The sequence below is a fragment of the Arthrobacter sp. RAF14 genome (assembly GCF_052114185.1).
In the GTDB taxonomy this organism is placed as follows: domain Bacteria; phylum Actinomycetota; class Actinomycetes; order Actinomycetales; family Micrococcaceae; genus Arthrobacter_E.
This window is the reverse complement of the sequence record NZ_JBFREG010000007.1, coordinates 114,031-168,286: the sequence shown is the minus strand read 5'-3', so window position 1 is coordinate 168,286 and position 54,256 is coordinate 114,031. Positions and strand designations below refer to the sequence as shown.

At 64.4% G+C, this 54,256-nt stretch carries 43 protein-coding genes and 1 pseudogene (1 of these 44 cut by a window edge); 29 read left to right on the top strand and 15 right to left on the bottom strand.

Annotated elements, in window-relative coordinates:
* A pseudogene (locus tag AB4Y75_RS14860) lies at positions 1-149 on the bottom strand (lipoyl synthase); the annotation flags it as partial.
* Entirely contained in the window at positions 146-814 is a 669-nt protein-coding gene (gene lipB / locus AB4Y75_RS14855; protein ID WP_441436649.1) for a lipoyl(octanoyl) transferase LipB, read from the bottom strand. The pseudogene AB4Y75_RS14860 and the gene lipB, both read right to left, overlap by 4 nt.
* A 174-nt stretch (positions 815-988) precedes the next feature.
* On the opposite strand from lipB, the gene AB4Y75_RS14850 reads away from it, so the two are divergent.
* From AB4Y75_RS14850 to AB4Y75_RS14840, 3 genes are read left to right on the top strand one after another with little or no spacing between them, the layout of a single operon-like run.
* On the top strand, positions 989-2,569 hold the full coding sequence (locus AB4Y75_RS14850; protein ID WP_441436648.1) for a protein kinase domain-containing protein: 1,581 nt from the start codon (positions 989-991) through the stop codon (positions 2,567-2,569).
* Between the two features lie 46 nt (positions 2,570-2,615).
* On the top strand, positions 2,616-6,071 hold the full coding sequence (locus tag AB4Y75_RS14845) for a S41 family peptidase (RefSeq protein ID WP_441436647.1): 3,456 nt from the start codon (positions 2,616-2,618) through the stop codon (positions 6,069-6,071).
* 19 nt (positions 6,072-6,090) lie between these two features.
* The gene (locus AB4Y75_RS14840; protein ID WP_441436646.1) at positions 6,091-6,675 is read left to right on the top strand and encodes an HdeD family acid-resistance protein; all 585 of its coding nucleotides are present in this window, start codon (positions 6,091-6,093) and stop codon (positions 6,673-6,675) included.
* 98 nt (positions 6,676-6,773) lie between these two features.
* On the opposite strand, the gene AB4Y75_RS14835 is transcribed toward AB4Y75_RS14840, so the two are convergent.
* Complete coding sequence (locus tag AB4Y75_RS14835; RefSeq protein ID WP_441436645.1) at positions 6,774-7,202, bottom strand: OsmC family peroxiredoxin; 429 nt, start codon at positions 7,200-7,202, stop codon at positions 6,774-6,776.
* Between the two features lie 191 nt (positions 7,203-7,393).
* Here AB4Y75_RS14835 and AB4Y75_RS14830 point away from each other — a divergent pair, with 191 nt between their 5' ends.
* Positions 7,394-7,768 carry a VOC family protein gene (locus AB4Y75_RS14830; protein WP_441436644.1) on the top strand — a complete coding sequence of 125 codons (375 nt, stop codon included), beginning with the start codon at positions 7,394-7,396 and terminating at the stop codon, positions 7,766-7,768.
* A gap of 81 nt (positions 7,769-7,849) precedes the next feature.
* On the opposite strand, the gene AB4Y75_RS14825 is transcribed toward AB4Y75_RS14830, so the two are convergent.
* The 4 genes from AB4Y75_RS14825 to AB4Y75_RS14810 all read right to left on the bottom strand — a co-directional run bounded on the left by AB4Y75_RS14825 (position 7,850) and on the right by AB4Y75_RS14810 (position 13,329).
* Entirely contained in the window at positions 7,850-8,206 is a 357-nt protein-coding gene (locus tag AB4Y75_RS14825) for a hypothetical protein (RefSeq protein WP_441436643.1), read from the bottom strand.
* Positions 8,207-8,310: 104 nt separating this feature from the next.
* Entirely contained in the window at positions 8,311-10,047 is a 1,737-nt protein-coding gene (gene sucB, locus AB4Y75_RS14820) for a 2-oxoglutarate dehydrogenase, E2 component, dihydrolipoamide succinyltransferase (RefSeq protein WP_441436642.1), read from the bottom strand.
* Between the two features lie 123 nt (positions 10,048-10,170).
* Positions 10,171-11,550 (bottom strand): dihydrolipoyl dehydrogenase, encoded by a 1,380-nt coding sequence (gene lpdA / locus AB4Y75_RS14815; RefSeq protein WP_441436641.1) that lies wholly within the window; start codon positions 11,548-11,550, stop codon positions 10,171-10,173.
* A gap of 276 nt (positions 11,551-11,826) precedes the next feature.
* The gene (locus AB4Y75_RS14810) at positions 11,827-13,329 is read right to left on the bottom strand and encodes a leucyl aminopeptidase (protein ID WP_441436640.1); all 1,503 of its coding nucleotides are present in this window, start codon (positions 13,327-13,329) and stop codon (positions 11,827-11,829) included.
* Positions 13,330-13,499: 170 nt separating this feature from the next.
* Between AB4Y75_RS14810 and AB4Y75_RS14805 the strand changes: the two genes are divergently transcribed.
* From AB4Y75_RS14805 to metE, 9 genes are all read left to right on the top strand, one after another.
* The gene (locus tag AB4Y75_RS14805) at positions 13,500-14,576 is read left to right on the top strand and encodes a proteasome assembly chaperone family protein (protein ID WP_441436639.1); all 1,077 of its coding nucleotides are present in this window, start codon (positions 13,500-13,502) and stop codon (positions 14,574-14,576) included.
* A gap of 116 nt (positions 14,577-14,692) precedes the next feature.
* Positions 14,693-16,000 carry an MFS transporter gene (locus AB4Y75_RS14800; protein WP_441436638.1) on the top strand — a complete coding sequence of 436 codons (1,308 nt, stop codon included), beginning with the start codon at positions 14,693-14,695 and terminating at the stop codon, positions 15,998-16,000.
* A gap of 200 nt (positions 16,001-16,200) precedes the next feature.
* On the top strand, positions 16,201-17,523 hold the full coding sequence (locus tag AB4Y75_RS14795; protein ID WP_441436637.1) for a DUF4192 family protein: 1,323 nt from the start codon (positions 16,201-16,203) through the stop codon (positions 17,521-17,523).
* A 418-nt stretch (positions 17,524-17,941) separates the two neighbouring features.
* Positions 17,942-19,222: an RNA polymerase sigma factor gene (locus AB4Y75_RS14790; protein WP_441436636.1), complete on the top strand. Its 1,281-nt coding sequence runs from the start codon at positions 17,942-17,944 to the stop codon at positions 19,220-19,222.
* Positions 19,223-19,396: 174 nt separating this feature from the next.
* Positions 19,397-20,140, top strand: coding sequence for a tyrosine-protein phosphatase (locus AB4Y75_RS14785; RefSeq protein ID WP_441436635.1), 744 nt, complete (start codon positions 19,397-19,399; stop codon positions 20,138-20,140).
* 15 nt (positions 20,141-20,155) lie between these two features.
* Positions 20,156-21,424: a class I SAM-dependent methyltransferase gene (locus AB4Y75_RS14780; protein ID WP_441436634.1), complete on the top strand. Its 1,269-nt coding sequence runs from the start codon at positions 20,156-20,158 to the stop codon at positions 21,422-21,424.
* A gap of 97 nt (positions 21,425-21,521) precedes the next feature.
* Positions 21,522-22,775: an ROK family transcriptional regulator gene (locus tag AB4Y75_RS14775; protein WP_441436633.1), complete on the top strand. Its 1,254-nt coding sequence runs from the start codon at positions 21,522-21,524 to the stop codon at positions 22,773-22,775.
* Between the two features lie 284 nt (positions 22,776-23,059).
* Complete coding sequence (locus AB4Y75_RS14770) at positions 23,060-24,010, top strand: methylenetetrahydrofolate reductase (protein ID WP_441436632.1); 951 nt, start codon at positions 23,060-23,062, stop codon at positions 24,008-24,010.
* A gap of 85 nt (positions 24,011-24,095) precedes the next feature.
* Positions 24,096-26,420 (top strand): 5-methyltetrahydropteroyltriglutamate--homocysteine S-methyltransferase, encoded by a 2,325-nt coding sequence (gene metE, locus AB4Y75_RS14765; RefSeq protein WP_441436631.1) that lies wholly within the window; start codon positions 24,096-24,098, stop codon positions 26,418-26,420.
* A gap of 104 nt (positions 26,421-26,524) precedes the next feature.
* On the opposite strand, the gene AB4Y75_RS14760 is transcribed toward metE, so the two are convergent.
* Together AB4Y75_RS14760 and AB4Y75_RS14755 are read right to left on the bottom strand one after the other, a co-directional pair.
* Positions 26,525-27,022, bottom strand: a complete 498-nt coding sequence (locus AB4Y75_RS14760) for a DUF2004 domain-containing protein (RefSeq protein ID WP_441436630.1) — start codon at positions 27,020-27,022, stop codon at positions 26,525-26,527.
* 154 nt (positions 27,023-27,176) lie between these two features.
* Positions 27,177-28,088: a LysR family transcriptional regulator gene (locus AB4Y75_RS14755; RefSeq protein WP_441436629.1), complete on the bottom strand. Its 912-nt coding sequence runs from the start codon at positions 28,086-28,088 to the stop codon at positions 27,177-27,179.
* A gap of 414 nt (positions 28,089-28,502) precedes the next feature.
* On the opposite strand from AB4Y75_RS14755, the gene nrdH reads away from it, so the two are divergent.
* The 9 genes from nrdH to AB4Y75_RS14710 all read left to right on the top strand — a co-directional run bounded on the left by nrdH (position 28,503) and on the right by AB4Y75_RS14710 (position 39,848).
* Entirely contained in the window at positions 28,503-28,745 is a 243-nt protein-coding gene (gene nrdH, locus AB4Y75_RS14750) for a glutaredoxin-like protein NrdH (protein WP_441436628.1), read from the top strand.
* Between the two features lie 223 nt (positions 28,746-28,968).
* Complete coding sequence (gene nrdI, locus AB4Y75_RS14745; RefSeq protein WP_441436656.1) at positions 28,969-29,469, top strand: class Ib ribonucleoside-diphosphate reductase assembly flavoprotein NrdI; 501 nt, start codon at positions 28,969-28,971, stop codon at positions 29,467-29,469.
* A 32-nt stretch (positions 29,470-29,501) separates the two neighbouring features.
* Positions 29,502-31,622, top strand: a complete 2,121-nt coding sequence (gene nrdE / locus AB4Y75_RS14740) for a class 1b ribonucleoside-diphosphate reductase subunit alpha (RefSeq protein ID WP_441436655.1) — start codon at positions 29,502-29,504, stop codon at positions 31,620-31,622.
* 87 nt (positions 31,623-31,709) lie between these two features.
* Positions 31,710-32,687 carry a class 1b ribonucleoside-diphosphate reductase subunit beta gene (gene nrdF / locus AB4Y75_RS14735; protein ID WP_441436627.1) on the top strand — a complete coding sequence of 326 codons (978 nt, stop codon included), beginning with the start codon at positions 31,710-31,712 and terminating at the stop codon, positions 32,685-32,687.
* A 208-nt stretch (positions 32,688-32,895) separates the two neighbouring features.
* A complete protein-coding gene (locus AB4Y75_RS14730) occupies positions 32,896-33,747 on the top strand; it encodes a TnsA-like heteromeric transposase endonuclease subunit (protein WP_441436626.1) in 852 nt (283 codons plus the stop codon).
* Positions 33,740-35,776, top strand: coding sequence for a Mu transposase C-terminal domain-containing protein (locus AB4Y75_RS14725; RefSeq protein ID WP_441436625.1), 2,037 nt, complete (start codon positions 33,740-33,742; stop codon positions 35,774-35,776). Before AB4Y75_RS14730 ends, AB4Y75_RS14725 begins: the two co-directional genes overlap by 8 nt.
* Positions 35,773-36,831, top strand: coding sequence for a TniB family NTP-binding protein (locus AB4Y75_RS14720; RefSeq protein ID WP_441436624.1), 1,059 nt, complete (start codon positions 35,773-35,775; stop codon positions 36,829-36,831). Before AB4Y75_RS14725 ends, AB4Y75_RS14720 begins: the two co-directional genes overlap by 4 nt.
* Positions 36,831-39,062 (top strand): zinc-ribbon domain-containing protein, encoded by a 2,232-nt coding sequence (locus AB4Y75_RS14715; RefSeq protein ID WP_441436623.1) that lies wholly within the window; start codon positions 36,831-36,833, stop codon positions 39,060-39,062. The genes AB4Y75_RS14720 and AB4Y75_RS14715 overlap by 1 nt, the downstream gene beginning before the upstream one ends.
* 213 nt (positions 39,063-39,275) lie before the next feature.
* Positions 39,276-39,848, top strand: coding sequence for a hypothetical protein (locus tag AB4Y75_RS14710; protein ID WP_441436622.1), 573 nt, complete (start codon positions 39,276-39,278; stop codon positions 39,846-39,848).
* Between the two features lie 153 nt (positions 39,849-40,001).
* Here the strand turns inward: AB4Y75_RS14710 and AB4Y75_RS14705 are convergent, their stop codons facing one another.
* From AB4Y75_RS14705 to AB4Y75_RS14695, 3 genes are all read right to left on the bottom strand, one after another.
* Positions 40,002-40,952: a hypothetical protein gene (locus AB4Y75_RS14705; protein ID WP_441436621.1), complete on the bottom strand. Its 951-nt coding sequence runs from the start codon at positions 40,950-40,952 to the stop codon at positions 40,002-40,004.
* A 234-nt stretch (positions 40,953-41,186) separates the two neighbouring features.
* On the bottom strand, positions 41,187-43,217 hold the full coding sequence (locus AB4Y75_RS14700; RefSeq protein WP_441436620.1) for an ATP-binding protein: 2,031 nt from the start codon (positions 43,215-43,217) through the stop codon (positions 41,187-41,189).
* A complete protein-coding gene (locus AB4Y75_RS14695; RefSeq protein WP_441436619.1) occupies positions 43,207-44,514 on the bottom strand; it encodes an SIR2 family protein in 1,308 nt (435 codons plus the stop codon). The genes AB4Y75_RS14700 and AB4Y75_RS14695 overlap by 11 nt, the downstream gene beginning before the upstream one ends.
* Before the next feature lie 490 nt (positions 44,515-45,004).
* Here AB4Y75_RS14695 and AB4Y75_RS14690 point away from each other — a divergent pair, with 490 nt between their 5' ends.
* Positions 45,005-45,619: a hypothetical protein gene (locus tag AB4Y75_RS14690; RefSeq protein WP_441436618.1), complete on the top strand. Its 615-nt coding sequence runs from the start codon at positions 45,005-45,007 to the stop codon at positions 45,617-45,619.
* A gap of 112 nt (positions 45,620-45,731) precedes the next feature.
* Here AB4Y75_RS14690 and AB4Y75_RS14685 read toward each other — a convergent pair whose 3' ends face one another.
* Entirely contained in the window at positions 45,732-46,523 is a 792-nt protein-coding gene (locus AB4Y75_RS14685; RefSeq protein ID WP_441436617.1) for a hypothetical protein, read from the bottom strand.
* A 789-nt stretch (positions 46,524-47,312) separates the two neighbouring features.
* A complete protein-coding gene (locus AB4Y75_RS14680) occupies positions 47,313-48,083 on the bottom strand; it encodes a metallophosphoesterase family protein (protein ID WP_441436616.1) in 771 nt (256 codons plus the stop codon).
* A 453-nt stretch (positions 48,084-48,536) separates the two neighbouring features.
* Between AB4Y75_RS14680 and AB4Y75_RS14675 the strand changes: the two genes are divergently transcribed.
* Positions 48,537-48,908 carry a hypothetical protein gene (locus AB4Y75_RS14675; protein WP_441436615.1) on the top strand — a complete coding sequence of 124 codons (372 nt, stop codon included), beginning with the start codon at positions 48,537-48,539 and terminating at the stop codon, positions 48,906-48,908.
* Between the two features lie 491 nt (positions 48,909-49,399).
* Here AB4Y75_RS14675 and AB4Y75_RS14670 read toward each other — a convergent pair whose 3' ends face one another.
* Positions 49,400-50,017, bottom strand: coding sequence for a TetR family transcriptional regulator (locus tag AB4Y75_RS14670; protein WP_441436614.1), 618 nt, complete (start codon positions 50,015-50,017; stop codon positions 49,400-49,402).
* An 81-nt stretch (positions 50,018-50,098) separates the two neighbouring features.
* On the opposite strand from AB4Y75_RS14670, the gene AB4Y75_RS14665 reads away from it, so the two are divergent.
* The 5 genes from AB4Y75_RS14665 to AB4Y75_RS14645 form a co-directional block, all read left to right on the top strand.
* On the top strand, positions 50,099-51,067 hold the full coding sequence (locus AB4Y75_RS14665; RefSeq protein ID WP_441436613.1) for an aldo/keto reductase: 969 nt from the start codon (positions 50,099-50,101) through the stop codon (positions 51,065-51,067).
* A 21-nt stretch (positions 51,068-51,088) separates the two neighbouring features.
* Positions 51,089-52,126, top strand: a complete 1,038-nt coding sequence (locus AB4Y75_RS14660; protein ID WP_441436612.1) for an aldo/keto reductase — start codon at positions 51,089-51,091, stop codon at positions 52,124-52,126.
* 47 nt (positions 52,127-52,173) lie between these two features.
* Positions 52,174-52,560, top strand: a complete 387-nt coding sequence (locus AB4Y75_RS14655) for a nuclear transport factor 2 family protein (protein ID WP_441436611.1) — start codon at positions 52,174-52,176, stop codon at positions 52,558-52,560.
* 90 nt (positions 52,561-52,650) lie between these two features.
* Positions 52,651-53,673, top strand: a complete 1,023-nt coding sequence (locus tag AB4Y75_RS14650) for a zinc-dependent alcohol dehydrogenase family protein (RefSeq protein ID WP_441436610.1) — start codon at positions 52,651-52,653, stop codon at positions 53,671-53,673.
* A gap of 44 nt (positions 53,674-53,717) precedes the next feature.
* On the top strand, positions 53,718-54,256 hold the 5' portion of the coding sequence (locus tag AB4Y75_RS14645) for an SDR family NAD(P)-dependent oxidoreductase (RefSeq protein ID WP_441436609.1). The gene runs 196 nt beyond the window's last position; the window shows 539 of its 735 coding nt (coding positions 1-539); the start codon lies at positions 53,718-53,720; the stop codon falls past the right edge of the window.

Genomic DNA, 54,256 nt, shown 5'->3' with positions numbered 1-54,256 from the left:
CCTTCTTTTTTGACGAGGTTTTTCAGGCCGACGAATTCGGGTCCCATCTGGACTTTGGCTTTGATCCAGTCGGGTTTGCGTTCCACGGGGGTCGCGGCGTTGCGTTGTTCGATCCGCAGGAGTTTACGGCCTTCGGGGACAAGAGTCACTTGACTGCTCCTTCTTCCACGGCGACGAGTTCGCTCTCGTGCTTGCGGAACTCTTCCATCACTCGCTCAACAAGGTCAGCAGGCGAGATGTTCCGTCCGGTCTCCAGGGCGATCGTGGTCACCCCGGCATCCGAAATCCCGCACGCGACGATCTGCGCGTACGGGGCTAGGTCATTGTTGCAGTTGATGGCGATCCCGTGCATGGTGACGCCTTCATGGACGCGGATGCCGATGGCGGCGATCTTCCGGTCCGGGCCCTTGTCGTCGGCGGTGATCCAGACGCCTGCGCGGCCGTCCACCCGGGTGGATTCGATGCCGTAGTCGGCGAGCACGTCGATGATGACGTCCTCGAGCCGGTGGACGTAGTCGCGGATGCCGGCCGGGTTCTTGAGCTTGATGATGGGGTACGCCACCAGCTGGCCGGGGCCGTGCCATGTCAGCTTGCCACCACGGTCCACGGGCACCACGGGGGTGCCGTCGAACGGCCGTTCGTGATCTTCGGTGCGTTTGCCTGCGGTGTACACGGCGGCGTGTTCCAGCAGCAGCACGGTGCTCGGACGGGAACCTTCCAGGACCGCGGTGTGGAGCTCGCGCTGCACATCCCAGCCGTGAAGGTAGTCGACGTAGTCCGGGGCGAGGCCCAGAGTCGAGAACTCCAAAGTCATGCGTATCAGCTTAGACCTGTGGGGCCTGACGGCAGGCCGTTGTGGCGAAGGTCTCACTGCCCCGGGGATTGTTACCGCCGCCTCTACGGGTGCCTGTGGATAACTTCTGCGGGATGACCCCGTCCGGCGTCACAGTAGAAGAGGACGGTGTGAAGGGCTCATTCAGGAGGCGGCATGAGTGTGGAATGGAATGCGGACAGCGACGCACCGGGCGACCTGCCGGCCCCGCGGGTGCCGGGCCATCGCGTGGTGCGCAGGCTGGGTTCCGGCTCCGGCGGCGACGTCTGGCTCCTCGAGGACGACGACGGCGCGCGGCGAGCCGTGAAGGTGCCGCGCCGGGCCGCGTCCCGGCCTGGTCCGGACGGCCCCGACCTTCAGGGTGATCGGCTGCTGGGCGAACGGCTGCTAGGCGAACGATGGAGGGTTCAAGGGATCAGACACCCGCATCTGCTCCCTTTGCACGGGCTGGTGACCGCCGAACTGCAGGCGGAGGACGGTTCGATCATCCGGGTTCAGGGAGTGCTGATGGATTTCGCGCCCGGCGGATCGGTGGGCAGCCTGGTGGCGGCCCGTGGCACGCTCAGTGCCGCCGAGGTGGTCACGGTGACCGTTCCGGTGGCGCACGCTCTGGCCGCGCTCCATGCCCGGGGGATCGTTCATGGGGACGTCTCCGGCGGGAACATCCTCTTCTCAGCAGAGGGTGCTCCTCTGCTGGCGGATTTCGGGCAGGCGAGTCTGACGGGGGAGCGACGGGTGCGCCGCGCCACACGGGCCTTCGCCGAGCCGGGAGTGCGGCACGCCCAGGCCGCGGGAGACGTCTACGCCCTGGCCGCGGTCGCCTGGTGGTGCTTGACGGGTGAACCTCCGGGCGAGCCGGCACACCGGCCGCCCCTCCCGGTGCTGCGTCCCGAGGTGCCTGCGGGACTGGCTCTCGCGCTGGAGGGAGCGCTGGCCGAGTCCGCGTCTGAACGGCCGTCCGCCCAGGAGTTCGCCCGTGCCGTGCAGAGGGCGTGCCCGGCGTCGCCGGTGCAGATCACCGCCGGTGCCGCCCGCGAGGACCACCGCGAACTGGCGACGGCGCTGGTGCCGTCCCGGAACCCTCCGGTGAGCAGGCGGAGCCGTCGTTGGACTTCGGCCCGGCAGGGGGCAGGCGGCATGCACCCGCGAAAGCCGAGCCGGGTACGGGTCGCCGCGACGGCAGCCGTGGTGGTGGTACTGGGCGTCGCCTCGGTACTGGCAGGGACGCAGCTGGCCGGGACACAGCCGGGCAGGACGGCGCAGATCACGGCACCCGCCGAGAGCACATCGCCCGTTGAGGCCGTGAGGCCGTCCCTCCCCAGAGCCACCACGCCGGAGGAGCTCGTGGCCGCGGTGCGGCAGCTCGTGGGGGTCAGGAGTGCCGCCCTCGGCGACCGGGACGTCGGCCGCCTGAGCTCGGTCTACGACGACGAGGCACCCGATGGGAGCGCTGCCCGAGGCCGTGACAGCCGGTTGATCGCCCGGCTGCTGGCCGAACACCGGCACTACGCGGGCTACCGGCCCGTGGTCCGCAGCGTCCGGGTGGAGGACGCCCGCACACAGGATCGTGCGGTGCTCAGCGTGACCGTGGTGACGCCGTCGTTCCTGGTGTCCGGCGACGGCGGAGGCGCGGCGACGCCCACCGCCCGCAAACCGGCACGCACCGAAACGCTGAGTCTCACACTCGCCCGGCGGCACGGTGTCTGGCGGATCGAGGCCGTGGCCCCACGCGGGTGACCGTGGCATCCCCGGGGGTGCGGGACGGGCTGGTTAGGATCGAACCATGACACACCAAGGCTATTTGAGGTACCCCCACATCCATGGTGATCTGCTCACGTTCGTCGCCGAGGATGACGTCTGGCTGGCCCCGCTCACCGGCGGCAAGGCCTGGCGCGTCTCCGCGTTGAACCTGCCGGCCAGGAATCCCCGGTTCACCCCCGACGGGAAGCGTCTGGTCTGGACTGTCACCCGCGGATCCGCACCCGAGGTGGTGACCGCGCTCCTCGACGGCGGGGATTTCCGGCAGCTGACGCACTTCGGGCATGCCACCACCCGGAACAAGGGATTCCTGCCGGATGGGCGGGTGCTCGTCACCAGCGCCTTCCAGCAGGGTGATTCCCGCCTCGCCCACGGCTATGCGGTGCCGCTCGACGGTGGCGCTCCGGAGCCCCTGGGCTACGGCCCCTTGGAGAACGTGGCATTCGGACCGGCACTGGGCGACGAGAAGCCGGTGGTCCTGGCTTCGCTGCTCTCGCGGGAGCCCGCCTGGTGGAAGCGCTACCGTGGCGGCACGGCCGGAAAGCTCTGGATCGACGCTGACGGCAACGGGGAGTTCGAGCGCCTGGTGCCTGAACTCGACGGCAATCTCACCGACCCCGTCTGGAGCGGGGGCCGGATCCACTTCCTCTCCGATCACGAGGGCTACGGCAACCTCTACTCGGTGACTGCTGATGGGCAGGGGCTGCGGCGCCACACGGACCACGAGGACTTCTATGTCCGGCACGCCTCGGGGGACGGCACCCGCCTGGTGTTCGAGTCCGCCGGCCGGATCTTCCTGCTCGACGGCGACGGCACGGAAGCCCGGCCCGTCGACGTCGAGCTTGCCTCCGTTCGTCCGGCCTCCATTCCGCTGGACGTGTCCGCTCATCTGCGGGAAGCGCAACCTGACACCAGCGGCGACAGCAGCCTGGTGGTCAGCCATGGCGCACTCCACTGGCTCCGGCATCAGGAGGGCCCGGCGCGCGCCGTCGAATCCGACAGCTCCGTGCGCGCCCGGCTGCCGCGCTTCCTGGCCGATGGCCGGGTGGCGTACCTTCACGACCGCGGGGGAGAAGAGTCCCTCCTGGTGACGTCGCTGGTCCAGGATGCCTTCGGCGGACCGGCACCGGCCCCCGCACTCGCACCGGGTGAGCCCGCGGCCCCGGAAGAGGCCGATGACGACGGACTGCCCCGTCCCGTCTCGGCCCTCGGCGTGCTCGGTGACTCCGCACCGGTGGACGTCCGCGATCAGACCGACCCCGAGGACCACGCCGAAGAGGTCGCCGCCGGCGTGGCCCCTGAAACCGGAAGCCCGGCGCAGGAAGCCTCAGACGACGCGGACGGTCCCATCGAGTTCACCCCGCCCGCCAGGGTGGTCAGCCTGGAGCCGAGCCCCGATGGCGAGTGGCTCCTGATGGGCACCGTCTTCGGAGACGTCATCCTTCTGAACACCCGCACGGGCGAGCAGGAGAGCGTGGCCTCGCCCGGCGCCGGCACCGTGGACCACCTGGCCTGGTCCCCGGACGGCTCCTGGTTCGCCTGGTCCCAGGCGGTGGACGGGAACTCTGAACGCCGGTCGATCCGGCTGCGGTCGCGCGAGGCCGGCTCCTCGGTGCTGGAAGTCACGGACGGGCGATTCCTGGATTCGCACCCGGCGTTCACCACGGACGGCAAGTTCCTGGCGTTCCTCTCGAGCCGCAGCTTCGATCCCGTCTACGACGGCCAGAGCTTCGACCTCTCCTTCCCGCATCCCATCAGGCCCTACCTCGTGGCGCTGGATTCGAGCACGGCGGCGCCGTTCGGTCCGCGCGTCCCCGAGGCCCCTGCCGGTGCGGCGGCCACGAGTGACGCGGCGGAGAAGGACTCGGCCCCCGCGCAGACACTGGTGGAGCCTGTGGGCCTCGCCGAGCGGGTGATCTCCCTTCCCGTGGAGCAGGGCAACTACGAGCACCTCACGGCCGTTCCGGGTGCGCTGCTGTACCTCGACGTTCCGGTCAAGGGTGTGCTCGGCGATGGCCGGGCGAAGGTCACGGACAAAGCGCCGAAGGCGCCCCTGGTCCGGCTCGATCTCCAGAGCGGCAAGACCCGCATCGTGGCCGAGGACGTGGAGTCCTACAGGCTGTCGGGCGACGGCTCCACCGCGGTGGTCCAGGCCGACGGCAAACTGCGGACCGTGTCCACCGGCGAGACGGAACAGGATCCCGAAGATCTGGAATTGGACCGCATCAGGGTGTTCCTGGAACCGCGCAAGGTCTGGGCCCAGCAGTACCGCGAGGCCTGGCGCCTCCAGCGGGACTTCTTCTGGGACGAGGACATGGGCGGACTCGACTGGGAAGCCGTGTACGAGCGTTATCTGCCGGTGCTGGACCGGGTAGGCGGCTATGACGATCTGGTGGACCTGCTCTGGGAGCTGCATGGCGAGCTGGGCACCTCCCACGCCTACGTCCGTTCCGCCGAGCCGAGCGAGAAGGGCAGCGGGCGTCAGGGATTCCTCGGCGCCGATCTCAGCCTGAGCGACGCCGGCTGGACCGTGGACCGCGTGCTCGACGGCGACAGCTCCGATCCCCAGGCCATCTCACCGCTGCGCCGTCCGGGGGCGGACGTGCGCGCCGGGGACGTGCTGCTGGCGGTCGACGGCGTCGCCCTCGGAGGTCCGGAAGGCCGGACTCCGGGCGAGCTGCTCCGCGGCGCCGGCGGACGTCCTGTGGAGCTCACGGTCCGGACGGCCGGGCAGGCGGCCCGGCGGGTCGCCGTCGTGCCCCTGGCCACGGAGGAGCGACTGCGCTACCAGGACTGGGTCCAGTCCAAGCGGCGCATGGTCCGTGAGGCCTCCGGCGGCGGATTCGGTTACATCCACATCCCGGACATGCAGGCGCACGGCTGGGCTCAGCTGCACCGCGACCTGGAGACGGAGTCCCTGCGCGACGCCCTTGTGGTGGACGTCCGGCGGAACCGCGGCGGACACACCTCGCAGCTGGTCGCGGAGCTGATCGGCCGCACGGTCGACGCGTGGATGATGCCCCGTGGCGAATACCCGGTGGTGTACCCACGCCTGGCCTCTCGAGGCCCCGTGGTCGTCCTGACGGATGAGTTCGCCGGATCCGACGGGGACATCATCACGCAGATCGTCAAGATGCGCGGCATCGGGCCGGTCATCGGCACGCGGACCTGGGGCGGCGTGGTCGGTATCGACATGCGCTTCGACCTGGTGGACGGCACGCCCGTCTCGCAGCCGCGTTACTCGCACTTCTTCGGCCAGGGCATCGGCTGGGGGGTGGAGAACCGCGGCGTCGACCCCGACATCGAAGTCCTCTTCCCGCCCCATGCCCACAAGGCCGGCACGGACCCGCAGCTGGAACACGGCATCGGCGTCCTCAAGGAGATGCTCCGGGAGATTCCCACCAAGACACCACCGGGCAGGGACACGATCCCCGGCCTGGTGCCCCCGCCCCTGGCACCCCGCCCGGGCGGAACGTCCTGACAGCAGAAGGAGTCACACCATGAGTGAATTCGCAGGGGGCCGCACTGCGGCGGAAGGGTTCCGGGCCTTCTCCCGGGCGCTGATCGGGCTCGGGCTGCTCTCCATCGTCCTCGGCCTCATCATCTGGTTCTGGCCCGGGGCATCTCTCCTGGTCCTGGCCGTGTTCTTCGCCATCAACGTCTTCGCCACCGGCGTCGCACGGCTGATGACGCTCGGCAGGATCCCGTCCGAGCCGAAGTCCGGGAAGGTCCTCTACGGGATTCTGGGCGTGCTCACCGTCCTGGCAGGCGTGCTGCTGATCTTCCGCCCGGGGGAGTCCCTCGTGGTGGTGGCGGTGCTGCTGGCAGCCGGGTGGATCCTGGAGGGCGTCGCGCTCCTCTGGGCGGGAGTGGCGTCCGCTCCGGGCGCCAAAGCCCTGCCCATCACGATGGGCGTGCTCTTCATCCTCGCCGGGCTGGGTGTCGCTCTCTTCCCGCTCTCCTCACTGGTGTTCCTCGCGGTCTGGGCGGGCGTGAGCCTGGTCATCCTGGGCGTGGGCCAGCTGGTCTACGGCATCCGCTTGAACAAGGCGGCCCGGGAAGCGGTTTCGACGACGGGTCTCTGATGCTCAGGTGAGCGACGGCGGGGTACCGCCGGACCGCTGAGGAAACGGCGAAGGGCCGGGGAACGGATCATCCGTTCCCCGGCCCTTCGTTGGTGCGCTCAGGCGTTGAGCGTGGCGTCCAGGGTGATCTCGATGCTGGACAGCGCGGCGGAGACGGGGCAGCCGACCTTGGCGGCCTCGGCGATGCGCTGGAAGTCCTCCTCGGAGATGCCCGGGATGGTGGCGACCAGGGTGAGCTTGCTGCCGGTGATGCCGACACCCGGCTGGAAGCCGACCTCGGACTTGGTGCGGATCTCCGTGGCGGTGTAACCGGCCTCGGCCAGCTCGTTGCTGAAGGCCATGGAGAAGCAGGCGGAGTGGGCTGCGGCGATCAGTTCCTCGGGGCTGGTCTTGCCCTCGGCGGCCTCGGAGCGAGCCTTCCAGGTGACGGGGTGGGTGCCCAGGGAGGAGCTTTCGAAGGTGGTCTCGCCCTGGCCCTCGAAGAGGTTGCCGGTCCAGACGGTGGAGGCGCTGCGGGTCACTGCCATGAGTTGCTCCTTGGAGTGTGATGGGGTTCGGCCTGATCTCGCTCGGAGAGGCCCTTGAGCACCATCCTAGGGTGTTCCCGGGCCCAGTGACACCCGCCGTGGCGGCGTCCGGAATGTGACGGGAGGGCCGCGGGTTCGGGCGGGTTCCTGACGGCTCCCCATGGCCTCTGAGCTGGCTTTAGACTGCTGCCATGAGTGAAGAGAAGCGTCCAGTGGCGCGCGGAACCGTCGCGTCGATCGTCGTCAACACCACGGATCCTCAGAGCCTCTCGGGTTTCTGGGCCCAACTGCTCGAGCTGTCGGTCGAATCCTCCTACGAGGGGGAGTTCGTCTGGCTCAGCGCCGTCTCCCCGGGCGGCCCGAAGCTCGCCTTCCAGCGGGTGGATCACCCGAGTGACGGCCCCCGGCGTCTGCACCTCGACCTGCACGCAGAGGATCCGGATGCTCTGCTCTCCCGGGCGGTGGAGCTGGGCGCCTCCGAGTCCGCGCGGCACTCGATCGGTGACTTCGGCTGGGTGGTGCTGCAGGATCCCGACGGCAACGAGTTCTGCATCGCCCAGGGCTGAGATTCCCCGGAACAGCGAAGGGGCGGGAGAGCAAGTGCTCTCCCGCCCCTTTCCGTGGTTCCAGGCGATGCGCTCCGTGGATCAGTGCCAGAGGGCGGCGATGGCGATGTTGACCAGACCCAGGCCGCCGACGGCGTGAGCCAGACCCAGCGAGATCGGCTGGCCCTTCTTGCTCTTGATCTTGGCGATCGTGGCGGCCACGGCGATCACGATCGCGATCAGGAACTTGATGCCGAGCTTCATGTGGTTGGCGTCGTACGGCATCACATGCGCCATCAGCATGATGTACATGGCCAGGCCGGTGATGACCTGGAGCATGGCACCGTCGAACTGACGCGGGTGGACCGTGGGGGACTTCATGTTGGCGATCCAGGGGCCCACCACCATGGCGGCGCCGACCAGATGCAGGAACAGGACGATGTAGTAGACGACAGTCATGAATCCAGTTTAGCGACACTCTGTCAGAAAGTTCTACCGGGCGTAGAACGACGGCGGTCCGCACCCTTCCGGGTGCGGACCGCCGTCGTGTGCTGCGTGGAGACTTACAGTCCGAGATCGCCCTCGAACGCGCCGCCTTCCAGGCGGGCCTTGACCGTCTGGAGGAAGCGGCCGGCGTCGGCGCCGTCCACCAGGCGGTGATCGTACGTCAGGCACAGGTACATCATGTGGCGGATGGCGATCGAGTCGTTGCCATCGACATCGGTGACGACCATCGGACGCTTGACGATCGCACCGGTGCCGAGGATGGCGACCTGCGGCTGGTTGATGATCGGGGTGTCGAAGAGAGCCCCGACCGAACCGATGTTCGTGATGGAGAAGGTGCCGCCGGACAGCTCGTCCGGGCCGATCTTCCCATTGCGGGTGCGGTTGGCGACGTCGGCGATCTTGCCTGCCAGTCCGGCGAGGTTCAGGTCACCGGCGTTCGACACGACGGGGACCAGCAGGCCCTTGTCGGTGTCGACGGCGAAGGCCAGGTGCTCGGCGTTGTGGTAGGTGATCTGCTGAGTCTCTTCGTTGTACTCGGCGTTCAGCTTCGGGTGAGCCTTCAGAGCCTCGGCCACGGCCTTGGCGATGAACGGCAGGTAGGTGAGGTTGACACCGTTGACGGCCTTGAAGTTGTTCTTGGCCGAGGCCCGCAGCTTGACGATGCGGGTCATGTCGATCTCGTGGACCTGCGTCAGCTGAGTGGACACGTCCAGGGATTCGCGCATGCGGCGGGCGATGACCTGGCGGATGCGCGGGGCCTTCTCCGTGGTGCCGCGGAGCGAGGAGGCGGCGACGGCGGGAGCTGCGGCCGGCGCGGCAGCGGCAGGAGCCGCCGCCGGAGCGGGGGCCGCGGCCTTCTTGGCCTCGATGGCCGCCTGGACGTCCTGCTTGCGGATCCGGCCGCCGACGCCGGTGCCGGACACCGAGGCCAGATCTACGCCGTTGTCCTTGGCGAGCTTGCGCACCAGCGGGGTGACGTAGGACTCGGCGTCGGACGCGGACGTGGCCGGGGCTGCAACAGGCGCTGCAGCGGGTGCCGCGGGAGCAGCGGCGGCAGGGGCCGGAGCAGCAGCCGGTGCAGGCGCTGCGGCAGGAGCCGCAGGTGCCGGAGCAGCAGCCGGAGCCGGAGCGGCAGCAGGTGCGGCCGGCGCTGCGGGTGCTGCCGCCGGGGCAGCGGCGCCAGCGGCACCGATCACGGCGAGAACGGAACCGACCTCGGCGGTGTCGTCCTCGTTGACGCGGATCTCCAGCAGAGTACCCGCGACGGGGGAGGGGATCTCGGTGTCGACCTTGTCGGTGGAGACCTCCAGGAGGGGCTCGTCGACCTCGACCGAATCGCCCACGGCCTTGAGCCAGCGGGTGACGGTGCCTTCGGTCACGGACTCGCCCAGAGCGGGGAGCGTGACCTCGGTGCCTTCACCGCCGGATGCGGCGGGAGCCTCGGCGGCGGGCGCCGCCTCCTCAGCCGGGGCAGGCGCGGCGGGGGCCTCGGCCGCGGGGGCCGGGGCGGCTTCCTCGGCCGGAGCCGGTGCGGCAGGCGCCTCGCCGGAGCCCGAGCCGTCGCCGATGACGACCAGAGCTGCGCCGACCTCGGCGACCTCGTCCTCGGCGACCAGGATCTGCTCGATCACACCGGCGATCGGGGACGGGATCTCGGTGTCGACCTTGTCGGTGGAAACCTCCAGCAGCGGCTCGTCCACTTCGACGCGGTCGCCAACGGACTTCAGCCAGCGGGTGACGGTACCTTCCGTGACGCTCTCGCCGAGTGCGGGCAAGTTAACGGATTCAGACATGTCGTCCCCGTTCTCCTTAGTGATCTAAATGCGGTGAAAATCTGGTGCGGAAGACCGGTCGCGCTGAGGGGCCCTCCAGGGGTGGGCCGGGGCGCCTGTGACAGGCGCCCCGGCCCGGGGGTCTCAGCCGTGCAGCGGCTTTCCGGCCAGGGCCAGCGCGGCCTCGCCGAGGGACTCGTTCTGCGTCGGGTGGGCGTGGATGAGGGTGGCGACGTCCTCCGGGAAGGCCTCCCAGTTCACGATCAGCTGGGCTTCGCCGACCTGCTCGCCGAAGCGGCCGCCGATGCCGGTGACACCGACGATCGGGCCGTTCTTCACGCGGATCATCTTGACGATGCCGGAGGTGCCCAGGATCGAGGACTTGCCGTTGCCGGCCAGGTTGTACTCCTGGGTCTCGATGTTGTCCTTGCCGAACTTCTCCTCGGCCTTGGGCTGGGAGTAGCCCACGGACATGATCTCCGGCTCGCAGAAGGTGACCTTCGGGATGTTGACGTCCTCGACGACCACCGGGTTCAGGCCGGCGATCTCCTCGGCCACGAAGATGCCCTGCTGGTAGCCGCGGTGGGCGAGCTGCACGCCGGGGACGATGTCGCCGATCGCGTAGATGTTGCCGACGCCGGTGTGCAGGCGCTCGTTGGTGATGACGAAGCCGCGGTCCAGGGTGACGCCCTGCTCGGCGAAGCCGAAGCCTTCGGTGACGGGGCCACGGCCCACGGCGACGAGGACGATGTCAGCGGAGACGGACGTGCCGTCGGCCAGGGTCACGGTGGCCTGGTTCTCGTCCTGCTCGACCTTCTCGAAGAAGACACCGGTCTTGAACTTGATGCCCTTCTTCTTGAACTCGCGTTCCAGGACCTTGATGATGGCCGGATCCTCGTTGGGGACCAGGGAGGGCAGACCCTCCACGATGGTCACGTCCACGCCGAAGGAGTTCCACATGGAGGCGAACTCGACGCCGATCACGCCGCCGCCCAGCACGATGGCGGAGGAGGGCAGGTCGCCCATCTCAAGCGCCTCGGTGGAGGTGATGACCCGGCCGCCGATCTGCAGGCCCATGGTCTTGGAGGTGGAGCCGGTGGCGAGGATGATGTTCTTGCCCTTGTAGGCGACACCGTCGACGGTGATGGTGTCGGGGGCGGTGAGCTGGCCTTCACCCTCGATGACGTTGACCTTCTTCATCTTGAGAAGACCGGTCAGGCCCTTGTGCTTGCCGGCGACGATGCCGTTCTTGTGATCGCGGACCTTGCCCAGGTCGATCGAGTCGAGCGTGGTGTTCACGCCGTACTTGGCGCCTTCACGGGCGTTGTCGGCCAGTTCCGCGGAGTGCAGGTAGGCCTTCGTGGGGATACAGCCGGTGTGCAGGCAGGTGCCGCCCAGCTTGGCCCGCTCCACGAGGCCCACCGTCATGCCCAGCTCCGTCGCGCGGATGGCCGCGGAATAGCCCGCGCTGCCGCCGCCGAGGACGAGGATGTCGAATTCTTGCGCAGTTGCCGCTTCGGCCACGTGGACGCTCCCTGAGTTGTCGAGACGGTGCCGGTCGGCACCCTCTGGTCTGGAACTTTTCCTGCCGCGATTATGCCAGCAGGTCGGGTTCTTCTGCAGTGGTCATGCTTTTGTGACTGCCTGGGAAACAGCCACAGAGCCATTCGCTTTCACCTTAGCGTCACCCCGACCATGGTGCACCTTAAAGGGGTCCGGCGCGGCGACCTTGTGCTGTGACTCACGTTCATTTAATGAACGGGCCTCAGAAAGTCGCCGCGCCGGAGGGTTCGGGGCTGCTCAGGAAGCCAGGCCCGCGATGTACTCCACCAGGGTCCGGAGGGCGGCGCCGGTGGCCTTCTTCGGCGTGTAGCCGTAGGCGGCGGCGTTGTTGAAGGACGGGCCGGCGATGTCGATGTGAGCCCAGGAGATCGGCTCACCGGTGGCGTCCTCGCCGACGAACTCGCGCAGGAACGCGGCGGCGGTCATCATGCCGCCGTGCCGGGCGCCGATGTTGGCGAGGTCCGCCACCTCGGAGTCGAGGCTGGGGCGCAGCTCCTCGGGGATGGGCATGGGCCACATGAGCTCACCGGCGGCGTCGGCGGAGGCCTTGAGCGCCTGGGTCACACCCTCATCGCCCATGAGACCTGCGGTGCGGTCACCGAGGGCGATCAGCTGCGCTCCCGTGAGGGTGGCGACGTCGATCACCACGTCCGGCTGCTCCTGGCTGGCCGCCACGAGACCGTCGGCCATGACCAGACGGCCCTCGGCGTCGGTGTTCAGGACCTCGACGGTCTTGCCGCCGAAGATGGTCATCACGTCGGAGGGGCGCTGGGCGTTTCCGCTCGGCATGTTCTCCGCGATGCAGAGCCAGGCCGTGACCTTGACCGGCAGACCGAGTTCGGCGGCTGCGAGGGCGGCGTTGAGCACGGTGGCGGCGCCCGCCATGTCGCTCTTCATCTCGTCCATGTTCGCCGGCGGCTTCAGGGAGATGCCGCCGGTGTCGAAGGTGATGCCCTTGCCGACGAGCGCCACGTGTGCCTGGGCCTTGGCGGGTGCGTACTCCACCTTGACCAGACGCGGGGGACGGGCGGATCCCTTGCCGACACCCAGGATGCCGCCGAAGCCCTCCTTTTCGAGGCGCTTCTCATCCCACACCGTGACCTTGACGGGGAGCGACTTCGCGGCATCCTTGGCAGCGGCGGCGAACGTCTCCGGGTAGAGCGCGTTCGGCGGCTGGTTCACCAGGTCACGGGTCGCGTTGACGTAGCGCCCGACGACGGCGGCCTTCTTCAGCGCAGCCTTGGCCGCCGGGCTGCCGGCGAGTTCGCTGTGGATGCGGACGGTGGAGACCGGAGCCTTCAGCCCTTCGCGGGTGGAGCGGTACTCGTGGAACGCGTAAGCCCCGAGCGCGGCGCCCTCGGCGACGGCGGCCAGGGCGGCCTCGTCCGGCGCGGGGAGAGCGATCGTCACCGTGGCGGTTCCGGCGAGCTGGCGCACGGCCGAGCCGGCGGCGCGGCGGAGGGACTCGGCGTCGTCCTTCTTGCCCAGTCCTGCCAGGGCGATCACCTCGGCGCCCAGCTCGGGAACGCCGGGCAGGCGGTGCAGCTGATCCGGGGCGCCCGTGACGCCGAGCAGGGCCAGCGAGGACTGGATGGCCTCGGACGCCTTGGCGCTCAGGGGGCTGACGGCGAGTTCCGGTCCCTCCTTGCCCTGGCGGACGCCGATGACCACGACGTCGCTCGGTTTCTTGCGCAGATCGCCGCTGACTGTTTCAAGGGTGACTTCGTTGCTCTTGGCCACGAGTTCCTGCCTCACTTCTGGTGTACGGGTGGACATCCTTGTCGCACATGTTCAATGGTGCGGACGCGGTGTGGCGTCCTTCACCATCTAAGATCGTAGCCCGTGACACTGAGTCGCAGGCCGGTGCGGGAATGCGAGGACGCTCCCGGACGTTGAGCCATCAATCAGACATGACGACGATTCCCGGCCTGGGGCCGGTTGGTGTGGAGGGTACTTTGTTCGACCAGACGTACGGGACGCTGCTTGATCCCGCCGGGCTCTACCGGGCGGATGAGGAGCTTCTGCAGGATGCGTCATTGAAGGGTCTCAATCTCCTCATGGCGTTCACCGGATTCGCGGATGCCGGGCACGTGGTGCGGCAGATCTCCTCCGAGCTGCTCGATTCCCCCTCGGTCCGTCCGGTGGCCGTGTTCGACGCGGACCAGCTCCTTGATTACCGTTCGCGCCGCCCTCATCTGACCTTCGTCGAGGATCACCTTCAGGACTACGCGCCGCCGCGGCTGGCGCTGTATGTCCTGGAGGACCCGCTGGGGACGCCGTTCCTCTTCCTCGCAGGTTTCGAGCCCGACCTCCAGTGGGAGCGGTTCGCCCGGGCCGTCGTGAGTCTCGTGGAACAGCTCGACGTGAACCTGGTGACCTGGGTCCACGCGATCCCCATGCCCGTCCCGCACACCCGTCCCGTCGGGGTGACGGTGCACGGCAACCGGCCCGAGCTCATCGAGGGCATCTCGGTGTGGCGTCCCACGGTGGAGTTCCCCGCGGCGATCGGGCATGTCCTGGAGCTGAAGCTGATCGCGGCGAAGCGCAATGTGGCCGGTTACGTCATCCACGTGCCGCACTACGTCGCCGACGCGGAGTACCCGCAGGCCGCCGTCGCCGGGATGGAGTATCTGGGCGCGGCCGCCAATCTCATGCTGCCGTCCGATCGTCTGCGCGAGGTGGCCCGGGACGTGGCCCGTCAGATCGCCGAACAGATGGAGGCCAGCGAGGACGTGCAGCAAGTGGTGCGCAACCTCGAGGAACGGTACGACCAGCACAGTGAGAACACCGTGCGCCGGTCGCTCCTGGCCGATGAGAATGACGAACTGCCCAGCGCGGAGTCTCTCGGCGCCGCGGTGGAGGCGTACCTGGCGCAGGAACTGCTGAGCCAGGAGGACGACGACGCCGGGACCGGCGAAGGCACGGAAGCCGCAGGTGAGGCGGAGGACGACGCGCCGGGGCACGGCCGGAGGCAAAGCGGCACCTGAGCGCCGCCCCTGAGGGCTGACGCCCCGTGCCGGGAGGCCCGGCTCCGGCCTCCCAGGCCGGAGGCGCGGGGTGCGGCCTGCCCGATGCGGAAGACCCGATGCGGAAGAATGGACCCGTGAGCAGCGTGCGTTCGTGGGTGATGTGGGGTATCGGAGTCTTCGCGTATCTGGTGGCGGTGACACAACGGACGTCCTTCGGTGTGGCCGGCCTGGAAGCCACCGATCGGTTCCACGCCAGCGCCGCCGCCATCTCCGCGTTCTCCGTGCTCCAGCTCCTCGTGTATGCGGGCCTGCAGATCCCCGTGGGGGTCCTGGTGGACCGTCTCGGGCCCCGCAACATGATCGCCATGGGCGCGTTTCTCATGTTCCTAGGACAGGCGCAGCTGGCGGCCGCCGATTCGGTCGCGGCCGGGGTCGTAGGTCGTGTCCTGGTGGGCGCCGGTGACGCCGCCACGTTCGTCTCCGTCCTGCGGTTGATCCCCGCCTGGTTCCCGGCCCGCACCGTGCCGCTCATGACGCAGTTCACGGGCATGGTGGGTCAGCTGGGACAGCTGGTCAGCGTCATCCCCTTCGCATTGCTCCTTCACACCACGGCGTGGACCCCGGCCTTCCTGTCGTTGGCGGGTCTGTCCGCGCTCGCGTGCGTCCTGGTGATCGCCTTGCTGCAGGACACCCCACACGGGCGTGCCAGGCCTCAGTCCGCCGGAGGGCTCAAGCAGATCGGTGCGGCGCTGGCCCAGTCCTGGAAGGAACCCGGCACCCGTCTGGGGCTGTGGAGCCACTTCACCACCCCCTTCGCCGGGACGGTCTTCGCCATGGCCTGGGGTTACCCTTTCCTGATCTCGGCCGAGGGACTGGACCGGGGGACCGCCTCCGCGGTCATGAGCCTTTTCGTCCTGGTGGCCATGGTCTCGGGTCCCTTCTTCGGCCGGTTCGTCTCCCTGCACCCGGTACGGCGCTCCTCCATGGTCCTCCTCGTCTCGCTGATCACGGGAGCGGGATGGCTCGCAGTGCTCCTGTGGCCCGGGCGGGCGCCGCTGTGGCTGCTCATCGTCCTGGTGGTGGTCATGGGCATCGGCGGGCCGGCCTCCATGATCGGCTTCGACTTCGCCCGGACCTCCAATCCGGTGGAGCGGATCGGCACCGCCACGGGAATCGTCAATGTGGGCGGGTTCGTCGCGGCCCTGCTGAGCATGTACGTGATCGGACTGGTCCTGGATCTTCTGAACGCGAGCGGATTCTCGAACGGTGAGCTGTACGGACTCGAACCGTTCCGCATCGCCATGTCCACCCAGCTGCTTTTCCTCCTAGTGGGGATGGTCGCGGTGGCCGTGGTGCGGCGCAGGGCCCGCCAGGCCGCCGGTGTCACCCCCAGGCCGCTGGCGCGGGTGCTGTGGGAGCGCTCGCGGCGCGGCAACCGCTGAGTCCTGCTCCTGGGCGTTTTCGGGAGGCGAGCGGGTGCTGACTTTCTGACGGCCCCGAAGTCACGATGGGCCGGACACCCGTATCAGTCCCGGGACCACAGACCCCCAGAACTCCCTGTCCACAGAGGGACTTGAAGGTCCTGTCCACAGAGGGACATACCGTAGTCCCGCTCCGCGGCTCCACTTGCGAGAGTGGCCGCATGAACACCGCATCACTGACCGCCCGGGGACCGGAGGACATTCTCGCGTACATCCCCCATGCCATCGGATTCTGGCCCCGGAACTCGCTGGTCTGTCTCACCGCACGATCGGGCCGCATCGGGGCGACGCTTCGTGTCGACCTCCCGGACCGCCGGCTTCGAGGCGAAGCCCTGCTGGGATATGCCCGTGCCGTCCTCGCCTACCTGGAACACGACGCCGCGGCGGACAGCACCTTCGTCGCGATGTTTCAGGACAGCCCGGTGGACTCGGTGCGGACTGAGAGGGCTGAACTCATGGCGCTCCTGGCCTGGATCCTCGGGCAGGCCGGGCGTCCGCTGCAGGAACTCTGGCTGGTGGGCTCCGATGGCTGGAATGGTTCAGGCTGCCGTCACTCCGAGTGTTCACTCACGGGGGACGGGCCCTGCGCCGGCGCGGGACCGCACCCCTTGGATCTCATCCGTGACTCCCGCCTGGCTGCCGAGCTGGTCTATCAGGGCAGTGCGGTGGATCCCCATCCCTCGGCGTTCTCGCGCCGTCCCCTGCAGGGTCCGCGGAAGGGACCGCGGGGAACGCGGGAAGGCGTAAGAGACCCGGGGGAGCGGGACAGTCCGGCTCCCGGCCCGGCCCCGGAGGCCGGTCCGGTCTCGTGCGGCACCCCGAGCCTGCTGGAGGCCCTTGAACACTGGGAACCGTATCTGAACGGCTCCGCGGTCTGGGCTGATGTGGCTGACATGATGGGCGAACAGTCGAGGCAGATCCTGTGCCGGACTCTCGAGGTGCCGGCGCTCCGGGACGCTGTGTACGTGTCGGCGGGGTCGTCGTGGCAGACGGCATATCAGGGTGGGCTGGCCGCCGAAGCCTCGGTGGAGGACGCCGACCGCTCGATGAGTTCCACCGGGTCCGGAGTGGTCCCCGGCGTCGTCCGGGACGATGGCGAGGGGAGACCGCACCCCGGTGGTCACCCTCTCGTGTCCTGGCTGGGGCTGTTCGGTGACGTGATGGTGGCCGAGAGCGGCTCCGGTCCGGACTGGGACCGCATGAATCGCTTCGCCGCGGTGCTGCAGGAGATGGTCCATGCCGCGGGGGACCGCCCTCCGGCCGGTGTTCTGACCGGCCTGGCCTGGGTCGAGTGGTGCCGCGGACGGGGCTCGCACGCGTCCGCCCTGCTGGACCGCGCGCTGGAAAGGGAGCCGGGGCACCGGCTGGCGAGGCTGCTGAACAGGGCCGTCCTGAGCGGAGCACTGAGCGGCTGGGCGAGCAAGCGGCACAGCAGCTGGCGGCGGACGACTGCCGGGGGATCGCTTCGGGACGAGGACGGCTGACGGAGTGGAGATCGGTGAAAGTGCGAGAGACGCGAGAGGCAAAGGAGCCGGACGGTGAGGGGTGAAGCCGTGGGAAGCGCCGATACGGTCCCGTCGGTGTGGCAAAGAACACCTTGAAGACGCGCCGGAAATGGGTATCCTGCCGACCCTTGCTGCGACGCACCCGCTTTTCGTGAGAGACTATTAGCCGAGACCCGGTTGGGTCCGTGAACTTGAAGGTTGTCGTCCCGAAGCCGCTGAAGCTCCGGGGAACAATCCGCAGGCTGGTGGCGTTGTCTAAGACAGGCTCTGCTGGTCTGGAGTAACTGCCGCTGGCAGCACGGACTTGACAGGGTCATAGTGGTGTTGCCCTCCGGGACACCGCCAGGCGCTGCTAGAAAGGGTTTCTGTGACCACTCCCACGACGAAGGAAACTGCCGTGAAGGCCGAGTTGACTGACGAGGAGAAGAAGAAGGCGCGCGCCGCCAAGGCTGCCGCCACACGCGCCGCGAACAAGGCCAAGAAGGAAGCCGCGGCTGCGGCGGGGCAGGACGACGCCGCCCCCGCGACGCGTCGGCCGGCCGCGAAGAAGAGCGATGCCGCTCCCAAGGGCCGGGGCCGTAAGGCCGCCGGCTCCGATCTCGACGAATCCTCGGACACCGTGGAAGAAGAGCTCACTGAAGATGCAGAGCCGGAGCTGGCCGAGGCCGATGAGGCGACGGCCAAGCCCGCCGCCACCGGCAGCGGTTTCGTCTACTCCGATGCGAGCGATGACGATGCTCCGGTGCAGCAGGTCATGTCCGCCGGCGCTACTGCGGACCCGGTCAAGGACTACCTGAAGCAGATCGGCAAGGTGGCGCTTCTCAACGCCGAACAGGAGGTCGATCTCGCGCTCCGCATCGAGGCCGGTCTCTTCGCCGAGGAGAAGATCGCGGCCGAGGGGGACACCATGGACCCCAAGTACCGCCGCGAACTCGAATTCATCATCCACGATGGCAAGCGGGCCAAGAATCACCTGCTGGAGGCCAACCTCCGCCTCGTGGTCTCCTTGGCCAAGCGCTACACGGGCCGTGGCATGCTCTTCCTGGACCTGATCCAGGAAGGCAACCTGGGCCTCATCCGTGCCGTCGAGAAGTTCGACTACACCAAGGGCTTCAAGTTCTCCACGTACGCGACCTGGTGGATCCGTCAGGCCATCACCCGCGCCATGGCGGACCAGGCCCGTACCATCCGTATCCCGGTGCACATGGTCGAGGTCATCAACAAGCTCGCCCGCGTCCAGCGCCAGATGCTGCAGGACCTCGGCCGCGAACCCACGCCGGAGGAGCTGGCCAAGGAACTCGACATGACGCCCGAGAAGGTCGTCGAGGTCCAGAAGTACGGCCGCGAGCCCATTTCGCTGCACACGCCTCTGGGCGAGGACGGTGACTCCGAGTTCGGTGACCTCATCGAGGACTCGGAGGCAGTGGTTCCCGCTGACGCCGTGAGCTTCACCCTTCTCCAGGAGCAGCTGCACTCGGTGCTCGACACGCTGTCCGAGCGTGAGGCGGGCGTGGTGGCCATGCGTTTCGGCCTGACCGACGGACAGCCGAAGACTTTAGACGAAATCGGCAAGGTCTACGGCGTCACGCGTGAGCGCATCCGCCAGATCGAATCCAAAACGATGTCCAAGCTGCGCCACCCGTCCCGGTCGCAGGTCCTCCGGGATTACCTGGACTGAGGTCATGTACGAAGTCCCCTCGTGGTCCGGTCCGTTCCGGGCTGGAACCACGAGGGGACTTCCGCAGTTAAAGCACAAGGCGCAGTTAAAGCACAAGGCGCAGTTAGAGTACGCAGCGCAGTTGAAGCAACAGAGCCCAGTTAGAGCACAGAAGCCCAGTGAAGGAGTCATTCGTTGATCGGCCAGGCCGCCCCATTGCCCAGGACCTACAACTTCCGTGGCCTGGGATCCCTTCCGGCGGGTGATCGCCTGACGAGGGAGGGCGTCTTCTTCCGCTCGGATGCCCTGCACCTGCTGACGGATGACGGCCGGAACCTCTTGCGTGACCTGAAGGTGGCCACGATCCTGGACCTCCGGGACGACGACGAGGTGCGCTATGCACCCAGCGCGCTCGACGGGCTGGATCTGGAAGTGCTCCGCGGCAATGTGCTGGCCGGCGCGCTGGGCACCTCGCTGCAGAACCTGCCGACCCTCGCCGGCCTCTACCGCATGATCCTGGCGCAGGGCGGTCCGGTGGCCGCGGACCTCGCGCGCAGCATCACGCGCAACGCCGCCGCAGGACGTTCCACCCTGGTCCATTGCACGGCAGGGAAGGACCGGACCGGTGTCATGGTGGCCCTGCTGCTGGACGCCGTCGGGGTGGACCGCGAGGTGATCGTGGCCGATTACGCCGGGACCGAGGCGAATCTCGCTGGAGAGTGGCTCGAAGGGGTCAAAGTGCTCCTCGGGAAGCTCGGAGTTCCGCTCAGTGAGCAGGTTCTGGCGGTCGTCGGCGGGAGCCCTGCGTCCGCGATGCGCGAAACCCTCGAACTGCTCGACGCCGATTTCGGCGGGGGAGCCGGATACCTCCGCCGCCACGGCCTGGCGGACGCGGAACTGGTTGCGCTGCGAGCAGCTCTGCTGAGCGACGGTGTGTGAGTTTCAGTGAATCTTGTGAATCTTGTGAATCCTGAAGCGATTCACCGCGCGTTGAGCCGGTGGCCGGAAGTCGACGCGGAGAACCTCCAGGCCTACGACGCCGCGGACCGCCTTCTCCTGGAGCATGCCTCAAGGCGGCTGGATCGGCTGGCTGCTGAGGGACTCTCCGACCCGGGGCTCGTGGTGATCGGGGATCGTTACGGCGCGATCACCTTGCCGCTGCTGGCAGGATCCCCGGAGGGCGGCGGGGCGCCGGTCTCCACGCTCAGGATCTGGCAGGACCTCGCCACGGGCGAGGCCGCCCTCGATGCCAATGCCGCCCGGCTAGGAATCAGCGGCTTCACGCGAATCCGCGACGACGAGACTTCCGCAGGTCTCTACGGACCGGCTCTGCTGGCCGGGGCGCGGCTGGTCCTGCTGAGACTTCCGAAGAATCTCGCCGAGCTGGCAGAACTCAGCGAAGCCATCGCGGAACACGCTCATCCTGAGGTGGTGGTTCTGGCGGCGGGCATGGTCAAGCACATGACCCGTTCCATGAATGAGGTGCTCGGCGCCGATTTCGGCTCCGTGACCGCCAGCCTGGCCAAGGGCAAGGCCCGGGTGCTGACGGCGAGCTCGCCCCGCCCCCAGGAGGACACTCCCGGTGGGCAACTCGCCGGGACGCCGGCTGGCGGACGCAGTTCGCAGTCCTTCCCGGCGCGGGAACGCCACACGGGCCTGGGGAGGGACGGGGACCTGGAGATCGAGGTGTATGCCCACGGGGCCGTCTTCGCCGGGGCCAAGGTGGACATCGGGACGCGTTTCCTGCTGGATTTCCTGCCCCGCATGCCCAAGGTCAGGACGGCCATCGACCTCGGCTGCGGATCGGGCGTGCTCGCGACACTGCTGGCGGCGTCGCAGCCGGAAGTCCGGGTGGCGGCATGCGACGTGTCCGCGGCGGCGGTGCGGAGTGCCCGGCTCACGGCCGAGGCCCACGGAGTGGGAGACCGGGTTCTCGCCGTTCACGCGGATGCCCTCGAAGGATTCCCCCCGGCCTCGGCGGAGCTGATCCTCCTCAATCCACCCTTCCATCTGGGTCACAGCGTGCATGCCGGTGCTGCGATCAAGCTGTTCCGGGCCGCCGCCGAGGTGCTGGCGCCCGGCGGTGAACTGTGGACCGTGTGGAACAGCCATCTCGGTTACCTCCCCGCCCTGGAGAAGTTCGTGGGGGCGACCGAGATCGTGGGCCGGAACAGCAAGTTCACGGTCACGCGAACCCGCCGCCGCGCGGCAAAACCGGCATGATCGGCGCTAAACAGGTCGGTTGCAGGTTCCGGGACCCTGTGACTGGTAGCCTACGAGCAAACGCCAGTTGCCCTGCACTTTTCTTGAAGGAGAATGCGTGACCGAGCTCCGCACGCCCGCCTCGCGGCGCGGAACCAACCTACCCAAGATGGGCGACTTCAACCTGACGGTGATCCTGGACACCATCCGGCGTTCGCCTCAGGGGCTGAGCCGGGTTGAGTTGGCGGGACTGGTCGGGCTGTCGCCGCAGACGATCTCCAACATCTCCCGCCGTCTGCTGGACCAGGGCCTCATCATCGAAGCGGGCAAGGCCGGCGTCGGTCCGGGGAAGCCCCGCACCATCCTGCGCTTGAATCCGTCAGGCATGTACGCCGTGGGCGTCCACGTGGATCCCGCGCTCATCAGCTTCTCCGTCCTGGACCTGACGGGGAACGTGGTCCTCGACTCCAAGATCGACACCCCGGAGGCGGGCGAACCGACGGCGGTCATGGCAGCGATCGTGTTCGAGGTCCAGCGTCTCATCGAGGAATCAGGAATCGACCCCGCCAAGCTCACGGGCCTCGGGGTGGCTGCTCCTGGACCCATCGATCTGGACGCGGGCACCGTGGTGAACCCGCCGCTGCTGGAGGGCTGGACCCGCGTCCACCTGCGGGACGCGCTCAGCAAGGCCACCGGTCTGCCCGTCGTTCTGGACAAGGACGTCACCGCGGCCGCAGTGGCCGAGACCTGGGTGGCCGGAGACAGCGCCTCCAGCAACTTCGGGGTCTTCTACATGGGCACCGGTATCGGCTGTGGCCTGGTCCTCAATGACGAGGTCTTCCGCGGCGCCAGCGGCAATGCGGGGGAGATAGGCCACATCGTGGTCGATCCGGACGGTCCGCCCTGCGATTGTGGTCTGAACGGCTGCGTGAAGTCGACGGTCATCCCACGCGTCCTCGTGGACGCCGGCGCGAAGGCCGGATTGGTGGAGCCTCTCACGGAGGGGGACTCCGGCGTCGTCGTGCAGGAGCGCTTCAACCGGCTCTGCGACGCGGCCGACCGGGGAGACGAGAATGCGATCGCGATCCTGGACCGTTCGGCTCTGCACCTGTCCCGCGCCGTCTCGGTGATCGCGAACGCGATGGACCTGGACCGGGTGGTGTTCGGTGGACCGTTCTGGACGAGGCTCGCACCGTACTACCTCAACCGTGTCCCGGAACAGGTGGCACATGGCGCCGACGCGCGGGACATCCACGTGCCCCAGGTCGTCGGCAGCCGGGTGGGGGAGGACGTCGGCGCCATCGGCGCGGCCTGCCTGGTGCTGGAGCACGCCCTGGCGCCCCGCTCGGAACGGCTGCTGCTGGGCGGCTGAGCCGCCGTCTCACGATTTCCACGCCGTGGCGCTGAACATTGTTCGGCGCCACGGCTTTTTGCTCCGTAAGATTGCGTCTTAATTCGGCGTCGCGTTTGCCGGGCGATTCCCTGTCCTCGTACTGTGGACACATCAGTTACCGCGGTAACGTGTCAGCGACCCTCTCATGGAGGGTGTGGGTGCCCCCATGTGGGCCTGACATTTGCACACGGCGACGGACCAGGCGTCAGCATGCGCGCCGGTCTGCCGTGCTCATCCATTACGTCAGACGTCGAGGATTGCAGATGTCCCCACCCAGCCTTATCGACCGACCCCTTCAGTACCAGGGCACAGCGCCCGTGGCACTGTCGTACGAACTGTTCCCTCCTCGTTCCCAGGCCGCAGAGGAAGTCCTCTGGGCCACGATCCGGGAGCTGGAGGCCACCGCGCCGGACTATGTGTCCGTGACCTACGGAGCGAGCGGCTCCAATCACGACACCGCTCTGGATCTGGTGGCCCGGCTGCAGGAGGAGACCCTTCTCCGGCCCTTGGCCCACTTGACCTGCGTCGGGAACACCGCCGCTGAACTCGCAGGAATCGTGGCTCAGCTCCTGGACCACGGTGTGCGTGGCATCCTGGCCCTGCGCGGAGACCTCCCGCGGGACGGATCCACACTGCCGGACGGTTCCCTGCATTATGCCCAGGACCTCGTGGAGCTCATCCGCAGGGTGGAACAGAGCAGGTCCGCCCTGCTCTGTGCCGGAAAGGTCGCCATCGGTGTGGCCGCCTATCCCACCCGCCATCCGGAATCGCCCAGCGAGGCCCATGATGTGGAAGTGCTGCTCGCCAAGCAGCGCTCCGGCGCCGATTTCGCGATCACCCAGGTGTTCTTCCACGCCCGGCAGTACGAGGACCTGCTCGTCCGTGCCCGCCGGGCCGGAGTGACCATCCCGATCATCCCCGGCGTCATGCCGCTGACCAGCCTGCGGCGCGTCACCCGGCTCTCCGAGCTGTCCGGCGTCGCTCCCGACCCGGCGTTGATGCACGCGCTGGAGACGGCGGGCAGCGACGTGGCGGCGCAGCGGATCGGTGTCGCAGCCACCGTGGACCTGGCCAATGCGGCGCTCGATTCCGGTGCGCCGGGCCTCCACCTCTACACCTTCAACGAGCACCGCCACGCGCTCGACGTGCTGGACGGCCTGAACCTCCCGCGCCCCAGCCGCCCGCTCCACGAGCGCGCCGCGCTGGCTTCCTGACGACAAACACCCCCACCCGGGCCCGAGGACGCGTCGACGTCCCCGGCCGGCCCGCAGAAGACCTGTACCCAGAAAAGGACTCATCATGACCGCACAGACCCCTTTCCCCGCAGCCAGCCTCCTCGGTTACCCCCGCATCGGCCGCCGTCGTGAGCTCAAGAAGGCCGTCGAGGCTTACTGGGCCGGAAAGATCGACGCCGCAGCTCTGGACGCCGCCGCGAAGGAGATCCAGCTGAGCAGTGCCCGCCGTCTGGTGGAGCTCGGCCTCGACGAGCCGGCCGCCGTTCCCGGCACCTTCTCCTACTACGACCAGGTGCTCGACGCCGCAGCCCACCTGGGTGCCGTCCCGGCCCGCTTCGGGACTCTCCTCAACGCCGAGGGCGTCCTGGACATCGACGGCTACTTCACCCTGGCCCGTGGCTCCAAGGAGCAGCAGCCGCTCGAGATGACCAAGTGGTTCGACACCAACTACCACTACCTGGTGCCGGAGATCGGCCCGGAGACGGACTTCCGCCTGACGTCCTCCCGGCTGGTCGAGGAATTCGAGTACGCCCTGGCCAACGGCATCGAAACCCGTCCGTACCTCGTGGGCCCCGTGACCTTCCTGCTCCTGTCCAAGGCCTCCGACGACGCCCCGGCGGGCTTCCAGCCGCTCTCCCGCCTGGAGGACGTCCTGCCGGTCTACGTCGAACTGCTGGGCAAGCTGGCTGCTGCCGGTGCCAGCTGGGTCCAGCTCGACGAGCCTGGCCTCGTGGTCGATCAGGACATCCCGGCGGAGCAGCTCGACGCTGCGGTGACCCGCGCCTACGAGGTCCTCACCGCCGCGACCGAGCGCCCGCAGATCCTGGTCTCCACTCCGTACGGTTCGCTGGACGGCCAGCTGGGGGCCCTCGCCGCGAGCAGCATCGACGCCCTGCACGTGGACGTCTTCAAGGGCGCCGTGCCTTCCGAGGCCGCGCTGGCCGCGCTGGGTTCCAAGACCCTGGTGGCCGGTGTGGTGGACGGGCACAACATCTGGCGGAACGACCTGGCCGCCTCCGCCGCCACCCTGGACGCCCTCAAGGGATCGACCGCACGTCTGACCGTCTCCACCTCCACGTCGACGCAGCACGTGCCGCATGATGTCGCGGAGGAGACCAAGCTCTCCGAACAGCTCAAGTCCTGGCTGGCTTTCGCGGACCAGAAGGCCGTGGAAGTGAAGACCCTGGCGGCCCACCTCGCCGATCCGGCATCGGCACAGGCGGCCATCGACGAGGCTTCCGCCGTGATCGCCTCCCGCGCCACCGCGGAGGGCGTCCGCCGCGAGGACGTTCGGAGCCGCACCGCCGCGCTCACGGACTCCGACTTCAGCCGCTCCGACTATGCGGTCCGCGAGGCCGCCCAGGAGGCCGCGCTGCACCTGCCCGCCCTTCCCACCACCACGATCGGCTCCTTCCCGCAGACCGCGGAGATCCGCTCGGCCCGCGCCCGGAACACCAAGGGTGAGCTGAACGACGCACAGTATGAGCAGCTCATGAAGGACGAGATCAAGCGCGTGGTGGATCTCCAGGAGGAGCTGGGCTACGACGTGCTGGTGCACGGCGAGCCGGAGCGCAACGACATGGTGCAGTACTTCGCCGAGAATCTGGAGGGCTTCGACGTCACGGTGCACGGCTGGGTCCAGTCGTATGGTTCCCGCTGCACCCGCCCGTCCATCCTCTGGGGCGACGTGACCCGTTCGGCCCCCATCACGGTGGCCTGGGCCGAATACGCGCAGTCGCTGACCGAGAAGCCCATGAAGGGCATGCTCACGGGTCCCGTGACCATCCTCGCGTGGTCCTTCGTGCGTGACGATCAGCCGCTGGGGGAGACCGCCAATCAGGTGGCCCTCGCCCTGCGCGACGAGATCACCGATCTGGAAGCCGCGGGCATCAAGGTGGTCCAGGTGGACGAGCCCGCGCTGCGCGAGCTCCTGCCGCTGCGCAAGGCGGATCAGCCGGCGTACCTGAAGTGGTCCGTGGATTCCTTCCGCCTGGCGACCGCCGGTGCGCAGGACGCGACCCAGATCCACACCCACCTCTGCTACTCCGAGTTCGGCGTCATCATCGAGGCCATCGACGGTCTGGACGCGGATGTGACCTCGATCGAGGCCGCACGCTCGCGCATGGAGGTCGTGCACGACCTCGAGTCCCACGGCTTCGGCCGCGGGGTGGGGCCGGGCGTCTACGACATCCACTCGCCGCGCGTGCCCGGCGAGGCCGAGGTGATCGAGCTGCTCTCCACCGCCGTCAAGCACGTGCCGAGCCGTCAGCTCTGGGTCAACCCGGACTGCGGCCTGAAGACCCGCGGCTACGAGGAGACCGAGGCTTCGCTGCGCAACCTGGTGGAGGCCGCGAAGGCCGTCCGTGAGGAGATCGGCGCGAGCGTCTGACGCTCTGCCTGACGGGCTCCTCGCCTGACGGCGTTTCAGCCTGACGACGACGGCGGCGGGTCACCCGGGAAGGGTGGCCCGCCGTCGTGCGTCAGGGAGTCCGTCTAAGCCCAGGTGATCTCGTCATCCACCACGCCGTCGGCATCGGCGGTGGCCACCAGCACCTCGTCACTGAAGTGCTCGCCGAGCGTGAAGTCCAGGACGAAGTAGCGTTCGGGCTGATCCGGGAAGATGCCGACGTGCCCGAGCCGGAGGGCCCGGACGAAGCTCTGGTCGTCCACCTCTTCCGTGGTGCCGAACGTTGCCCAGCGTTTCTCCTCGTCGAGGCCTTTGCAGTGGAAATGACGGAACTCCTGGACCTGGCTGTCCTCCTGGCCGAGTTCGTCGGTGATCAGGTCCTTGATCTGATCGACCAGTTCGGGGAGGTAGTGGAGCCGGTAGTCGGCTTTATGCACGGAGGCCTGGTCCGGGCGCTCATGCGCGGCGTAGTTGAGTTCGATCTCCACCGGGACCCCGTGCACCGTATGCCGGGTGGAGAAGCAGTGCGCCGTCCCGTGATTGAGTTCGAGCTCACCGAAATGCTCGCTGATGACCGTGCTCATGTGTTCAACATAGACCGGCCCGGCTCCGCTTTCCAGACTTGCCCGCACGGCGTTTCCGGGTTACGCGGCGCTTCCGTGGGAGCCGGCAGCGGAGACAGCCCTGGAGTAGTCAGCGCTGAAGTGGTCAGCCCTGAAGTGGTCAACGCTGGAGTAGTCAGCGCTGAAGTGTTTCGCGCAGGGTGTCGGAGAGCAGTTCGAGGAAAAGGTCCACCCGGGGCCCGCCCTTGCCGCCCGGCAGGAGGGCGAAGACGTTGCGGGCCAGGCGGATCTCCGGGACGTCCAGGATGGCGATCCCGTCCGGACGGTGGCCGAGCGCGAGCTCGGGGACCAGGGCGGCGCCGAGGCCCGCAGCGGCCATTTCGACGCTGGCGGTGAAGTCGTCACTGTGAGCCACCACCCGAGGGTGCAGACCGCAGCTGGCGAAGAGCCGTTCGATCACCACGGCGTCCGCGGTGCCGGGGTGGTGGACGATCCATGGCATGCCGGAGAGCTGTTCGGCGGCCACGGTGGCGCCGGGGGAGAAGCGCCAGGACGACGGGACCACCACCCGGAAGTCGTCGTCGCCGATCCATTGGCGGCGCATCGAGTGCGGCCAGGCCAGCCCGCTCTGTCCCACCTGGTAGACCAGCGCGAGATCGAGTTCGCCGCCGTCCCTCAGGCCCTGGATCGTCTGGCCGGGTTCGGCGACCGAGATCTTCAGTTCGATCCCCAGCCGGGTCCAGGTGGGGTTGCTCATGATGCGGGGCAGGACGTAGGTGGCGAGGCTGGGGAAGATGCCCAGCCGGAGTTCCTGGCGGGATTCGTCCTGGGCTTTGGAAGCGGCCGCCAGCAGAGCCTCGATGTCCGTGAGCACCTTGGTGGCGTGGCGGCTCATGGCCTGGGCCGCCTCGGTGGGGACGATGCTCCGGGCGTGCCTCTGGAAGAGCTCCACCCCGGCGTCGCGTTCCAGGGCCGAGATCTGCTGGGAGACGGCGGAAGCGGTGTAGCCGAGCTGCTGAGCCGCGGCCGCGAAGGAGCCGTGCCGGATCACCGCGAGCAGGGTTCGCAGGTGCACTGGGTTGATCACGGGTGGCCTTTCCGCTCCGGGGTCGTCCCAGACAGTGTAGGCGGTCCGCCGGAGGTGACGCGGGGCACCCACGGCACCCTCTCGGCGACACGCCGACAGCGTGCGACACGCAGCGAATTAAATGTGCCAAACCTCATGCACAGCTTGTGGACCGAGGGGGCCTTAACTGCGGATTTCCGGGCAAGATCAACCCCCTGGGCTGTGGACAAACGGTGGATAGAATGACATGCTTGTAATACAGCATCTTGGGGTGCAAGACGGGGCGTTGCACTACATGTAGTATCGACATACGCAATCGGGCCACGAGGTCCTGCACTGGGGATTCCGCTGGAAAAGCAGGAATCCGGGTGTTCCGGAAGGGGACGCGGTGCAGGCGGAAACGCAGCCCAAGCAATGACTGAAGGGGAGAGGGACATGACCGTTACGGTGTACACCAAGCCAGCCTGCGTCCAGTGCAACGCCACCTACCGCGCTCTGGACAAGAAGGGCATCGTCTACCAGAGTGTGGACGTCTCCCAGGACCCTGAAGCCCTGGAGCGCCTGAAAGAGATGGGCTACATGCAGGCCCCCGTCGTGGTCACGGAGAACGACCACTGGTCCGGCTTCCGTCCGGACAAGATCGCGGGCCTCGAGGCCGCGGCCACCGCGGTGGCCTGACCCCTTCCGGCACTCGGACGACGACCTTCCGCACGACGACGGCGGCCCATCGCCGCGTGACGCAGCCTCCATGGTGAGCGGCACGCAGAGCCGGTGGCGCCGTCGTCGGGCAGGAACCGTCGTCGCACGGCAGGAGACGCGCCGCAGCTGCGCTGTGGCGACCCGGGACCCCGCGGGCCCCGCGACGAAGTGAACTGACAACAGACTTGATGGGGTGACTTCGATGGCAACGCTCACGCGTGATCCTCACGGAACGCGGGACGCCAAGGCCGGACATGACGTGGAGAGGGGAAGCTTCCGCGTCACGTCCAGTCACCTCATCTATTTCTCCTCGGTCTCCGGGAACACCCGGAGGTTCGTCGAGAAGCTCGGGAGGAACGCGGACAGCATCCCGCTTCTCCCCACGGAAGAACCACTGCTGGCCACTGAGCCGTTCGTCCTGGTCCTCCCCACCTATGGGGGCACCGGGGGACACGGTTCGGTCCCCAAGCAGGTCATCAGATTCCTGAATGTTGAACAGAACCGCAAGCTGATCCGGGGCGTGATCGGAGCAGGGAACACCAACTTCGGGGACAACTACTGCATGGCCGGTGACATCATTGCCGCCAAATGCCATGTTCCCCACCTGTACAGATTTGAACTGATGGGCACGCCGGACGACGTGCGCCGAGTCAACGAGGGATTGGACACGTTTTGGACACGACTGTCGCAGAACCAGAACTGAGTGAGGTTTCCGTGAAGGCTGAGAAGGCCCCACTGCCGGAGGCGTACAAGGGCCTGGGTTATCACGAGCTGAACGCCATGCTGAACCTCTACGGTCCGGACGGCAGGATCCAGTTCGACGCGGACCGCGAGGCCGCGCACCAGTACTTCCTGCAGCACGTCAACAACAACACGGTGTTCTTCCACGACCTGGAAGAGAAGCTCGACTACCTCATCAAGAACCAGTACTACGAGCGCGAGACGCTCGATCAGTACACGATGAACTTCATCCGTGAGCTGTTCAACCGCGCGTACAAGAAGAAGTTCCGCTTCGAGACCTTCCTCGGCGCGTTCAAGTTCTACACGTCCTACACGCTGAAGACTTTTGACGGCAAGCGGTTCCTGGAGCGCTACGAGGACCGTGTCTGCATGGTCGCGCTGCACCTGGCCCGCGGCAACGAAGAGGTCGCGCTCGGCCTGGTGGACGAGATCATCGAAGGCCGCTTCCAGCCTGCCACCCCCACGTTCCTCAATGCCGGCAAGGCCCAGCGCGGCGAGCTCGTCTCCTGCTTCCTGCTGCGCATCGAGGACAACATGGAGTCGATCGCCCGCGGCATCAACTCCGCCCTGCAGCTCTCCAAGCGCGGCGGCGGTGTGGCCCTGTCCCTCACCAACATCCGTGAGCACGGCGCCCCGATCAAGCAGATCGAGAACCAGTCCTCGGGCGTCATCCCCGTCATGAAGCTCCTCGAAGACAGCTTCTCCTACGCGAACCAGCTGGGCGCACGCCAGGGCGCGGGCGCCGTCTACCTGCACGCGCACCACCCGGACATCTACCGCTTCCTGGACACCAAGCGTGAGAACGCCGACGAGAAGATCCGCATCAAGACGCTGTCCCTCGGCGTCGTCGTGCCGGACATCACCTTCGAACTGGCCAAGAAGAACGAGGACATGTACCTCTTCTCCCCGTACGACGTCGAGCGCGTCTACGGGATCCCCTTCTCCGACGTCTCGGTCACCGAGAAGTACTACGAGATGGTGGACGATTCCCGGATCAAGAAGACCAAGATCAACGCCCGCGAGTTCTTCCAGACCCTCGCGGAGATCCAGTTCGAGTCCGGCTACCCGTACATCATGTTCGAGGACACGGTGAACCGGGCCAACCCGATCGCCGGCAAGGTCACCATGAGCAACCTCTGCTCGGAGATCCTCCAGGTGTCCACGCCCAGCATCTACAACGATGACCTGTCCTACGAAACCGTGGGCAAGGACATCTCCTGCAACCTGGGCTCCATGAACATCGCCAAGACGATGGACTCGCCGGACTTCGGCTCCTCCATCGAGACCGCGATCCGTGCGCTGTCCGCCGTGTCCGACATGTCCTACATCAACTCGGTGCCGTCCGTGGCCGAGGGCAACGCCAAGAGCCACGCCATCGGTCTGGGCCAGATGAACCTGCACGGCTACCTGGCACGCGAGCGGGTCCACTACGGCTCCGAAGAGGGCCTGGACTTCACCAACATCTACTTCTACACAGTGCTGTACCACGCGCTGCGGGCGTCCAACCGCCTCGCGATCGAGACCGGTGAGACGTTCGGCGGCTTCGAGAACTCCAAGTACGCCAGCGGCGAGTTCTTCGACAAGTACACCGAGCAGGAGTGGGTCCCGGCCACCGAGCGTGTCCGCGAGCTGTTCGCCAAGCACCACATCCCCACGCAGGATGACTGGCGCGAGCTCAAGGCTTCGGTCATGGAGCACGGCATCTACAACCAGAACCTCCAGGCCGTGCCGCCCACCGGTTCCATCAGCTACATCAACAACTCCACCTCGTCGATCCACCCGGTGGCCGCCAAGATCGAGATCCGCAAGGAAGGCAAGATCGGCCGCGTCTACTACCCGGCGCCGTACCTGACGAACGACAACCTGGAGTACTACCAGGATGCGTACGAGATCGGCTACGAGAAGATCATCGACACCTACGCCGCCGCCACGCAGCACGTGGACCAGGGCCTGTCCCTGACCCTGTTCTTCAAGGACACGGCCACCACGCGTGACATCAACAAGGCGCAGATCTACGCCTGGCGCAAGGGCATCAAGACCCTGTACTACATCCGCCTGCGCCAGCTCGCGCTGGAGGGCACCGAGGTCGAGGGCTGCGTCTCCTGCATGCTGTAGGACTCTCCGACGACGGCGGCGCGTGCCGCCGTCGTCGGTCCTCACTCTGATCACATTCAAGACATCACAGGAAACAAGGGACGATCGATGAGCGCCGAGAAGGTCAAGCTGCTGGGCCACGTTGAGGCCATCAACTGGAACCGCATCCAGGACGAGAAGGACGTGGAGGTCTGGAACCGCCTGGTCAACAATTTCTGGCTGCCGGAGAAGGTGCCGCTGTCCAACGACGTGCAGTCCTGGCACACGCTGACGCCGGCTGAGCAGCAGCTCACCATGCGCGTGTTCACTGGCCTGACGCTGCTGGACACCATCCAGGGCACCGTCGGCGCCGTGTCGCTGATCCCGGACGCTCTGACGCCGCATGAAGAGGCCGTGTACACCAACATCGCCTTCATGGAGAGCGTGCACGCCAAGAGCTACAGCTCGATCTTCTCCACGTTGTGCTCCACCAAGGAGATCGACGACGCCTTCCGCTGGTCGCTCGAGAACGAGCACCTGCAGAAGAAGGCTCAGATCGTCATGGATTACTACCAGGGCGAGGATCCCCTCAAGCGCAAGGTCGCCTCGACTCTGCTGGAGAGCTTCCTGTTCTACTCGGGCTTCTACCTGCCGATGTTCTGGTCCAGCCACGCCAAGCTGACCAACACCGCCGACCTGATCCGCCTCATCATCCGTGACGAGGCCGTGCACGGCTACTACATCGGCTACAAGTTCCAGAAGGGCCTGGAGCTCGTTTCCGAGGAGAAGCGCCAGGAGATCAAGGACTACACCTTCGAGCTGCTGTTCGAGCTGTACGAGAACGAGGTGGCGTACACCCACAGCCTCTACGACACGGTCGGGCTGAGCGAGGACGTCAAGAAGTTCCTGCACTACAACGCCAACAAGGCCCTCATGAACCTGGGCTACGAGGCGATGTTCCCGTCCTCCGTGACGGACGTGAACCCGGCGATCCTCTCGGCGCTGTCCCCGAACGCGGACGAGAACCACGACTTCTTCTCCGGCTCGGGTTCGAGCTACGTGATCGGCAAGGCCGTGAACACCGAGGACGAGGACTGGGAGTTCTGAGTTCCCTGCGCTCTCCGCGCTGACGCAGCGCGTCTGACGCACGATGTGAGTTTCCAGAATAGTTGGCGGTCTCGTCGAACAGAGGCCGTTTGAGAAGGGGCGGATCCTCCGAGCATCCGCCCCTTCCTTCGTGTCCCGACTTGGGTCGTTCACCCGACACTCCAGCGGACCACTCGCACCTGGGCAACTAGGTCAGTCTCGGCGTTTCATGCTGCAGTCTGACATCACCGGTGGTAGACCTATCTCAACATGCCTAAGACTCGGTTTTCTTGTAGAGGAGATGGCTGGCATGGGAGTGGGAAATCGGAAGCGCTTAGTAGATCCATGGCGTGGGGCTATAAATACTGGTGCAGTAGCGGCGGTTGCCTGGACTGGCTCTGACGGACACGTTCATACGTCAGTCGCCGACGGCCGATGTTGCAACGTCGACTTTTCGGATGTCCAGCGCTCTCGTCGACCTGCCGACTATCGTCACCGGCGCAACTATGAGGGGTACTACTGGTGCTCTGGCACAGGTGATCGGATCTGGTATGAATCGATGGTTGAATACTCGGCCCTCATGGACCTTGACCACCGTTGCCACCTGACCGCTGTCACAGCTCAGCCATTCTGCATCCTCTTCCCAGACGGGACAAGGCACTATCCCGACTTTCTCACCGTGCACAGCTCCGGGCAGAGGATCCTCTATGACGTCAGGCCCGTAGAGCGGATTGACGACAGGGCCCTCGAGCAGTTTGCGAAGACGGAATCTCTTTGCTCAGCAATCGGCTGGGGCTATCACGTTCACCCTGGTGTTTTGGGTGTACCTCGGCACAATCTCGAGTGGCTGGCCGGCTATCGTCACCCCGTCGCCGCGCCTTCGGACTCCGAGCGGGCGTTAATCTTGCGATTGGCTGCTTCGCCAATAGCGCTATCCGCTCTAGCGGAGAGTGTCAGCGCAGAGGTGCCATCTCGGGCAATGCCGTGGATTTATCACTTGATGTGGAAGCAGTTGCTCATCTACGACGATTCACGGCCTCTCGGGTGGAGGACTCAAGTTCGGAGCGATTCGGATGGATGAGCTCAGAGTCGGAGATCGACTGAGCTTGGAAGACGGTGACTACGTTCTTGAAAGCTTCGACGGCGTAAATCTGCGGCTACGAGACGAAGCCACGTCAGAACGCCAAATTGTGCACATTACGGCCCTTCCCGGCCTTCTGGAGGCACCGCGGGGCTATGGGCTCAGCTCACGTGGTCCACGCGATTTTCCGCTCCAAGGGGAGCAGATCTCGAAGCGGGTGGTGTTTCTTGCCGCCCATCTCGATGAGGTCCTTTCAGGAACGCCCTTAACCGGGGGAGAGGCTCGTGCTGAGTACGACCTTGGGTCCACCACGTTGCGAGTACGACTCGAGCGGAAATCAGCTGAGCTGGACGCGGCAGGGATGCCGGTCTCGGTCAGGTCATTGGAGCGGTGGGCGGCCGCTTACAAACGGGGAGGCAAGCCCGCGCTGACCGACGGCAGACTATACCGCCGCCAGCAGCCACTCGGGCATCTCGACGATCGAGTCGCTGCAATCCTCGCCAGTAAGATATCGGCGGAGACAAATCGCTCCTCGGGAACAGTGACCAGGCTCATTCAGGAGGTACGGAATGAAGTGATGCTCAAATATCCGGTGGAGCAACCCTTAATTCCGTCGGATAGTACTTTGCGACGCTACATCGCCTTGTTGTCAAAGGGTAGGTACACCACCGGCAACGCGATGAATCGCCGAACAGCGGCGAACCCTCCGGATCGCATGTACAACTCACGGGTCGCCATTGCTCCCGGGCACGAGGTCCAGGTAGACACGTCCCCTTATGACATTTTGGTTGTGGTCGGGTATGACGACGTGGCGAAGGCCGTCCGTGTCGGCAGAGCCAAATTGGTGATCATGCTCGATAGAGCCACTCAGAGCATCATTGCAACGAGCATCAGAGTCGGCGCGGTCACCGGGGCCGATCTGGCATTCATGCTTGCCCAGTGCCTGACACCGCGGGTTTTGCGACCTGGCCTATTTGCGGCGTTCAACGAGTATGAACTGGCCGAGATGCCTTGGGCGAAACACCTCTCCGCCTCGGAGGCGGAGAGGTACGAGACAAGGCGGCCCTTCATCCGCCCGCAACGAATCATGAAGGACAACGGAGCGGACTACGCATCTGAGGTGTTTGAAGCAGCATGCCGAAGATTCGGAATTGACACCACGAGTGCCGCCGCCAGAACCCCTACCGATAAGGCACACGTCGAGCGTGCGTTCGGCACAATCAGGACCCGGTTTGCGCAGTACGTTCCAGGATTCACCGGTGGGAGTGTCGATCGTCGTGGTGAACATCCGGAGAAGGAAGACCTCCTGGACGTCTACACCCTTGCTGAGCTTTTCGATCGATGGGTGAGCATCGTCTGGCAGAACATGAAGCATGAGACACTCCGGGACCCGTTGGTGCCTGGCCTGGTCCACTCCCCAAATTCGATGTACATGGCCATGTTTCCCGTTACGGGCTTTGTACCGATGCCTCTGGGACCCGACGATTACATTGCCCTACTGCCGACAGTAAGCCGGTCGATTCAGCTGGACGGTATCACCATCAACTACCGTCGCTATGATGCGCCAGAACTCCATCCATTTCGGCTTCAAAAGTCCTCTGAACCCCGGGCCGGAGGACAATGGACCGTGCACTACAACCCGCACGATCCATCTGCAGTGTGGGTTCGTGACCCGACAGACGAGACCTGGATCCAATGCGATTGGATCAACAGAGATGCATTCGCGAAGCCCTTCTCGGCAGCGATCCGCCGAGAGGCTCGCGAGATAACCTCGTCCCTCAATGTTCTTGGGGATCAAGAGAGTGCCGCACTCACGATCGAACTCATCGGACAGACCAAAGTAGCCCGGCGCCGCCAGGCCGAGGCACAGGAGCGCCAAGAGTCCGCGTTGCATCTAGCCGAGATAGCAGGTGCGTCATTCCCATCCCCAGAATCGGCAATACACGCGAAGGCGGCAGGCGCATCTGATGTCAGCACCGAAGTCGAAGAAGTACGGATGTTTGATCCGGAAGACGGGTTTGACTCATGATGTTCGGTGACATTCAGGCTCCTGTTCTCGACCGGTATGAGGATCTGACTCAGTACCTTTCGCAGCGTGATCAGCGTCCTGAGATACTGTCTCTAGAAGGTTACGAGCGGCTCGGTGACCTGGAACGACAGCTGTATGACACGGCTCGGCTGGACTACCTTGGGCGCGGATTCACCGTGGAGACGCAGTACGTCCGGAGTCTGTTGAGGAGCGTGCAGCTGGCGATCTTAGGCAACCGCGGTCGTGCTGCGGGCCGAGCCGGTGTCATGGTTTCAGGAGAGTCCTCGATTGGGAAAACAACGGCCTGTCTTGCCATGATGTGTAGAATCTACGCTCGCTTTGGGCGGGATCGCCCGGACCACGCATTGACCGGAGCTATTCCCGTGACCTATGTCGAGGTTCCGGCCGGTTCCTCAGCGAAGGCGATGATCGGGCGGTTCGCAGAGTTTTACGGTGTTGATTCGCCCCGGCAACTGACCTTGGAGCGCATCCTGCATTCCGTAGTGACTGTCATGCGCAGATGCTCAACTCAACTTGTCGTGGTTGACGAGTTGCAGAATCTGAACCGAATTAGCCGGGGCAACGGAGAGTCTGTTGACGTCCTCAAGAGTCTGTCGAATCAGGTACCCGCAACCTTCGTCTACTCAGGAATTAACGTCCATCAAGGCGCATTGCTGACAGGAGAACGAGGAAACCAGATCAGTCGACGGTTCAGTTTGGTCGAGATGCACCGACATGGCTACGCGAACGGCGAGCAGCAGAAGATCTGGAACGGCATCGTTATGGCCTTCTCGAAAGAACTCCCTTTACTTGCGCATGACCACATGGTCTTGCTGGCAGAGGCACAGTGGCTTCATCAGCGTAGTGGCGGCAACATCGGTACCTTGCAGCGACTGCTCGTTGGAGGTGCTCAGCTCTTGATTCTTGACGGTGATCCCACGCACGAGAGTCTGACACGAGAGCATCTGGAGACGATCCCGGTAGACATGGCCGCTGACGGTGTGGAACCTGTAATGTCCCAACCGCCAGCCATGCGTTCGGCACGGCGAGATTGATGCCTGCGGCCTTGCGGCGCTACCCGGTGCGCGTACGGCCCCTACATCTGGAGACTGCAGAGAGCTTCGCTCAGCGGCTAGTAGTCGCGCAAGGCCTGCCCGAATCAGTGGTCAGGACCGAATGCCGAAGGCTTCTCGAGAACGACCGTTCGCTCGATACGGAAATGGCCCTCTGGCAGTGGTGCGAAGCAAGGGGTGGTCTGAAGGACTGGTACTTTGCGGAGCGTTTTGAACTCTTCTACAGGTCCAGTCCTGAGCTGCCGCTTAAAGGCCGGGGTATGTCCAACGACGGAGGACTACCGGACCGATTCGCGTGTCGCAAATGCGCCATGGGTGAGCGGGTGAGTCTGATAGACCACGCTGACTACAACTGCTGTCTACATCACGGGCTGTGGACGGGTCCAGGCGTCGAGCCACGAGACCAGTGCGAGGTCAGTGACGAAGTCAGACGCGCGGAGGTGCTCTTTCGTCGACTTCGTGTCGCTGGGCGCGCCAGCATGTGGTTGTTGTCGAGACTTGCGGATCTGATCTCCAGGGAACAGGGCCGTCCCCCAGTGCTACGGATCCTGAACGAACAGAATTACCGTGCGGTGGTCAGTCTGGCGCAACTCGTCACCGACCGGAGCCTGCATCGTCGTCTATTGACTCCGACCCTGACGTTCGCGCAGGCTCGATGGGTTTTGAGCACTGAGGTTGCACATCGTCTGCCTGGAGCGAGTGCTGTGTTCATTGATGGTTTGTGGAAGCTGCTCAGGCCAGCATTTCAGGCGGTCAGGGATGCTCTGCTGGGTCAGGCGATTGTTCCATCACAATACTGCGACATGATCTGTCTGGACCCCGACGATGTTTGCGCCGGCGCCCGAGCCTGGCGCCCCCTGGAGCCCTTCTCCCGATACCTTGTACAGACTCAGTGTTGCCTGACTGATCAGAAGCAGGAACACGACGAACTTTTCCAGGTCCCCTTCGGCTCACGCGTCGACGATCGAGTACTGCTGTTGTGTCCCCATGGACATTGGCATTCGCGTGACACGCAAGCGGAGGCATCGGACTGTTCCGTCGAACACACGAGCTGTCCGTACTGCTCGGGGCGACGAGCTCTTCCCGGATTCAACTCGATGGCGGAGACTCATCCTCTGCTCGCCTCTCAATGGGATTTTGACGGAAATGGAGCCGTGACACCGTCGGATGTCAGTGGGGCAGGCAACGGGAACTCGTACTGGTGGGTGTGCCCACTCGGCCATAGATATTCAGCGGCTCCAAATAATCGCAGCAAGGGCCAGGCATGCCCCTACTGTGCTGGCCGACGTGCGCTGCCAGGTTTCAATACCTTAGACGTCACTCACCCTGAACTCGCATTGCAATGGAATCGTGAACGCAACCTTTTCTTTAGCCCGGAGATGGTGACCGCCGGGATGCGGCAAGTCATTTACTGGACGTGTCCTTTGGGCCACGATTACCAGGCACGCCTCGATGTCAAGAGCAGCTCTCGAGGCTTTGACTGCCCGGTGTGTCGGAACCGTATCGCCGTTGCGGGGGTAAACGACCTCGCCACTACTCATCCTGAGATAGCCGCACAATGGCATCCTCACCTCAACGCCAACACGACTCCCCACGAAATTGTTGCGAGCACTTCGCAGGACTATTACTGGCAATGCGAGCACGGCCATACCTTCACGGCAGCAGTAATCACCCGAGTGAAAGGACAGGGCTGTCCTTACTGCGCGGGGAAATGCGTCTGGCCGGGATTCAATGACCTAGCTACGACGCACCCGCAAGTTGCTGAGCAATGGGATGCCGAGGCGAACTGGCCGTGGACCAACCACCAGGTGACTGCCGGATCACGGTTCGAGGCCGCATGGAAGTGTGCCTGGGGTCATCGGTACCGCAGGCGAGTGAGTGAACGTGTCAAAGGCCTCGGATGCCCCTACTGCGCGCACAAGAAGCTCTTGCCCGGCTTCAACGACTTCGCCACCGAACGTCCAGACATCGCGGCGGACTGGCACCCAACCAAGAATGGACACCAACGGCCGGAGACCATGCTCGCCGGCAACAAAGAGTGGTGGTGGCAGTGCCCCCAAGGTCACGAAGAATATGGAACCGTGCCCAACCGCATCAAGACGAACGGATGCGTCAGCTGCCGCCGAGAAGCTCGCGCACGATCTCGCCGGGTAGACAGGTCGCTGGGCGAGCTTAACCGGCTGCTCCAAACCAGGAATGAACGTCCACATTGAGATCGGGATACCATAGCCAACCTGCCTCAGAAACTGAGCTCTTCGAGCGTGGATCTTCAATACGCGCCGGAAATTGAGCACTAGATGTTCTGGCCCGATCGACGCTTTGTGCGGTGCTGCTGCTCACCCGGACTGTGGGATGTGGGTGAGTCAACCCGACGCGGTCCTGGTGGGGTATGTGATCCGACGAGGCAGAGGGGTTATCCTCTGGCTATGGAAGAGGACCCTTCCGAACCCATACTGCAAGCTGGCGATCATCAAGGCAAAGTCATTGATGCCGTCCGTGAACACAAACTGGAGCTGCAGGATCAATGGGCTTCAAGGACCGCAGAGGTGTGGTCTCGTGTCGTCGCTGCGTACGAGGCGGATCCGACCGACCTCCATTGCGCCTGGGAGTATCTTCAGTGGCATCCGGTTTTCAGGTACTGGGACTTGCCGGAAGTTCCCAAGTCCAAGCTGCACCTGACCTTAGATTCGTGGCGTGATGTTGTCCTGGTCTATGGCTGGCAGGTGACGGATCGCGGAATGGACCGGGCAATCGTGAATGTGATGTTGGGCGAGTTCGGAGAGAGGATCGTGTCGATCTCGCACGGCCCAGTGGTGTGGATCGAGGACGTGGACCCGTCGGTGACGGTACTCATACCGGTTACTGGTGTCCTCATGGAGGAGGCCTTCCAGGTCACCGCGAGTACGTGGGAGCAAGCCGTTGTTGACCTCGCCGTTTTGGTGCGAGACCGACATGGCGATGAGCGCACCAGGCTTCCCGAGTTCATCCCGCCTATCTGATTGCGCATGAGAAGAGCAGGGCTGTGCACATGTCGTCACAATGCCTTGGCGTGGCTATCGGCGAGGTCGGGATCGTGGGCGCCAGCCTCGATGGGTCACTAATGATCAGCGAGCCATCAAGGCTGGCCTCATGTCGAGTGCAGCCGCCTACAACTAGTCGGGCAGTACCACTCTCCAACAGCTCGAGCATAGCGAGTCTCCATTGGAGCGCTTCATGTCCCCGCACCTGGCGCACCAGTCGACATCGGTTTCCTCCAGAGTCGTGGCGCAGCTGAAGCACACGTAGGAGATCTTTGGGCGATTAACGACTTGAATTGGACCGACAAGGGCGTGGCCCGAGCATTCGATGCATTCCTGTAGCGGTTCCGTTCCGCCTTCGGCAATGCTTGTCCAGGTCCACCCAAGAATGTCACTGACATACCGCTCTGCCAGCTCCTCGCTTCCTGTGAGCGCAAGGCAGAAGAGACACCGGTTTTCGTCTTCGTCGCCGTCTATTACCAATGCGTCCTGTTGGCAGTCTGGGCAGGTGATGACGATAGCGTGGGTTCCCAGCTCTGCCTTGAGGTCCCGGAGCCGGCCAGCTTTGAAATCGTCGATCTTGGCAAAAGTAGCTGTAAGCTCAGTCTTGAGTTCCTCAAGCCGTTGCTGTTCTTCGTCTGGAAGCTCCGGTAACAGGTGATCGTGAAGAAAGTCGAGTGCAAATCCCAAGCTTCGGGAAACCTCCAGTCTGGTGGCAATTTTCGGCCCGGGACCGAAGTGCACCATCCGGTTTCTCAGCTTGAAAATCTGATCTGCACGCTTCGTTTCCAGACCGAGGGAAGCTACGTTGTTGAGGCGCTGAACTAGCCTTGATGCTTGAACGCTTACGAAGTCCCCGTTCTTCAGATCTTGGAGCTTCGCCCTGGCAGGGTCATCGAAAAGTAGCGTCCAGTGTTCGAGGGCCAGTCGTGTTTTGAGCAGGACTTCGACTGCAGCGGCGGAAAACACGACCGCATTACGATTCCCCGTTTCGGTGTCCCTATCGATCTCGCCAAGCGCACTCATCAGAAAGTGCCTGCCATTCTCGGACAATACTGATACTGCGTCTCGAGCATCGTGATTCATCTCGGAAGATTAGCGAATCTGAACCGTGCAAGCAATGGCGCAGAGCCTCGATGTCGAGGGAAACGCAGGACGACCCCCAAGAATGCCAGGCGTCGTCGTGTCGCGTGCGCGGCGCAGCCGCGCTGGCGAGGCACCCCAGATGACCTTCTTGTGAAGAAACCGACGGTTGCAGGCCAGCCCTCGGCGGGGCATGAGTCGCTCATGGTTGAGTTCGTGTGTCCACGGGAGTTCGACTTAGAGCCCGTAGAGCCTGTCAACGTCGAAGTCGGGTTCGTCATCGTTGTCGGGTTCGTTCGGAGGGCCTGCGGTGAACCAAAGTTCGCGGATTCGGGCATCGTCACTCTTGGGGGTAGGGGAGGCCTCTCTGACCTTAAACGTTGTCGGCAGTGTCACGGAGTTGCCGAATATCAATGCGTGCTGCTTCGGCAAGGATGGCAGGCGGCTGAGTACTGAGTCGGAGATGTATGGCGTCATCCGGCGGACGTGGCTGAGATCCTCCGGATTCTGGATCCGGTGTACGACGAAATTCGAGCATTGCGACAGCACGGTCTTTGATAGCTCGCTCGGGCGCTGAGAGGCGATCATGATGAAGATGCCGTACTTGCGGCCTTCCTTCGCGATCCGCTCGAAGATGCGGCCCGCGTTGAGTCCGTCGAGGTCTGTGGCTTCGGAGATGTACCGATGGGCTTCTTCGAGGACTAGATTCACCGGTACTGAGCTTCTGGCGGGAAGCCGCCGGACGTACTCAAAGATCAGACGAGCGGTCACGGCGGAGAGAACCTCGATGACCTCGTCCTCAACGTCGGAGAGGTTCAAGATCGAGATCTGAGCGGTTTTCTTCAGCGCACCGGATGAGTCTCGCTGAAACCCGAGAATGGATTCTACAAAGGTTCGAGTGTCCGATTCCGCGGGTGCGCATTCTTCTGGGGAGAGGCGCATGAAGGCCAGTTCGCTCCGATTGCGGACAAACTTATATCTAGTCAGCAACGAGGAGCAGTAGTCGCGAATTGAACGGTTTCCATGGGACTCCTCGTAGAGGATCGCCAGTTCAAGGGCTTCTCCTAGCATTTCGAACTTGAACGGCGTGTTTCTGTAGTCGGGGATCGTCACGCGGTGATCTATGTACTGATCGACGAGCTTCAACAGTTCCTGTTTGTTTCGGTCGTCCATGTTGCCGTAGGAGATCCGCACCAGTGGCGTGATGGTGTGACGGCTGAGATTGCTGGTGCCAAACCATGCGATAAGAGCCGTAATGCGTGCCGAGGAGGAGGTGTCGTTCTCGCTGGTGAGAAGAATGGATTGGATGGCGCTGGCAAGAACATGATCCTTAGTTACGTTCAGATCTGTCCCTGCGCCCATGTATAGGGAGGTGAGCCCTAGGGCTGTTCGAAGCACGGGGCGTTGGGTTCTGTCGCTGGCGCGAAGCAGGAGCTCCCATTCTTCGTGGGTGAGGAACCAGTGCGGGAGTCTGAAGGCGTCTTCTTCGTCGCCGAGTATGTCGGCTGCCTCCGCAGACACCACGCCGGGAACTTTGGCATAGCGGACGCCTATGGATGGAGGAAGCCGGTCGAACGCTTGCTGGTACTCGCCGTTCGTGTCGAAGAAGACGAAGGAAGCGCCAAGAGCCTTGTGATTGTCTCGCTTTTCGAAAATGGACTGGACGATCGATGCTACGGTACAGGACTTGCCGCTGCCGGTGTTTCCAAGGACGGCTGAGTGCCCTCCGAAGAACTCATCGACCCTGACCTTTACTGGGTAGTCCTCGAAGATCACGGATTTGCCGATATCAAATGCCCGGTAGCGTGACGGACCGTCCGGCTCTTCAGCGTCGACTGGCTCGGTGGATCTGGTGACGTCGAGGATCCGGTCCAGGTCGCCTGCCTGTGCGTAGAGAACTTCTGCGTAGAGGGGAGGGAAGACCGGGACACCAAATCGGAAGGGCTCAACGTCTCTGAACGGGAGCATACCAACCGGCACAACGTCCAAGAACTTGGCTGATTTCAAGGCCAGTGAGTCTTCGACGTCACCGCCGATTTGTTCGTTGGCGGAGAGCTCGCGAGCCCGGAGACCGACGACTTCAGCGACAACATAGGCCACCTGGACCGGGATGAGCACGTAGGAGCCGATACGCGCGACGTAGTGCTGTCCGTCGAACCCGACGAGGGTGAAGCTGTCAGAACCTGTGTTGAGTTCAACGAGGAACCGCTCAGCGGTCACCGAGATGACCGTGCCCAGTGCCCGCCGGCCGTCTCGTCTACTGCTCATCGACAGCACCTGCAGTCCGTGCGGGCTTGATCAGTGTGGAAAGAACCTTCTCGATCGCGCCCTCTGTCGGATCGTCACCGGAGGAAGGCATGAACTCTTCGACGAAGTTGTTGAAGTAGTGGCCTTTCCAGTCAGCCTTTTTCTCCTCGGTGCCGATGATCCAGATCCTCGGGTCATCAAGCTCGCGCAGTTTCTGGACCATCGCGTTGGCGTTCGGATCCACGAACGCTACGAGCCTGAACGTCGGAATCGTGAGCGCTTGGAAGATGATGTTGTTGACGTGTTCGTCCCCGAAGCTGTACCCGACCGTGATCAGGGCACTCTGTTCCCTCGCCACGCGGCTCTGCAACTCCCGGAACATGTCGGAGTAGGGGGCAGCGAAGCTGGCATTCTGTTTCGCCGGCGTGGGGTAGATCAGCAGCTGGTCTAGGTCCTCGTCGCTGGTGCCCGGAACATTCTCCTGCACTGGGAACAGGCCGTCGTCAGTTGACCGCCATGAGAGGGAGCCGTGGAGCTTGACGAAGTAGACCAGGCTGTCCACTGAGCTCCATTTTCTGGTGCTGATGTCCAGCTGCTCTGCGATCGTGTACCGGAAGGTGGCCGGGTTGAAGCGGCGCTCGATCGCACCTTGGAAGCCATTGATGTAGGGGACTCCGAGGCGGTCCATAGCGATTTCGTTGAACAGGTCGTAGTTCGTTGTAAACACCCAGGGACGTGGTAGCGCCCGGTCACGCTGGGAGACCCTGCGGTAGAACTTCTGGTACGTGTGAACAACCGTCTGTTCGGGATCCTTCGTCTGACCGGCGAGACACGCGTCGCGTACGAAGCGTTTGACCGCCTCGATCAGGCCTTCAACTGTGCCCAGACCGTCTCCGAGCTCGTCCTTGCTGGTTTGCTGGAGGGCGAACCGGAACCCATAGAGGACCTCCATCAGCCGCTCAAGGTTGTTCGCAAAATCGGGGTGGTCGAGGTCAAGGCCCAAAGTGCCCCTGAGCTCGTCCCGAACAGCGCTTGGCACGTGCACTTTTCCGTCGAATGGGTTCTTGTTCAGGAAGGTCTTGGCGAGCGGGGCCATGGTAGGGATTCCCAGTTCGCCGCCCGGACCCCACGCCGAGGAGCATCCCGAGCCGAAGAGGAAGGACAGATGCTTTGAGTTCATTGCGTCTGCGACGTCTTTGCGCGCCCTGGCAAGGGGTTCAACCTCTGGATCGCTCAGCCCTGATTTCAGGACGTTTGACGATCCCTTGTAGAGCGCGATGGTCTTGGCCCGTTCAGCCGGCTGGGTCTTCCCGGTCACGCTGAGTGCCACAACTGTGGAGCAGAAAGTTCACAGTGTCGTGGCTTCCACGATCGATGCTGGACGTTGAATCTTTCTCTCAACGATTTTCCCCCAAAAGGTAGCCCTTAGTTTGTTACTGGTTGCATCCTATGTGCGAAGGCTGCATCCCAGAAGCACACGAGAAGCGTGACGGTCTGGCTGCGTGCGGCAAGACCGAGTGCTGCAGTCACCATGCCGGCGGATCACTATCTCTCAAAATGTCCGCCGGGCATGTGCGACCCCATGCTCGTTGGGATGAGCGGGTCGATCAGCATGTTGTGTTCCAATTCCGGTCGAGACACGGTGCGCATCGATTGTGTCCAATACTGAGGATCTGATGGTCCACGCCGCGTGGCGGCACCTCCAGTCAATGACTCCGACTGCGATTTCGACTTCCGACTGCCAGGGGTTGGGCACAGGTTCAGTCCGGTACTGACGAGGTGAGGGCCACCGGTCGTAGGCTGATGCTATGACGCTGAAGACGCCTGTTGCGGGAGCGGAACTGCTGGCACTTGTTCATTCGGTCGTGGATGCCCACGGCTTGGATTGGAAGCCAGACACCGTGTTGGCGCTTTGGCGTGCGGTGTATGTGGAATGCCCGATCAACCTTCGTGTCCAACTGCTCGATGCTTTCACCGGCAGTTGGTCGAGGGAGTTGGAAGCGGCGATGGAAGGCTCGGTGACCCGGGCGATGGCCCGGTCCATGGCGGCGACCGAACGGCTATGGGGGAGGATCGAGGGCGAGTTCGGTCTGTTCACCGCTGACGAAGCGGCAGCCCGGTTCCATACGTCCGCCGGGGGTTGGGATGTGTCCTTGGTCGATCAAGGCCTGGCCATAGGAGTTGTTAGAGAAGGGAAACTCCGCTTCCCGGGATTCCAGTTCGATCCTGAAACCAGGCAGGTCCGGCCGGTGATCCGAGAGCTGATCAGTATTGGAGCCCAGTCCAAACACGATATGGAGGATCTGACGCTGATGATGGTCAGCCCCAGCACGTACTTTGAAGGTGGGACAAGGCCGGTGGACCATCTTGACGACCCGGACTTACCAGGGATTATCCGCAACAAGCTTGGCGTCGAGTGGTGATGCCTCCGCGGCTGGCCGATTCAGATCCCAGCCCGCCGCCAACCTCGTTGACCCGAATCTGCCACGCACCGTAGGCAAGAGGCCCGATGTCGAGTGGTAGCACAACGTACCGCTAGCGTTTCGGGAGGAACGCAATCTTGCGCAGATCGGTCACGTTCACGCTGAGCTTTTTCCTGCCCAGTTTCATGACCCCCTCGGTGATCACGTGGGCACCATACAGTTCCCCGGCGCCTCCAATTCCAAGAGACCGATACAACTCGGTCTTAGACTCGTGTTCCAGCCAGATCGTGAATACGTGTCCGTTGCCGTCGCAGTTGATCCATAGGTTCTTTCCGTCGCCATCGTCGGATGCACTGCTGATCTGTCCCCAATATGCTCGGATGTTTCCGTCAGTCGGTGTTTGATGGGTGATGCCCGCGATCTTGTGGAAGTAGTCGGTTGCGCGGACTGCTGGGCCTCTGTCTGGCACATCGAGGTACAGTTCCTCGGGCGGGTAGTCGCTACGGTTTCTGAGGTTCTTCAGCAAAGCACGGAGCCGTGTGGTCTCGTGGAGTGGTGCGTTGTTAGCAGCCCCGTCCCGTCCGTTGCGGGGTGCATCGTTACCGCCGGTCCCACCTGCCGCTGCCTGATGGAATGGCCCGGGCATCGCGTACCGGATCTCCTTATTGCCTTGCGCAGGGCCACGGTCCGGTAACGGGGCGCCTGCTCCGTTGTTGCGCCGGCCAGTGGTGTCGAGGAAGTCGCAGTCCTCGTCGTGGTCGTGTCCGGGAGACATGGCAAAATGGGGGATCCGTTTCCTGGCATCGACGAACTTCGCTTTTTGCTCGCACCCACCGCAGATGAAGGTCGGGCGGCGTTCCTCAAGCCAAGATTGGGGCCGCTTGCTCGCTTCCTCGCTGAACATTCTCGCGTCCCACGACTGGTCGTCCTTAATGCAAAATGCCGTGTCCAACCTTGCTCCTCCCAACAACGATGATGTAGATCTCACCCTACTGTTCAGGTGGAAATTCCTTTTGGATCAGGCCCGGTGCGTATACGCATTTCTCGGGCCTTTCTGGTCGTCCGAATCCGGGCTCAGCGCAGCAACGTTGGATGAGGAACGGGGCGCAGAAGGCTTATGTTCGCCGGGACAATGCAGAAGACCGGAAGGTCCTGAGTGGCGGGCCTGCTCTGCTGACTAAGCGGTATCGCGACACGTCAACGCGGTTGGATGAATGTCCTGGCCTTCGATTCGCCTCACAGGGAAGGCACCCGGCAAAGGACGGTGTTTCGTGGGTGCCTGTGTGGAGACCGACGGACGAGGAGCCGGCCGCCACTGGGCCTCGTCTCTGTTCAGTCTCTTGCGGTGTTAGTAAAAATGAACAGCGAGAAAGACTGAACAAACCCTCACGCACGCCGGTCCGAGATCAGCCGGTTGGACGCAGGCGCCAATGTGAGCGTGCGAGAACACATCACCCAGCTTCCGCTTGGCACCATAAGACATGCAGAGGACCGGGATGAACGAGTCCGCTGGAGGGGCGGAGGCCGTGCATGGCGTCTGGACACTGGCATCAGGTCAGTGAACGACGAACGAGGTTGCCATCGCTGAGCCGGTGAACCTCACCTGGCTTCAAGCGCCCCAGTTTCAGGAAGCCCTCCTCGTAGTCCGGGCAGCCCGGCCCCTAACCACGAGGGACACTGAGAGCTGATCTCCCTACCCGCTGACAATCCGTAACCCCTCGGCCTTGAGTGACCCGTGATCGTTGTGGAGGACTACGGCGTTCCCGTCGCGGGATCCGTCCATGTCTAGGACCTCGATCGTGGTGGGTTCTTTAGTGCCGGTGTTGATGAGCTCGGTGGTGCGTTGGTGCCAGTGACCGCAGAACACGATCGACGGGCGGGTCCTGGCAACAGCCTCGGCGAGCAAGTCCCGCGTCCGGTTTGCCTGGACGGTAATGGCGTCCGGCAATTCGAAGGTTAACTCGAGGTTAATCCCGGCTGGCACGTCATGGGTCAGCAGAAGGTCCAGAGGACCGCCTTTGACGAGGTCTTCGAGCTCGTTCCGTGTCGGCTCTTCGTTTGTCCACCAGTCTTTGCCCTCGGTCCGGTACTGGTGGTCGATGCTGAACGCACCGCCGAGGCCGCCGACAACGAGGCCGTGTACGATCGTCCGACCGGGGCGTGGAAGGTACTTGATGTTCGACAACAGCGGCGCCAAGCCGTCATCACCTACTGGGAGCTTGCCCAACTCGGCCCAGTTGTCATGGTTACCGCCGATGAAGATCAGCCGCAAACCAGCTTGCTGCAGGTAGTAGTTCAGCCGGGCTTCGAAGCGTCCTTTTCCTCTACCTGGCCAGAGAGCACCGAAGTCCCCGACCTGTAGAATAGTTTGAACGCCTTGCTCTGCTGCCGATCGCACAACCTGACGGGCCCAACCGAGATTCCCGTGCCAGTCGCCAGCGATGGCGATCGGAGTTGACTGCATCAAACCACCCTACAACTGGAAGGCGCCGGAAGCTGCCACGTGATCGTGGGTTGACGACCGAGGCCCAGATGCGGGCCATACTCATCAAGCTGGCGCATGTCGAGCGATACTACGTCGCGGCGGTCTTGTAGAGAGGGTCGCTTGCACAGGTTCCACGGATCGAATAAAACAGGGATCTGGCCAGCGCGCTGAAGTTCCAGTGAGGTTCATTCTCCTGGGCCACCGCATTTCAGAGCACGTGCGTATCGTGTTCCGCATGCTGGGCGGGGGCGATGGCTTTCGTCTACCAAACCTGGATTCGCCGCCACGCCTTGGAAGAGCTCGTTCAATCCGCAGAACCCGAAGTAACAACATGCCTTCCTCAACCAGTCAAGGCTCCCGTGTCGGCTGCGATTCAGCCTCGCCCACGAGCTGAGGCATCTTGTGACGCCTTGGCGCCAAGCACATGAGCTGATGCGTAAAGCCGAGAATGAAGGTGGCGCTGACGAGAATCTCTCTCGCAAGGGTCCGGGGCACGACGCCAAGTTCTTGATGATCCTCTGCCGGGAACTCGAGGCCAATAGCTTCGCGACGCGCGTTGTCGTCCCCAGGTGGCTCGTAGAGTGGATCGCTGAGCTTGACCGCCCAGATGTAATCGAGCTGTTGGAGAAGCCTGATGTCGCGGTTCCTGTTGGGCTGAGGGCCTTGGTTCAGTGGTTGCTACCTGGATTTTTCGTGGAACACGACGACGAGGACAACGTGGTCAGACATTGGGAATGTGGAAGATACGGGTCCAGTCTCGCGGTGGTTTCACGCATCGGCAAGGGCCAGCACGTTGATTTTTGAATTCGCCCTGGCGTCTTCGGACGAGCACGGGTACGCCGTTCATTGTGACCGGCGATTCTGGTGGGGGAGGACGACCACCGACATTGCTGTACCGCCGGGTAGTGCGGATCGGCGAGAGACCTTGGCTGGAATCCTCGAGCGGAACACCATTTCAGAAGACGAATCGGCAACGTTATGGAATTCCACTTGTGGAGTTAGCGGATTCCTGCAGAAGAAGTTGGGTGTTGTGGTGTCTGTTGAAGAGCTGGCTCGGCCGTACTCGATCCGTCCGCGGCGGGACCCATATCTTATGGATATCGTTGCGGTCCGAGAATTCCCGGAGTCCATTCGGCGGAGGGCGAGGGACCTCGACGTGCCAGCACGGAAGAAATGGGCCAAGAGGGTAACTTCCGGATAGAGCCTTCTCCCTCCAGTGCACGACTGCCGGATCTAAGACCATTGAACTGCTGGGGCACTCGAAACCGAACTTCGCGGATTAGCAAGCTGTGTCGTCACTGGGCCCTCCACGCTGAGACTGCGCGTTCGACGCATGCGGTCACTGCGCCTTCGATGTCCGTAGACGGGTCGAGCAGCCACTGTAGGCCGATGCCGTCCATGACGGCGGTAAGCAATCGGACTTCGTTCATGATCTGCGACTCAGGCATCGGAGCAGCCTCCCCAGCATCGATAGCTTCTCGCAGGTGACCTGAGAGTGTTGCGAGGTTTCGTGAGTAGCGATGCTGGATGAAGTCATGGGCAGGGTGAGAAGGACTCGAGGCCTCAGCGGCGATGGTGGTGAACAGTTCGAGCAGTCCACGGGAACGCCGGTGGGCGGCCATCACCTCGGGCAGTCGCCAGAAGTAGGCAAGGCCGCTGACATCGGATAGTCCCTCGGCGACGGTGCGTCGGTCCCATTCCTGGAGCACCGAGGTGAGCAGGTCCTCCTTCCTGCCGAAGTGCTGAATCAGTGTGGCGTGGGATACCCCGGCCTTCTCGGCGATGGTGCGGATCGAGCCGCCGGCGTAACCGTGCTCGGCGAAGACGTCCATGGTCGCTGCGATCAGCTGCTCGCGTCGACGCACCCCGGTTCTGTAGGGGCCTCGTGTCCTGGTGCCCGTGGTATCAGCCATGTCTGCAATCTTCCCACACTATTGCCCAAATATAACCGCTCGGTTAGAGTTCAGAGGTCGCCATCACTGAAGGGAGCCTCCATGCAGTACTCCGTCCTTGGTCCAACAGGAATCCGTACCTCGAAGATCTGCTTGGGCAGTGCCACCTTCGGGATCGCCCCCTCTTCTAAGGAAGCGGCAGAAGTGGTCAGTGCTGCTCTGGATGCGGGGGTGAACTTCTTCGATACCGCGAACGTCTACGGCAACACGCCAATCTTTGACCGTCCTGGCCACCCAGCGGCCTCCGAACGGGAATCCGCTGAGGAGATCCTCGGCCGCGCTCTAGCCGGGCGACGCGACGATGTGGTGCTGGCAACGAAGTCGGGGGAGCAGCGCTGGGATCCGGATGCCGGCCTGTCGCGTAGGTACGTGATCGGACAGGTCGAACAGAGTCTGCGACGACTGGGCACGGACTACATCGACGTCTACTACGGCCACTTCCCAGATTCGGATACGCCTCTGGAAGAGACGCTCGCCGTCTACGATGATCTGATTCGTCAAGGGAAGATCCGCTATGCGGCGCTTTCCAACCATCCGGCCTGGCAGATGACTGAGGCACTGTGGATTGCTGATGACCATCGCCTGGTGTCCGCCCCTGTCGCTGCTCAGGTGATGTACAGCCTGATCGACCGCAGCGCGGAGAAGGAGCTCGCACCAGCGTGCACGCGCTTCGGGCTGTCGATCGTCGCGTACGCGCCCCTGCATGGCGGACTGCTCGCGGACTTGAAAGTGCTGGACCGCGAGATCGCCGGCGGCAAGCGGTACGGCGGGCGTGGGTTCTCCGAGGAGGAGATTGCGGTGGCCCGCGAGCTGAATCGCCTCGCCGAGGAATGGGGTCTGGGCATGCAGCAGGTTTCGCTGGCCTGGCTGCTGTCCCGTCCGGCGGTGGCCTCGGTGATAGTCGGGGCTGAGACGGCCAGTGAAGTTCTCGCCAATACTGCAGCTGGTGATGTCGAACTCACTCCCGAGCAATTGAGTGTCGTATCTGCCCTGACCGATGAACAGGCCTGAGCAGGAAGGGGACTGAACGCCATGAAATACTCCGTTCTCGGGCGCACCGGAATGCGCGTGTCCCGGATCGCACTGGGAACCGCCACCTTCGGCGTTGCCCCCGATCCGCAGGATGCAGGCCGGATGGTCGGCGCGGCTCTCGACCTCGGCATCAACTTCATCGACACCGCCGACGTGTATGGCAACATGCCCGTGTTCGACCGGCCGGGCGCGCCGCCCGCTGCGGAACGCCAGCCGGCAGAGGAGATTCTGGGGCGCGCCTTGCGCGGACGCCGCGACGGCGTCGTGATCGCCACCAAGTCCAATGGCATAGTCGGTCACGGGGTCAACGATCGCGGTCTGTCCCGCAAGCACATTATCGATCAGGTGGAGACCAGCCTTCGGCGCCTGCAGACTGATCACATCGATCTTTACTATGCGCACGACGTCGACACAGACACCAGGCCGGAACAGACTCTCGCCGCCTACGACGATCTGATCCGGCAGGGCAAGATTCGATACGTCGGGCTCTCGAATTATCCTGCCTGGCGGGTCACTAGGGCGCTCTGGATTGCAGATGATCGTCGTCTAGCCTCAGCCCCGATGGCGGCTCAGGTGAAGTACAACTTGATTGATCGAGCTGCAGAGAGGGAGCTTGCATCTGCCTGCGGAGAGTTCGGACTTTCGATCATTCCCTATGCTCCCTTGCACGGCGGCCTCTTGGCCGATCTCAAAGTCCTGGACCGCGAGGTCTCCGGCGACGAACGCTTCGGTGCCCCTGGCTTTCCTGAGCGGGAAATCTCACTGGCTCATGAAGTGGATCGACTCGCCAGGGAGTGGGGCCTGGCCCCTTACCAGCTCGCACTGGCATGGTTGTTGGCCCGCCCAGCTGTGGCCTCAGTGATTGTCGGCCCAGAGACGGTCGGGGAGCTCCGTGCCAATGCCACAGCTGCGGACATGGAACTCGAGCCATGGCAGCTGGAGGCATTGACGGCACTGGCTGTCGAACCGCCCACATTCCACCACCGGGCAGGCGACGGCCCAGCCAAGCCCCACGCCAACGGCACTGCCACCCGATGAGAAGCGCCTTGAACCTGTCATACCCCCACCACAGTAAGGAAACCATCATGTCCCGCGCCGATCAGAGCACCATCGACTACCTGACCGAATACTTCGCCGTCATGGAGGCAAAAGACTACGAACGTCTCGCCGACTACTACGCCGACGACATCACCCTGACGTTCGCCAACGCGCCCACCGTGACCGGCAAGGACGTCGTGTTGGTGCAGATGGCGGAGATCGGCGACAAGGTCGATTCCCTGGCTCACCCCTTGGTCAACGTCTGGAAGGAAGAGGACGGCGTGGTCGTCTTCGAAGTGGACAGCGTTTGGCGCTTTCGTGACGGCGTCGAAGTGACCATCAGGGCTTGCTCGATCTTCACCATCGTCGAGGGCAAGTTCACCGACCAACGGATCTATGTCGACAACGGGCCGATCAACTCCTACCTCGCCTGAGGCGGTCCTCGGCGGAGCCCTCGACCTCCCGTCCTCCACCGAGGTCATCTACATAACCCACGAATATCCAGCACCCCAGAGAGGAAGACCATGCGTGCAGTAGTGCTCGAAGGACCCCGCGACGTCAGGGTCATCGACCGCGAGGACCCGAAGATCATCGACCCAACAGACGCGGTCATTAGGATCACAGCGACCTGCATCTGTGGATCCGACCTGTGGCCCTTCCGCGGGGACGACGACAGCAGACACCAGGTCATGGGTCACGAATACGTCGGAGTGGTCACCGAGGTGGGCGCGGCCGTGCGCACCCTGAGCCCAGGGGACTTCGTGGTCGGCTCATTCGTGATCTCCGACAACACCTGCGAGATCTGTCTGGACGGCTACCAGTCCAAGTGCGTCCACGCGGAATTCGTCGCCCACACCGTGGGCACTCAGGCCGAGTACGCCAGGATCCCCTATGCCGACGGCACTTTGGTGAAGACCCCCGGCGTACCTGACGAGGACCTCGTCCCGTCGCTGCTGGCCGCCTCTGACGTCCTGGGAACCGGCTGGTTCGCCGCTGTCGCGGCAGAGGCAGGACCCGGCAAGACGGTCGCAGTCGTCGGGGACGGGGCAGTCGGGTTGATGGGCGTGCTGGCCGCCAAGCAGCTCGGCGCGGAACGCATCATCATCTCCAGCAGGCACCCTGACCGACAGGCACTGGCACGGGAGTTCGGGGCTAGCGAAGTGCTCCCCGAACGAGGAGACTCTTTCGTGGAAAGGGTGAAGGAACTCACCGGCGGGTACGGGGCGCACAGCGTCATCGAAGCCGTCGGGACTGCCGAATCGTTCTCCCAGGCCCGGAAGTCGGTCCGTCCCGGGGGCCATGTCGGATTCGTCGGGATCGCCCACGATGTGCAGATTCCTGGGGACGAGCTGTTCTTCGATCAGATCCACCTCCATGGCGGTCCCGCTCCCGTGCGCAGGTTCTTGCCGGAGCTGATCGAGCTGATCTGGGATCGCAGAATCGCGCCAGGCAAGGTCTTCGACATGACGCTCCCGCTGGAACAGGCTGCCGAAGGCTACCGGGCGATGGACGAGCGCCGGGCCACCAAGGTCCTGCTCACGGTTTGACCGATTGCGACATAGCAGCCCTGAAGCCGCGAAGGAGAAGCATCATGGCCCGCATACTCATCACAGGTTCCACCGCCGGCCTCGGCCGCACCGCCGCGGCTTCCTTGCTGAACCAGGGGCACGACGTTATCGTCCATGCCCGGAACGAATCCCGACTGGCCGCTGTCCGAGAGCTTCTAGACAGCGGAGCGGAGGGCGTTGTGGGCGATCTCTCCGTCCTTGGCCAGGTCCGGGAGCTGGCAGTGCAGGCCAACGCCCTCGGCCCGTATGACGCCGTCATTCACAATGCCGGGGTCATCGAGGGGCCGGCCCTCCTGCCCGTCAACGTCGTCGCCCCATACGTGCTGACCGCACTGGTACCAGCGGGACGTCAGATCTACCTATCCAGCAGTATGCACCGAGGAGGCACAGCCGACCTTACACATGCTGACTGGTCTGGGTCGAGCAGGACTGTTTCGTACTCCGACAGCAAGCTGCTCGTCACCGTCCTCATGGCCGCCGTGGCAAGAGGTCGGCCGACAGCGCAATCCAATGCCGTGGACCCAGGCTGGGTTCCCACCCGGATGGGCGGCCCCTCGGCCAG

Excerpts from the sequence above, each read along its gene's own strand:
- AB4Y75_RS14770 (WP_441436632.1), top strand. The coding sequence starts at position 23,060 with ATGTCCCCACCCAGCCTTATCGACCGACCCCTTCAGTACCAGGGCACA.
- AB4Y75_RS14655 (WP_441436611.1), top strand. The coding sequence starts at position 52,174 with ATGTCCCGCGCCGATCAGAGCACCATCGACTACCTGACCGAATACTTC.
- metE (WP_441436631.1), top strand. The coding sequence starts at position 24,096 with ATGACCGCACAGACCCCTTTCCCCGCAGCCAGCCTCCTCGGTTACCCC.
- AB4Y75_RS14825 (WP_441436643.1), bottom strand. The coding sequence starts at position 8,206 with ATGACTGTCGTCTACTACATCGTCCTGTTCCTGCATCTGGTCGGCGCC.
- AB4Y75_RS14670 (WP_441436614.1), bottom strand. The coding sequence starts at position 50,017 with ATGGCTGATACCACGGGCACCAGGACACGAGGCCCCTACAGAACCGGG.
- nrdI (WP_441436656.1), top strand. The coding sequence starts at position 28,969 with ATGGCAACGCTCACGCGTGATCCTCACGGAACGCGGGACGCCAAGGCC.
- AB4Y75_RS14795 (WP_441436637.1), top strand. The coding sequence starts at position 16,201 with ATGAACACCGCATCACTGACCGCCCGGGGACCGGAGGACATTCTCGCG.
- AB4Y75_RS14760 (WP_441436630.1), bottom strand. The coding sequence starts at position 27,022 with ATGAGCACGGTCATCAGCGAGCATTTCGGTGAGCTCGAACTCAATCAC.
- AB4Y75_RS14720 (WP_441436624.1), top strand. The coding sequence starts at position 35,773 with ATGATGTTCGGTGACATTCAGGCTCCTGTTCTCGACCGGTATGAGGAT.
- nrdH (WP_441436628.1), top strand. The coding sequence starts at position 28,503 with ATGACCGTTACGGTGTACACCAAGCCAGCCTGCGTCCAGTGCAACGCC.
- AB4Y75_RS14680 (WP_441436616.1), bottom strand. The coding sequence starts at position 48,083 with ATGCAGTCAACTCCGATCGCCATCGCTGGCGACTGGCACGGGAATCTC.
- AB4Y75_RS14730 (WP_441436626.1), top strand. The coding sequence starts at position 32,896 with ATGCTGCAGTCTGACATCACCGGTGGTAGACCTATCTCAACATGCCTA.
- AB4Y75_RS14650 (WP_441436610.1), top strand. The coding sequence starts at position 52,651 with ATGCGTGCAGTAGTGCTCGAAGGACCCCGCGACGTCAGGGTCATCGAC.
- sucB (WP_441436642.1), bottom strand. The coding sequence starts at position 10,047 with ATGTCTGAATCCGTTAACTTGCCCGCACTCGGCGAGAGCGTCACGGAA.
- nrdF (WP_441436627.1), top strand. The coding sequence starts at position 31,710 with ATGAGCGCCGAGAAGGTCAAGCTGCTGGGCCACGTTGAGGCCATCAAC.
- AB4Y75_RS14840 (WP_441436646.1), top strand. The coding sequence starts at position 6,091 with ATGAGTGAATTCGCAGGGGGCCGCACTGCGGCGGAAGGGTTCCGGGCC.
- AB4Y75_RS14660 (WP_441436612.1), top strand. The coding sequence starts at position 51,089 with ATGAAATACTCCGTTCTCGGGCGCACCGGAATGCGCGTGTCCCGGATC.
- AB4Y75_RS14715 (WP_441436623.1), top strand. The coding sequence starts at position 36,831 with ATGCCTGCGGCCTTGCGGCGCTACCCGGTGCGCGTACGGCCCCTACAT.
- AB4Y75_RS14675 (WP_441436615.1), top strand. The coding sequence starts at position 48,537 with ATGCGTAAAGCCGAGAATGAAGGTGGCGCTGACGAGAATCTCTCTCGC.
- AB4Y75_RS14805 (WP_441436639.1), top strand. The coding sequence starts at position 13,500 with ATGACGACGATTCCCGGCCTGGGGCCGGTTGGTGTGGAGGGTACTTTG.
- AB4Y75_RS14725 (WP_441436625.1), top strand. The coding sequence starts at position 33,740 with ATGGATGAGCTCAGAGTCGGAGATCGACTGAGCTTGGAAGACGGTGAC.
- lipB (WP_441436649.1), bottom strand. The coding sequence starts at position 814 with ATGACTTTGGAGTTCTCGACTCTGGGCCTCGCCCCGGACTACGTCGAC.
- AB4Y75_RS14830 (WP_441436644.1), top strand. The coding sequence starts at position 7,394 with ATGAGTGAAGAGAAGCGTCCAGTGGCGCGCGGAACCGTCGCGTCGATC.
- AB4Y75_RS14850 (WP_441436648.1), top strand. The coding sequence starts at position 989 with ATGAGTGTGGAATGGAATGCGGACAGCGACGCACCGGGCGACCTGCCG.
- AB4Y75_RS14685 (WP_441436617.1), bottom strand. The coding sequence starts at position 46,523 with ATGTTCAGCGAGGAAGCGAGCAAGCGGCCCCAATCTTGGCTTGAGGAA.
- AB4Y75_RS14710 (WP_441436622.1), top strand. The coding sequence starts at position 39,276 with ATGGAAGAGGACCCTTCCGAACCCATACTGCAAGCTGGCGATCATCAA.
- AB4Y75_RS14665 (WP_441436613.1), top strand. The coding sequence starts at position 50,099 with ATGCAGTACTCCGTCCTTGGTCCAACAGGAATCCGTACCTCGAAGATC.
- AB4Y75_RS14705 (WP_441436621.1), bottom strand. The coding sequence starts at position 40,952 with ATGAATCACGATGCTCGAGACGCAGTATCAGTATTGTCCGAGAATGGC.
- AB4Y75_RS14845 (WP_441436647.1), top strand. The coding sequence starts at position 2,616 with ATGACACACCAAGGCTATTTGAGGTACCCCCACATCCATGGTGATCTG.
- AB4Y75_RS14835 (WP_441436645.1), bottom strand. The coding sequence starts at position 7,202 with ATGGCAGTGACCCGCAGCGCCTCCACCGTCTGGACCGGCAACCTCTTC.
- AB4Y75_RS14690 (WP_441436618.1), top strand. The coding sequence starts at position 45,005 with ATGACGCTGAAGACGCCTGTTGCGGGAGCGGAACTGCTGGCACTTGTT.
- AB4Y75_RS14700 (WP_441436620.1), bottom strand. The coding sequence starts at position 43,217 with ATGAGCAGTAGACGAGACGGCCGGCGGGCACTGGGCACGGTCATCTCG.